Genomic DNA, 55,652 nt, shown 5'->3' on the forward strand with positions numbered 1-55,652 from the left:
CCTGTCATGATCATGTGGGCCTTCCTCAACTTCACCGACAGCTGGTGGGGGCTGTCGCTGATCTACGGCATCGTCACGCTGCCTTTCGCCTTCTGGCTGATGAAGACCTTCTTCGACGACATGCCGCGCGAGATCGAAGAGGCGGCACTGGTCGAGGGCTGTTCGCGGTGGCGCGTCTTCACTCGCATCACCCTGCCGATGATGCGCGCGCCGCTGGCCAGTGCCGCGCTCTTCGTCTTCATCCTCAACTGGTCGGACTATCTGATCGCACTGCTTTTGACGACACGCGAATGGGTGACGGTGCCGGTCTACATGGCCTCGCTGTCGTCTTCGATGACCGGCCAGCTCTACGGTGCCAAGGCGGCACTCGGCCTGATCGCGGCCGTGCCGCCTGTGATCATGGGCATCGCCATCCAGCGCCATCTGGTGCGCGGGCTGACCTTCGGGGCGCTCAAGCAATGAGCGCGGTCACTGCCACGATTCCGGAGGACGTGATGAAGACCGTCCAGGCAAAGCCGACCCTTCGGGACGAAGGGGCAAAGCTCGGTTTCCGGCTGACACTGCCGGCGCAGATCCTGGTCCTGTTCATCGCGGTGTTCCCGCTGTTGATGCAGCTCTATATCAGCCTGACCGACTGGTCGCCGCTGTCCGGCCTCGGCTGGTGGAGCGCCTGGTCGCTATGGAACAATTTCGCCAATTACACCGACCTCGCCGCCGACGCGCGCTTCTGGAGCGCGCTGAAGCGCACGGCCATTGTCATGATCATCTGCGTGCCGGCGGAATTCCTGCTGGGCTTGGCACTCGCCACGCTGTTTGCCGACGAGTTTCCGGGCAAGCGGGTCTTCTATTCGATCCTGCTGATGCCGATGATGGTGGTGCCGGCGGTGGCCGGCTACATGTTCTTCATGCTGTTCCAGTCGGGCGGGCCGGTGAACGACATCCTGTCGGCAGTATCAGGCTTTCCCGTCACCATCGCCTGGCTTTCGGACCCGACGCTGGCGCTCATCGCCGTCATGCTCGCCGACATCTGGCAATGGACGCCGCTGATGTTCCTCATCCTGCTTGCCGGCCTGGTCGGCGTGCCCGAAGACCAGATCAAAGCGGCGACGCTGCTTGGCGCCAATCCCTGGCAGCGCTTCGTCACCATCGTGCTGCCGAAGATGAAGACGATCATCATCATCGCGCTGGCAATCAGGGTCATCGAGAACTTCAAGATCTTCGACACGCTCTACATCATGACGGGCGGCGGTCCCGGCGTCGCCACCGAGACCATCTCCGTCTACATCTACAAGCTCACCACCCAGGACCTGATCTGGGGCTATGTCGCAGCGATCGCGCTGGCCATCCTGATCGTGCTGTCCATCGCCGCGGTGTTTGCCATGAAGCGCATGGCCCGGACACGCGAGGTGACGGCATGAGCGCCATCCATTTGCAGAACCTGGTCAAAAAGTTCGGCGACTTCACCGCGCTGAAGACGATGGATCTTGCCATCGCCGACGGCGAGTTCATGGCGCTGCTTGGGCCGTCGGGCTGCGGCAAGTCGACGACGATGAACATGATCGCCGGCATGGAGGAGCCGACCGGCGGCAAGATCCTGTTCGGCGAGCGCGACATGGCCGGCGTGCCGATGGGGCGGCGTGGCGTCGGCTTCGTCTTCCAGTACTATGCGATCTTCACCCATATGAGCGTGCGACAGAACCTTGCCTACGGCCCAAAAATGCGCGGCGCGCCAAAGGCCGAGATCGACCGCCGCGTCGGCGCGATTGCCGAGATGCTGCAGCTGACTCCGCTGCTCGACCGCAAGGCCGACAGGCTGTCGGTCAACATATTGCAGCGCGTGGCGATCGGCCGTTCGGCGATCATGGAGCCGGCGATTTTCCTGCTCGACGAGCCGCTGTCCAATGTCGACGCCGCCTTCCGGGCTGTCATGCGGACCGAATTGAAACAGCTGCAGCGTCAGTTCCGGCAGACCATGGTCTATGTCACCCACGACCAGCTCGAAGCGATGACCATGGCCGATCGCATCGCGGTGATGGACCATGGCGTGCTGCAGCAGGTCGGCACGCCGCTCGAGGTCTATAACGATCCGGCCAACGTCTTTGTTGCCCGCTTCATCGGTGCGCCGGGGATGAACCTGCTCAAGGGCAGGCCGGCGGAAAGCGACCGTGGCCTAGTCATCGATCTCGGGCCGCTCGGTGTAACGCCGCCGCTGCCGGCTGAAATCACCGCCGCTGTGCGGGGCGCGCAGGGCTATGTGCTTTACGGTTTCCGCCCGGAACAGGCGACGCTGGTTGAAGGCGGCCGAGGTCTCTCCTTGCCGGTAACCTTCGTCGAGCGCATCGGCGCGCGCACCATCGTGCATCTCGGCCAAGGCGAGAGCGCGGTGAAGGCGGTGTTCGACAATGATGTTGGACTGTCGGTCGGGCAAACAGCAGTCGTCGCGCCGGCCGCTCAGTCGGTGCGCGTCTTCGACGCCGCCACCGGCCTTGCCATGAAGGCGGGCTGAGACCATGGCCGATATCGTCTTCCGCAATGTGACGAAACGCTATGGCGACACGCTCGCCGTCGACGACGCCTCGTTCACTGTCAACGACAATGAGTTCTTCTGCTTCTTCGGCCCGCCGCTATCGGGCAAGTCGACGGTGCTGCGTCTGGTGCTAGGGCTGGAGACGCCGGACGCCGGCGAAATCCTGATCGGCGGCAGGCCGGTCAATACGGTGTCGCCAGCCGAGCGCAACGTCGCCATGGTATTCCAGAACCTGGCGCTGTTTCCGCATATGAGCGCGCGCGACAATGTCCGCTTTCCCCTGGTCGAACGCCGGATCGCCGAGGCCGATATCGAAAAGCGTGTCGCAGACGTCGCGGCCAAGCTGCATATCGGCCACATCCTGCATAAGCCGCCGGCGCAGCTTTCGGGCGGCGAGCGGCAGCGCGTGGCGATCGCCCGGGCGCTGGTGCGCGATCCCAATGCCTATCTGATGGACGATCCAATCTCGGCGCTGGACGCCCGGCTGCGCGAGGAGACCCGCGTCGAACTGAAGCGCATCCAGCGCGAACTTGGCAAGACGCTGATCTATGTCACGCACGACCAGGAAGAGGCGATGTCGGTCGCCGACCGCATCGCCATTCTTGAGAATGGCAGGATCAGGCAGATCGGCGCGCCGGCCGAGATCTATGACCGGCCGGCCAGCACCTATGTCGCGCGGCTGCTCGGTTCGCCGATGATGAACATCTTGAAGTTGCTACGCGGCGAGGGCGGCGTCGAGGCGGCCGAAGGCACGATCCGCATCGCGGATAAGGCCGCGCCGGCCGATGCCGTCGAGATCGGGCTCAGGCCGGAAGACATCAAGGTCCGTCCCTGGCTGGATGGGGAAATATCGGATGATGGAACGTCGGATGGGCGTGCGGGGCGCCCGGCGCGAGTGTTCGAGGTCGAGCCGCTCGGCGGCTATACCGTCGTGACACTCGCTGCCGGGCAGGCGCGCCTGAGGGCGCTGCTGCGCGGCCAGCCGGACGTCAGGCCGGACGCGATGGTGGCGATATCCTGCGAGCCGGGCAGGGTGCATTATTTCGGGCAAAGCGGGGGGGCGCTGGCAAGATGACGGCGGCTGCAAGGAACGAGCTTCGGGAGGAACATATGGCTGGCGAAGAAATAGCGGGCAAGGGCTTCGAGCCGGACGTTAGAGTCCGCACCAGGGAATTCAGGATCGGCTGCGTCGGCGCCGGCATGATCATGGCCGAATGCCATCTTGCCGCCTATCACGAAGCCGGTTTTCCCGTGGTGGCGATCGCCTCGCGGACCAAGGCCAGTGCCGAGAAGGTCGCCAAGCGCTGGGAGATCCCGACCGTCCACGATACGCCGGAACAGCTTATCGAGGACGAAAATGTCGAGATAATCGACCTTGCCTTTCCGCCCGACCAGCAGCCAGCGCTGATCCGCCATGCGCTGAAGCAGACGCACATCAAGGCGATCCTGGCGCAGAAGCCGCTGGCGCTGTCGCTCAAGGATGCGATCGAGTTGCGCGACGAGGCGGCCAGGGCCGGCAAGATCCTCTCGGTCAACCAGAACATGCGCTACGACCAGTCGATGCGCGTGCTGAAGCAGATCATCGACAGCGGCGCGCTCGGCGACATCGTCTTCGCGCATATCGACATGCACGCCATCCCGCACTGGCAGACATTTCTCGAGGACTATGACCGGTTGACGCTCGCCAATATGAGCGTCCACCATCTCGACGTGCTGCGCTTCCTGTTCGGCGATCCCGACGAGATTACGACACTGACGCGTAAGGATCCGCGCACGCGTTTCGACCATTCCGACGGCATCACGGTCTCGACGATGCGGTTCCCGTCCGGGGTGCTCGCCGTATCGCTGGAGGACGTCTGGTCCGGTCCACGCCAGGACGGCTACAAGGACGACCAGCACATCAACTGGCGCGTCGACGGCACAAAGGGCGTCGCCAAGGGCACGATCGGCTGGCCGACGGGTTCTGCCTCGACGCTGACCTATGCCTCGACCGAGACCACCGGCGGCGAATGGGTGACACCCAGCTGGGAGACAATGTGGTTCCCGCATGCCTTCATCGGCGTGATGGAGCAGCTCCAGCACGCGGTGAAGACGGGTGAACCGCCCGCACTGTCCGTCGCCGACAACGTCAAGACCATGGCGCTGATCGAAGCGGGCTATCGCTCGATCGATGAGGGTCGCACGGTCAAGCTTTCCGAAATCTCGACAAACTCAATCAACTGAATCGCTTACAGGGAGGACTTCACATCATGATGCAGGCAGGTATCTTCACGGGCTATTTCCCGTACGGCCTCAAGGAAACCGCGCAGAAGATCCGCGCGCTCGATTTCAATACGGTGCAGCTCGACCTGCATTTTAGGGATGTTGACCTTTCGGCCGGGCAGATCACCAAGGACAAGGCCAGGACTGTTCGCGACACCTTCCGCGATCACAATCTGCCGGTGTGCTGCGTGTCGGGTTACACCAACATCATCCATCCGGACATGGCCGAGCGCGAGAGGCGCGTCGGCTATCTGAAGGAGATCATCCGCAATGCGCGCCATTTCGGCACGCCTTACGTGATCTCGGAAACCGGCACCTACAACACCGAATCCGACTGGGTGCATCATCCCAAGAACAAAACCGAGGAAGGCTTTGAGGAATGCCGCAAGGTCATCGCCGACCTTGCCCAGACGGCCTACGACCACGGCGCGGTCTTCCTGCTCGAAACCTATGTCAACAACGTCGTCGGCTCGGTCGAGGAGACGGTGAAGATGTTCGCGCAGGTCGACCATCCCGGCCTCGGCCTTTTGATGGACCCGACCAACTATTTCGAGACGCACAACATCGACAGGATGGACCAGATCCTCAACCAGGTGTTCGACACGCTGACCGATAAGATCAAAATAGCCCATGCCAAGGACGTCAAGCGTTCGGGCGGTGACAAGTCGGAGAAGCACGCCGACATCGGTGACGAGGACGCGCTGGAGAGCCATACTTTCCGCGGTGTCGGCGAGATCGAATTGCCGGCGCCCGGCCTCGGTTCGCTGAACTACGATCTCTATCTCAAGCGGCTTGCCGAAAAGCATCCGAACATCCCGGTCATCATTGAGCATCTCTCGGAAGATGACGTGCCGCGGGCCAAGAAATTCCTCGACGGCAAGTTCCGCGCCAACGGCCTCTGACAGGAGCCCTGCGTCGCCGCCATGCGGCGGCGCTTTCCGCCGGGAGGAAATATAATGGAGGAAGAGAGATGTTGAAATTCGGATTGAAACTGGCGGCCGCCGCGACAGTGCTCGCCGGCCTCGCATTCAGCTCGCAGGCATTGGCGCAGGAGAAGACGTTTTATCTGCTGTCGCATGGCGGCCCGTCGGATGCATTCTGGCTCGACTGGAATGCCGGTGCCACCAAGGCCTGCGACCAGCTCAAGGTGACCTGCAAGATCTCCTTCAGCGGCGGCGACATGGCGGCGCAGAAGGAAGCTTTCAGCTCAGCACTCGCCGCCAAGCCGGACGGTATCGCCACCACCTCGGCGCAGCCCGGGCTGTGGACGGAAGAGGTGAAGGCAGCCAAGGCTGCCGGCATCCCGATCGTGTTCTTCAATACCGACGATCCGGCAACCGGGCGGCAGGCCTATGTCGGCGCCGATCTCAAGGAGGCCGGTGCCATCTGGGCCAAGTACCTCGTCGACCACAAGATGGTGAAGCAGGGCGACAAGGTGTTCCTGCCGGTGGAAGTGCCTGGAGCCAGCTACCAGCAGCTCGAGACCGAAGGCATCGCCAGCGTCTTCGATCCGCTCGGCATTAGATATGACGTGGTCGATTGCGGCACCGATCCGGCCGGCATCATCGCCAAGATGACCGACTATGTGGTCGCCAACAATCCGCCGGCGATCATCGCGCTCGGCGATTCCGTCGCGGCCAGCATCAAGCGGGTGTTCGACGGCGCCGGCGTGCCGGCCGGCAAGATCCCGGTCGTCGGCTGGGGGAATTCCAGGGAAACCGCCGAAGCCGTCAAGGCCGGCTTCGTCAACGCGGCTGCCTGGCAGTTCCCGTCGGCGCAGGGCTTCATGCCGGTGGCGCTGCTCGGGCTTGCCGCCGCGGGTGAACCGATCGGCTACGACATTCACACCTTCAGCCTCTACGACGCCACAAGCGTCGAGCCGATCCTGAAACTCTACAACAAGTGATGGAAACTGACGCCCGCCGCGCAGGCGGCGGACGTCACACCCAGGTATGGTTCAAGCAGTCATGACAATTGCCGCAGAAGAGGAAATGCCTGACGTGAAACGCAGGTCGAGCCTGATCCGCTCACCGCAATTCTCCTCGCTCGTCATCCTCGTGGTGCTGCTGGCGGTGTTCGCCATCGCCGACGCCAACTTCCTGTCGCCGCTCAACGTCTCCAACATGATGGCCTTCCTGCCCGAGCTCGGCATCATCGCGCTCGGCATGACGCTGCTTTTGACAGCAGGCGAGTTCGACCTTTCGGTCGGCGCCGTGTTCGGTCTGGCGCCGGTCGTGGTCATGCTGCTGGTGCAGAGCGGCCAGGTTGACATCGGCGTGGCGTTGCTGGCCGGGCTGCTGCTGTGCGTGGCGATCGGCGCCATCAACGGGCTGATCGTCACCAAGATTGGCATCTCCTCCTTCCTGGTGACGCTGTCGATGCTGCTCGTGGTGCGAGGTGCTGCGCTCTACATCACGCAAGGCTTTCCGCTAAAATCCTGGGACCAGCCAGGCTTTTTCGTGACGCTGCTGGCCGGCAGCTTCAATATCGGAACGTTCCGTTTCTATACGTCCTTGTGGTGGTTCATCGCCCTGTCGTTGCTGGCGATCTACGTGCTGCACTACGCCAAGCTCGGCAACTGGATCAGCGCCATCGGTTCGAACCGTAACGCCGCCGTGGCGCGCGGCGTGCCGGCCGATGCGGTCAAGATCTGGCTGTTCATCCTGACCTCAGTGCTGGCGGGTCTGGCCGGCATGATCAGTGCGTTCCGCATCTCGGCCGCCTCGCCGGTGGCCGGTACCGGTTACGAGCTCGAAGTGATCGCCATGGTGGTGGTCGGCGGCACGGCGCTGACAGGCGGGCGCGGCACGATCCTGGGCACGATCGTCGGCGCGCTGATGCTGCGCAGCATCCGCAACGGTATCGTGCTGATCGGCGTCCCGGGGCTCGCCTACAACATCTTCGTTGGCGTCATCATCCTTGCCATGCTCATCCTGCACGCTTTGCTGCAGAAGAACGCCGCCAGGAGCTGATCATGGAAGTGCTTCGGCTGCAGAATCTGCAAAAGTCCTTCGGCAGCGTCCGCGCCCTGAAGAGCGCCTCCTTCACGCTCAACGAGGGCGAAGTGGTGGCCTTGCTCGGCGACAACGGCGCCGGCAAGTCGACGCTGATCAAGGCGATCTCCGGGGTGTTTCCCGTCGACCGCGGCGACATCTATGTGCGCGGCCAGAGGGTCTCGATCCGCTCGACGCGCGATGCGATGGATCTTGGCATCGAGACCATCCACCAGGACACGTCGTTGGCGCCCGACCTCAGCATCGCCCGCAATCTCTTTCTCGGTCGCGAGCCGGTCAATCTGAAATGGCTGGGCGTGTTCGCGCCGCTCGACCTCGCCAAGCTGCGCGATGCCGCCGCGGCACTTTTGAAGCGCGTCGGCATCTCGAAAAAGCTCGATGCCGATGCGCTGGTCAGCACGCTGTCGGGCGGTGAGCGCCAGTCGATTGCCATTTCGCGCGCCATGCAGTTCGCCGCCAAGGTCATCATCCTCGACGAGCCGACCAACAATCTCGGCGTCGAGGAAACACACGGCGTGCTGCGCTTCGTCAAGGAGGTGCGCGCCGCCGGCCATTCGGTGCTTTTGATCACCCACAACATCCATCACGTCTTTCAGGTCGCTGACCGCATCATCGTCATGCGCCGCGGCGAGATCGTCGCCGAGCAGACGGTCGCCGATACCGACCTGCTGACGGTGGAGAGCATCATCACCGGCGCCGACATGTCGGCCCTGCTCAAGGAGACGAGAGCAAAGTGAAGGAACTGGCCGTCACATGGTAGAGCTTTACGGCAAGACGCTTTCGCGCCGGCAGGTCTCGGAGCGGTCCGGCATGCTGTCGCAGTTCGCCGGCGTGCGGTTGATGACGCTTGGCGACGGGGTGGAGCGCGGCATACGGATGCTCGAATTCCGCACCGGCTCCGGCCTGCGTTTCACCGCGCTGGTCGACCGGGCGCTCGATATCGCCGATTGCGACTTCAAGGGGCAGGCGATCGGTTGGCATTCGCCGAGCGGCTTCCGCCATCCCGGCCTGCACGAGTATGAAGGCGAGGAGGGGCTGGCCTGGGCACGGTCGTTTTCAGGCCTGCTGCTCACCTGCGGACTTGACCATATATTGTTCATGAACGAAGTGCCGGCCGACAGCTACAATTATCCGCCGAAGAAGACGGTGCGCCATTCCCTGCATGGCCGCGTCAGCACCATTCCGGCGCGGCTGACCGGCTATGGCGAAGCGTGGGACGGCGACCGCTGCGTGCTGTGGGCCGAGGCCATCGTCCAGCAGTCGACGGTGTTCGGCGAGGATCTGCATCTGTTGCGGCGGATCGAGGCCGATGTCGGCGGCAACGAGATCCGGCTTTCGGACCGTGTCGTCAATCACGGCTTCAACCGCACGCCGCATATGTACTTTTATCACATCAACGTTAGCCATCCGGTGCTCGACGAAGGCTCGCGCTATCTGGCGCCGATCCGTGATGTTGTGTGGGCCGGGCATGCCGGCGAGCGCTACGAGGCACAGAAGGTCGGCTACCGCACAGTGCCGGCGCCGCAACTGGGTTTCGAGGAGCAGGTCTGGCAGCACGAGCTTGGTGCTAACGGCGCCGGGGAAGTGCCGGTGGCGGTGGTCAACGACCGTCTTGGCCTTGGGCTGGAAGTCGTCACGCGCAAGGACCAGTTGCCCTGCGCCTATGAATGGCAGAATTTCCAGGCTGGGCACTATGCGCTGGGCTTAGAACCCTCGACGCATCATGTGCTAGGCAATCTGGCTGCGCGCGAACGCGGCGAGATGATCTGGCTGGAGCATGGCGAAAGCCGCTCCTACGATGCGGTGTTCCGGGTTCTCGACGGCGCTGGAGATATCGCTGCCGCCGAAAGTCGGATCGCAGCGATCGCCAGGCAGCCGCGGGAGGATTATCCGCGGCCGTCGGGCAAATTTCCGGTGCTCGGAGGCAGGTCGTGATGATGGCGAGGACGATGCGAAGCACCAATTGGGAGGCTGGTTCCGGTCGGAGCGGGGAGGGCTCGCGGCCCACCAGGATTTGGAGGTCACAATGGCTGGCACAATGAAGCGCGACTACAGCCTGGTCGGCGAAAGCACGCGCAGGGCGATCGAGACGGGACTGGCCTCGGCCGAATGGTATCACACCGACGTCCCGCGCAAGGCGATCAAGGAGTTGATGCAACGTTCCGATGGCCCTGCGATCCGCGACACGATCATCTGGATCGTCGCTATCCTGGCTTCCGCTGCCGGCGGCATCTATTTCTGGGGCACCTGGTGGTGCGTGCCGTTCTTCTTCGTCTATGGCGTGCTCTACGGCTCCTCCAGCGACTCGCGCTGGCACGAATGCGGCCATGGCACGGCCTTCCGCACGCGCTGGATGAATGATGTGGTCTACCAGATCGCCAGCTTCATGCTGATGCGCAATCCCGTGACCTGGCGTTGGAGCCATGCCAGACACCACACCGATACGATCATCGTCGGACGCGATGCCGAGATCGCCGTGATGCGCCCGCCGGACCTTTTGCGTGCGGCGCTCGCTTTCACCGGTATCCTCGATTTTCGCTATTCGCTTCCTGCGCTGGTGCGCCAGGCATTCGGCAAGCTGACGCCCGACGAGAAAAGCTACGTTCCCGAGGTGGAACAGCACAAGGCCGTTATCGCCGCGCGCTGGCATGTCGCCATCTACATCGCGACGATTGCGCTCGCCCTCACTATGCGATCATGGGTGCCGTTTGTGCTGATCGGCGTGCCGCGCCTCTACGGCACCTGGCACATGGTGCTGACCGGCCTGCTGCAGCACATCGGCCTGGCCGACAACGTGGTCGACCACCGGCTCAACAGCCGCACCGTATACATGAATCCGATCAGCCGGTTCATCTACTGGAACATGAACTACCACGTCGAGCACCACATGTTCCCGATGGTGCCCTATCATGCGCTGCCCAGGCTGCACGAATTGATCAAGCACGATTTGCCGGCGCCGAACCCGTCGATGTGGGATGCCTATCGCGAGGTCTGGCCGGTCCTGCTCAGGCAGCTCAAATACGAGGATTATTTCCTCAAGCGCGAACTGCCGCCGACGGCACGGCCCTATCGTGGCGAGTTCCACGAAGTGAACATGTCGGCAGCAGCTGAATAGGCACCGCGCGCCGCCGCAATGCAGGAATTTCGGGAGAAACAGATGGCCGATTGGGTCGAAGCGTGCGCCGTGGACGACATCGACGAAGAGGATGTCATCCGCTTCGACCATGGCGGCCGCACCTTCGCGATCTATCGTTCGCCAGACGATGAATTCTTTGCCACCGACGGGTTTTGCACACATGAAAAGGCCCACCTGGCCGACGGGCTTGTCATGGACGACATCATCGAATGCCCCAAGCACAATGGCCGCTTCAATTACAAGACCGGCCAGGCCAAAGGGGCTCCCGTCTGCGTCAATCTGCAGACCTATCCGGTCAAGGTCGAGGCTGGCAAGGTGATGATCCAGATCTAAAGCATGATCCCGAAAAGTGGGAACCGGTTTTTTTCTGCGCTGACCTTCGGTTCGGAAAAGATCATGCAAGTTTAAGCCTGACCAGCCTTCCGTAATGCAACAAAGGGGACCAGAATCGATGAGCCGGAAAAGACCGACGGTGGCAGACCTGCGCGCCATGAAGGGCAAGCGGCAACTGACCATGCTGCGCGTGCTGACGATGGACGAGGCCGAGGCCGCCGAAAGAGCCGGGGTCGACATCGTCTCGGTGCCGCCGGAGCTGGTGCTCAACCCGCAATATCGCGATGCCGCACCCAGCCTGTTCACCATGCCGGGCGACAATTTCTACGAGATCGGCACAGCCGACGATTTCGTGCGCTGGGCGTTCCGGCTCTACAAGGCGAGCGCCGACGCGGTCTATTGCAGCGCTGGCTATGCCACCGTCAAACGGCTGGCCGATGACGCTATACCGGTGATCGGCCATGTTGGCCTGATCCCGTCGCGAGCTACCTGGACCGGCGGCTTCAAGGCCGTCGGCAAGACCGCCGACAGCGCCATGCAGATTTTCGAGGCGGTCAAGCAGTATGAGGCCGCAGGTGCTGTCGGCGCCGAGATCGAAGTGGTGCCGGTCGAAGTGGCCAAGGCAATTTCGGAACGGACCTCGCTGATCATGCTGTCGATGGGGGCGGGCACCGGCTGCGACGCGCAATATCTGTTCGCCGACGACATCCTTGGCCAGAACCGTGGCCACATGCCGCGCCATTCGAAGGTCTACCGCAACTTCGCCGCCGAATATGACCGCCTGCAGGCGGAACGCGTGGCTGCTTTTTCCGAGTATGTCGCCGACGTGAACAGCCTGGCCTATCCCGAAGACAGGCATGTGGTGCACATGGACCCGGACCAGCTCGGTCTGTTCATGGAGAAGATTGACGCCGGATGAGGCGCGCCGGCTGCTCGACAATATCGTCAGCGGGCATATGCGACGGCCGGCGCTATGGCCGCCATGTTCCGGTAGCCAGCGCTGCGTAAATCGCCTCGGCGTCGATACCCTGGGGCCTGTCCTCCTTGAGCGGCAGGACGAGCGCGCGCACCGCCGCATGAATCGCGGCGGTCGCCGGCGCCAGAGCCAGCCCGTCGCGCAGATCTACGGCCTGTGCGGCGGCCATCAGCTCGAAGGCGATCAGCCGCTGCCACAGCACGATCATGTCGGCGCATTTCGAAACGGCCAGCGGCGCTTGCGTCGCATGATCCTCGACGCCTTCCGAGACCGGCAGGAAATCGAGCATTACCGGGTTGGCCTTGTGGCGGATGGCGGCGAGGATAGCGCTCACTGTCTTTTGCAGCGGCACGAAGCCGGCCGAAGCGCCGCCGACCGGCGACAGATATTTGGGCAGGCCGTTGCGGCCTGAGCCGGTGAGCTGGATGAAGCGGGCAGCACAGGCAGCCGCACATTGAGCGATGGCAAGGCCAAGCGTCTCGAAGGCCAGCGACAGCGACGGGGTGTGGAAATTGCCGGTCGACAGCACCATGTCGTCGTCGCCCAGCACCAGCGGATTGTCAGCGGCGGCGTTGAGTTCGATCTCGACGGCTTGCCTGGCCTGATCGATTGTCTGCAACAGCGCACCATGGATCGACGGCATGCAGCGGATCGACAGCGGGTCCTGCAAGGTCGTCGGCATCGGCGCCTTGTCGCGTGCCAGAAGATCGCGCATGCCTTGCGCGGCCTGCTGCTGGCCGGCGGCCGGTCGTGCCGACTGCAAGCGCGGATCGAGCATCGTCTGGTTGGCGCCGATACCTTCCATGGTCAGCGCGCCCGCCTGCTGTTGATGTGCGAAGGCGGACAGTGCGTCGACCACCGCCAGCGCGCCGCTGCCGGCGGACACCGCCGAGGCGCTCATCAGCGACAGCCCGTCTTTGGGGGCGAGGCTGACGGGGGCGAGGCGCGCCATCGCCAGCGCCTTGGCCGCCGGCATGCGCCGGCCCTGAAAGTCGGCGTCGCCGTCGCCGGTCAGCACGCGGCCGAGCGTTGCCATCAGCACCAGGTCGCTGTCGCCGATCGAGCCCAGCGACGGCATTACCGGATGCACGCCGGCATTGAGCGCGTCGATGAGCGCGACGAAAACCTCTGATGAAATGCCCGAACCGCCGGCGGAAAACATCGCCACCCGGGCAAGCATCGTCGCGCGCACGATGTCTTGCGGCAGCACGTCACCCACGGCGCCGCTGCGGCCGTCCAGCAACTGGCGCTGGAAGGCGCTGGCGTCGCCGCTGACCGATGTGCCGAGATTGGCGCCGAGACCGGTATTGAGCCCATAGATCGGCTGACCAGAAGCGGCGGCGCGGTCGAGCACTTTTCGCGCTCTGTCCAGCCTCTCCAAGACCGTGGGGGCTATTTCCACCTTACGTCGGTCGCGGGCAACCGCCGCGACATCCTCGACGCTGACGCCGGTTCCGGTGAGGACGAGCGCACTCATGCGAAGCGCAGCCGCTGGCCGATGCCTTGCGCCTGCGCCTTGGCCAGCATCGCCTTGCCCAGGGCGATATCGGAAAGCGACAGGCCGCGATGCCAAAACAGGATCGTCTCGTCGTCGCTCTGGCGCCCCGGCTTGAGGCCGGCGGCGATCTCGCCAAGTTCGGCGTGCAGCGTCTGCTCGCTCAGGCGTCCGGTCTCGACATGGGCGCGCAGCGAGCCGAATTTGCCGCCCTTGCACTGGCCCCAGTCGTCGACGACGATCTTTGCCATGATGTCGGTCAACGACAGCTCCACCGCGCTCATCGTGCCATAGGGCACCACCATCGCGCCGGGCTGTATCCATTCGGTCTTCAGCAGCGGCTGCGGTTCCGGCAGCCGCGAGGCCTCGACGACGATGTCGGCACCCTCGACGCAAGCGCGCCAGTCGGCGACCGCCGTAACCTTCTTGCCGAGATCGGCGGACAGCTTGGCGGCAAAGCCGTCACGGCTTTCCGGCCGGCGCGAATGCACGCGGATCTCGTCGAAGTCGAAAAGATGGTCGAGCAGGCGCACGTTCCAGTAGGCGGTGCCGCGCGCGCCAACATGGCCAAGGATCTTCGATGTCTTTCTCGCCAGATGTTTGGCGCCGATAGCGGTGACTGCACCGGTGCGCATGTCGGTGATCACAGTGGCGTCGAGAATGGCGCGCGGCGTGCCGGTGCGCGGGTCGAACAGGTTGAGGATGCCGAATTCCGACGGCAGGCCGTGCAGGTAATTGTCGACATAGTCGCCGACGATCTTGACGCCGGCCGCATCGAGCGGCGCGACGTAGCCGCGCAGGACATTGAAATGGCCGTTGAAGGACGGGTCCGGCTCGAGATGGACGCGCGGCTCGATCACCGTCTGGCCATTGCCCTGCGCCACCAGCCCGGCCTCGACCGCATCGATGATTTCGGCATCGGTCATATCAAGGGCGTCGATGTCGAGGGCATTAAGATAATCGATGTAGATGGGCTTCATGCGCAGATTGGTCCTGATGAAGAGGGGTCCTAGTCGGAAGATAGCGAAACGAAATCGCGAACTGTCAAAGGTTCGATGGCGAGGTTCAGTCATCGCATAACAGGTCGCGATACGACACGAAAGTTTGTTGGTCCATGTCTGGACGGCGCCGCCCAAATGCTGTTCAAACCGGTGCGTCATCGATTTGCCGGACAATCGCCTGGTTCCCAGTGGCGCGGGAAAAACTTTCGTACAGTTCTGCGCATGACCGCCATTACCGAAAGCAAAGCCTTGGCCGAGACCGCGACGGCGGCGCGGCGCGTGGCTTTGATCGTCGCCGTCGCCTTCTTCATGCAGCTTCTGGATTCGACGATCATCTCGACATCGCTGCCGCAGATGGGAGAATCCTTCGGCGTGCCGGCGGTGGCGATGAGCATCGGCATCACCGTCTATATGCTGACCATGGCGGTGTTCGTGCCGCCGTCGGGCTGGCTCGCAGACCGCTTCGGCGCGCGCAACGTCTTCCTCGTGGCGATCGCGCTGTTCACGCTGGCTTCGATCGCCTGCGGCATCTCACAGAACCTGACTCAGTTCGTCGCCGCGCGTGCCGTGCAGGGCCTGGGCAGTGCGCTGATGACGCCGGTCGGCCGCATCCTGGTGCTGCGCAACGCCTCGAAGTCTGAGCTTCTCAACGCCACGGCACTGATCACCTGGCCGGCGCTGTTCGCGCCGGTGATCGGGCCGGTGCTTGGCGGCTTCATCACCACCTATCTGTCCTGGCACTGGAATTTCTTCATCAACATTCCGCTCGGCGTGGCCGGCCTGGCGCTGGTCGCGCGCTTCATTCCTGGCGACCGCGCTTCCGAAACCAGGCCGCTCGACTGGCCGGGCTTTCTTCTGACCTCGGTCGGGCTTGCCTCAATGCTCTACGGCCTCGAGCGCATCGCCCATCCGGAAGACGGCGCCATGCCGACCGTGGCGCTGCTTGTCGCCGGCATCTTCGTCGGCTGCCTGGCCGTGCGGCATCTGGCGCGGGCAAAAAATCCGCTGCTCGACCTCACATCGTTTAAGATACAGACTTTCGCCATATCGACGCTGTCGGCCGGCACCATGTTCCGGGTGGCGATCAACGCCACGCCATTCCTTTTGCCGCTGCTGTTCCAGGTCGGCTTCGGTCTGAGACCCGTCGATGCCGGCATGCTGATCCTCGCCTATTTCCTCGGCAATCTCGGCATGAAGACAGTGACGACACCGACGCTGAGGCGCTTCGGTTTCCGCTCGGTGCTGGTCGTCAACGGCGTGATCGCATCGCTGTCGATCATGGCCTGCGCCGTGATATCGCCGCAGACCCCGCAAGCGCTAGTGGCGGCGCTGATGCTGATTGCCGGGCTGACGCGTTCGATGCAGTTCACCGCGCTCAACACGCTGGCCTTCGCCGATATCGCTTCGGCGCAGCGCAGCTCGGCGGCGACGCTGTCCAGCATGCTGCAGCAGGTGGCGATGCTGTTCGGCGTCGCGGTCGCGGCGGCGCTGCTCAACCTGTCGCAGATCGCGAGGGGCGGGCCGGCGCTCGACCTGGTGGACTTCCGCCTCGCCTTCCTGGCAATCGGCGCAATCGGGCTCGCGGCCTCGTTCCGCTTCCTGGCGCTGCCGCCGGCCGCGGGCGCCGAGGTTTCGGGTCATCTTCTGCGGAGTTGACATCGGGCTTGACCTTCTCCCCTTGTGGGCTAGCGTGCGCACACATCTGCTTCGGAGAGGTGTCAAGGGAGTTTGGTCGGGTAGCAGGTTTGGCTTGTGGGGTTGGAATCATGTGTGATTCTGTAGCTGCCATTGTTGATTCGGGAGATTTCGACGATGGCTTTGCTGCTTGGATACTTCGGCGACCTGCGCCTGCAAAAAAGGGGAGCATGGTGCTGGAGCGCATGTGCACGCGCGTCAGCGCGGGCCTGCGCAGGCTGGCCGATACGCGGGCGGAACAGATTGCGTTCACGCGGCTGTTTCGCAATCCCCAAGTGACGGTGCCGGAGATCGTGCGCACGGCGGCGGCGCGAACGGGCGAGGCGGCGGCCGGCCGCCATGTGCTGATCATTGAGGACAGCAGCGAGATCAACTATGAGGCCAAGGCCTCGCGCAAGCGCGGCCTCGGGCATGTCGGCAACGGCAAGGATGTCGGGCTGTTCGTCCACCCGGCGCTGGCCGTGGATGCCGCCGACGGCTCGGTGCTGGGGCTTGCGGCTGCCACGATCTGGCGGCGCCGGGGGCAGAAGGCGCACGACTACCAAGCCCTGCCGATCGAAGCCAAGGAAAGCTACAAATGGATCGCCACCGCCAAGGCGGCCCGCCAGGCGCTGACCGACACGCCCCTGGCTACCGTGATCGGCGACCGCGAGGCCGACATCTACGAAGTGCTGGCAAGGCTGCCTGACGAGCGCACGCATGTGCTCATCCGCGCCGTGCGCGACCGGGCTCTGGGTGAGCAGGGCGGCCGTCTGTTCGGCGAGATCGCCAAAACGCCGGAAGCCGGCCGGACCGCCTTCGAACTGCAGGCGCGTCCCGGCCGACCGGCGCGCAAGGTGCAACTGGCCGTTCGCTTCGCCGCGGTCGCCTTGCGCCAGCCGCGCCTTGGTGCCGACTGTCGCGATCCGCGCGAGATCACGCTCAACATGGTCGAAGTGCGCGAGATCGATCCGCCTTCGCCCAAGGAAGCGGTGATCTGGCGGCTGTTGACCACTCACGCGGTCAAAACGCTCGCCGACGCTTGCCGCATGGTCGATCTCTACCGGTTGCGCTGGACCGTCGAACAGCTGTTCCGAACCGTGAAGTCGCAGGCCATCGATCTGGAGGAAAGCCTGCTTGCCGATGGTGAGGCACTCGAACGGCTGGCCGCGACCGCGCTGATCGTCGCCACCAGGGTCATGCAACTCGTGCACGGGCGCGATGCCGCCGGCCAGGCCTTCAAGGCTGCACGCCTCTTCAGCCCCGCCGAGATCACCGTGCTGGAGGCGCTGATTGCCAGGCTCGAAGGCAAGACCCAAAAGCAGAACAACCCGCATCCGCAACACACGCTCGCCTGGGCCGCTTGGTGCATCGCCCGGCTGGGAGGGTGGAACGGCTACGCAAAGGAGCGGCCGCCAGGTCCCGTCACCTTCAGCAACGGCCTCAAACGCTTCCACGCCATCGCCGAGGGCTTCGCTCTTGCAAATCCAAACTAATCCCCGCCAAATCAGATGTGTGCGCACGCTAGCCCCTTGTGGGAGAAGGTGGATCGGCGCGTAGCGCCGAGACGGATGAGGGGTGCTGGAAGAAACGCGGCGAGAAAATATAAAACGATTTGAAGCGCTTAGATCTTCTATGCAACGATGCTTCCAGCACCCCTCATCCGACCTCGCTTCGCGAGGCCACCTTCTCCCACAAGGGGAGAAGGGGAGGTCAGCGCGTCACACCGGCCGATACACACGCTCCGCCGTGTTCCAAAAAATATCCGCCTCGGCGGCCGCGCCGTGCTTGGCCACTGCCTCGCGGTGCGCCTTGATCAGCTCGGCGTGGCTGGTCCACAGCTTCTCGATCGGGAAGTTCGAGCCGAACATCAGACGGTCGCTGCCGAGGATGTCGATCGCGTTGTCGACGATATAGGCGATCAGCGCCGGGTCGTTGCGGTGGACGAAGGTGCCGAGGCCGGAGAGCTTGGCGTAGAGGTTTGGCGCTGCTGAAAGCGTGCGCAATCCGGCCTTCCAGGCCTCCGTGGTTTCGTCCGACATGTCGGTCAGCATGCCGGCATGGGTGAGGATGAAATTCGTCTCCGGGTTCTCTGCAACCAGCGTCAGCCCGTCCTTCATCTGGGACGGGAAAAGCTGCAGGTCGAAGGACATGCGATAGTCCTTCAGCCGCGCCACATTGGCCCGCACCTTCGGGTCGATCACCTGGTCGGCGGAAGCGGCAAAGCGGAAGGCCGGCGTTTCGTGCCAGTGCAGCTGCATGCGCACGCCGCGCAGCAGCTTGTATTTTACTAGCCGATCAATCTGATGGCGCACATCGTCCACAGTCATGTCGGCATAGCCGACGATGGCATGCGGCCAGCCGGTTTCGTTAGCCGTCTTCTGCAGGAAGGCGACTTCAGTCTCGAAATCCTCCTTAGCCCAGTTGGTCTGGACATAGACCGCCTTCTCGATATCAGAGCCTTGCTGATCGGCGAGGAACCCCTCGATCGGGTAGTCGCGGCGGATCGGCTCGTAGGGTCCGAAGATGCGCGGCACCATCGGCCCGCGCAGCCAGGGCTGATCGTCTCTGCGCCAGATGTGGAAATGCGCGTCGATCGCCTTCTGCATCATGATACCCTCTTCCAGATGGCTGCAGCCGCCGGGGCAGGGCGGGCGAGCGACAGGATGAAATCGGTGAGACCGGCGATGGACGAGCCATCGATGAGATCGTCGAGCACCGGCAGGATGGCGCGAAGTGCTGCCGTGGCCGGCTGGAAACGCGGATCGCCGGCCAGCGGCGTCGCCAGCGAAAGCCGGAAGGCGCGTGCGCTCAGCCGACGCATCGCCATTTCCAGCTCGGCATGGTCGCCGCGCTCCAGCGCGTCGGACAGGATGACGACCGCCGCCCCGCGCGCGAAGGCGGAAAAGCGCGGCACCGACAGGAAGGCGAGCAGCGTCGGCCCCATGCGGGTGCCGCCGTCCCAGTCGTCGACCTGCGCCGCGACGCGGGCAAGCGCCTGGTCGCGGTCGCGAATGCGCAGCGCCGTGGTGATGCGGGTCAGCCGCGTGCCGAAGGCGAAAATTTCAGCCCGGTCCGCACCTTGCACCGCCGCATGCGCCAGTTTGAGGTAGTCCGATGTGTGCAGCTTCATCGAGCCGGACACGTCGATCAGCAGCAAAAGCTTGCGCGGCACGGTCTGCCTGCGGCGCAGCAGCGGCGACGGTATATCGCCGTCGGCACTGACGATTTCGCGGAGCGAACGGCGCAGGTCGAGCTTGCCGCGCGCATGCGTGCGCACGGTGCGGAAGGAGCGGCGGGCGGGCAGGGCGGTTGCGAGCTGGCGGCGGAAAGCGGCAAGCCCGTCGCCGTCGCGCTGGAAGTCGCGGGCGCTCAACAGTTCGGCGCCGGACGACAACTCGCCGCCTTCTGCCTGGCGCGTCACCTCACTCTCTTCATCGCTGGTGCCGCCGTCGTCCTTGATGCGGGTTTCCTCGTCGGCCTCGCCTTCGACCACGGCCGTGGTGTTGCCGTAGAAATAGCTTTGGAAATGCGCCTCGAATTCGTCGCGGCGGTCCGGCGGCGGCGCCAGCGTGGCAAGCGCCGCTTCGTGGATATCGGCCATCGAGCGGGGCCCGAGCAGCGTCACCGCCTGCATGAAGCCTGACACCTGCTCGGGCGCCACCGGAAAGCCATAGCGGCGCAGCAGCCGGCCAAAGCCGAGCAAGGGCGCAGCCGCCCGGGGTAGGGCCGCGGCGCTCACGCCAATGCCTCCTCGACGATCCGGCCAAGCTCGGGGGCGATGTAGGACAGGTCCTCTTCGTCCTTGATCAGCACGCCAATGGCGCGGCGGAACGCTTCCGGCCAAGGACTGCCGCCCTTTTCGAGGATCGTCGCGGCATTGGCCCATTCGACCGCCTCGGCAATGCCGGGCGGCTTCGCCAGCGGCCGGGCGCGGATGTCGCGCACGGCAGAAGCCACGGCGCGTGCCGTGGCCTCGGCGGCGTCACCGGCGCGCAGCATGATGATGGCGGCCTCGCGCTCGGCGTCGGGATAGGTGATCCAGTGGTAGACGCAGCGCCGCCGCAACGCTTCCGCCAGTTCGCGGGTGCGGTTTGAGGTCAGGATGACGATCGGCTGCGATTTGGCGCGGATGGTGCCGCGCTCGGGAATGCTGATCTGGAACTCGGAAAGGAACTCCAGCAGCAGCGCTTCGAACTCGTGGTCCGAACGGTCGATCTCGTCGACCAGCAGCACGCGCTTTTCCGGCGCCTTCAGCACCTGCAGCAGCGGCCGCGCGATCAGGAAACGGTCGTCATAGATGTCGACCTCATGCTCGCCGGCATGGCGGATGGCGAGCAGCTGGCGCTGGTAGTTCCATTCGTAGAGCGCATGCGCGGCGTCGATGCCTTCGTAGCATTGCAGCCGCACCAGATCGCGCCCGAGCACTTCGGCGATTGCTTTTGCGGCCTCCGTCTTGCCGACTCCGGGCGCGCCTTCGAGCAGCAGCGGCTTGCCAAGCCTTATCGCCAGGAAGATGGCAGTCGCGAGGCTCTCATCGGCCAGATAGCGCGAGGCGGCGAGGCGAGACGCCACCGCCTCCGGCGAGGTCGCGACAGTCTCGGCGCTTCTCTTGGGCATTTCCAACACTCAGTTCGATGCTTGCGCCTTCAGCGCCCGCAGGATGCGTTCCGGCGTGATCGGCAGCGTGTCGATGCGCACGCCGACGGCGTCGAAGACGGCATTGGCGACCGCCGGGATCTGCGGGTTGGCGCACATTTCGCCTGGCCCCTTGGCGCCGTACGGGCCGTCGGCCGAGGGCCGTTCCAGCACGATGATCTCGGTTTGCGCAAGATCGCCAGGACCCGGCATCAGATACTGGTTGAAGTCGGTGCCGCCATGGTCGCGATTGGGATAATAGGGTTCGGTGGTTTCGTAGAGCGCATGACTGATGCCCATCCATGAGCCGCCAACGAGCTGCTGTTCGACCATCTTCGGATTCAGCGCGCGGCCGATCTCAAAAACGTTCTTCACCGTCAGCACAGTGACCTCGCCGGTCTCGTCATCGACCTCGACCTCGGCCACCGTGCAGGCGTGCGCATAGCAGGTCGACGGCTTCATCGCGCCGGTCTCCTTCTCCGGATAGGAGCGCGGGATGAGGAACATTCCGCGGCCGGAGATCGAGCGGCCGCGCTTGAAATGCGCCGCCAGCGCGACATCGAAGATCGAGATCGATCTCTGCGGCGCGCCCTTGACCAGGATGTTGCCCTGGCCGTCGGTCTCGAGGTCCGACGCATTCACTTCCAGTTCCTCGGCCGCCACTTCCAGCATCACCTGGCGGGCTTCCCTGGCGGCCTGGATGACGGCATTGCCGGCGCGGTGGGTGCCGCGCGAGGCGAAGGTGCCCATGCAATGCGGGCCGGTGTCGGTGTCGGCGGTGTCGACGACGACGCGGTCGGTCGGCACGCCGATTGTCTCGGCGCAGATCTGCGCCATGATCTGCTTCATGCCCTGGCCGAGATCGACGCTCGAAAGCGTCACCATGAAATTGCCGGTCGGTGTCGAATGGACCAGCGCCTGGGTCGGGTCGCCGCCGAGGTTCATGCCGGTCGGATAATTGATCGCGGCGACGCCGCGTCCGCGCCTGATCGCCATCTCAAGCTCCCTTCGCGTAGGACGACATCGCCATGAACTTTTCCGCCACCGGCCAGTTGGCGGCGCGCGAGGCCTCCTGCATGCATTCGATCAGAGCCGCCCCTTCGGTCGGCTGGCGATGCGCCTTCATGTCGCCGTCGCGGTAGGCGTTGATGAAGCGGAATTCGAGCGGATCCATGCCGATCAGCCGGGCGAGCTTGTCCATCTGCACCTCGAGCGCGAAATCGCCGATGGTGACGCCGAAGCCGCGCATAGCGGAGGAGGGCGTGCGGTTGGTGTAGACGCAGTAGGTGTCGATCCAGACATTCGGGATCGTGTAGGGGCCGGGATAGTGCCCCGCCCCCTTCTGCGCGCCATAGGGCGAATGGCGCGAATAAGCGCCAGCATCGGTGTAGCCGGTGACCTTGCGGGCGACGATACGGCCGTCCTTCATGACGCCGTCCTTGATGACGACCTTTTCCGCCGCGCGCGGCGAGGAGATCTGCATCTCCTCCTCGCGGCTGTAGATGAAGGAGACCGGACGCCCGGTCAGCTTGGCGCCGAGGATGGCGATCGGCTCGACGATGACGTCGACCTTGCCGCCAAAACCGCCGCCGACGGTGCCGCCGACGAAATGCAGCTTGTTGCCGGGCATCTGCAGGACGATCGAGGCGTTGTCGAGGGTGAAGAACATCGCCTGCGTGTTGGTGTAGCAGGTGAAGCGGTCATTGCCCTCGGGCACGACGATGCAGCCGGTCGTCTCGGTCGGCGCGTGTTCGATCGGCGAGGATTGGTAGGTCTGTTCGAGCATGTGGTCGGCGCCGGCGAAACCGGCCTCGACATCGCCGAAGCGCACCTTGCGGCATTCGCCGCTGTCATAGAGGTAATAATTCCGGCCGTGATACTCGTTCACTATCGGCGCGCCGGGCTTCAGCGCTTCCTCCATGTCGAAGACGGCCGGCAGTACCTCGTAATCGATCTTGACCTTGGCTGCCGCTTCCTGGGCGGCGCGCTCGGTCTCGGCCAGCACCGCCACCACCGCCTCGCCCTTCCAGCGCACCTTGCCATCGGCCAGCACCGTCTCGTCCTCCGGCCCGATCTGGATCAGGATCAGGATGGTGTAGACATTATGCGGCACGTCCTGGGCGGTCAGGATTTTCACCACGCCCGGATGCTTTTCCGCCTCGGAGGTGTCGATGCTGCGGATGCGGGCGTGGTGGTGCGGGCTACGCACCATCTTCAGATGCAGCATGCCGGGAAAATTGCGGTCGGCAAAATAGGCGGTCTTGCCGGTGACATGACCGGGTGAATCCGAACGCGGCCGCGGCTGGCCGATCTCGTGCAGATCGTCCTTGCGTTGGTCGGCGAAATAGCTCTTGCGGAGTTCCATCTTTTTGACTCCCTCAGGCCGCATTCTGCGAATTGGACCGCGCGGCGGTCAGCACCGCCTGGATGATCGGCTCGTAGCCGGTGCAGCGGCAGATGTTGCCCGACAGCGCCTCGACGACATCGTCGCGGCTAGGGTTCGGAGTGTGGTCGAGCAGCACCTTGGCGGCCATGATCATGCCCGGCGTGCAGAAGCCGCACTGGGCGGCGAAGGCATCGAGGAAGGCGCGCTGCAGCGGATGCAGCACGCCGGCTTCCGAAAGCCCCGATGTCGTGGTGATGGCCGCACCGTTACAAGTCTCGGCCAGCGTCAGGCAGGAGAGCCGAAGCTCGCCGTCGATGATGACCGAGCACGCGCCGCATGTGCCCTGGTGGCAGCCACCCTTCGGCGAGGTGTCGCCGATCTTGTCGCGCAGTGCGTTGAGCAGCGTCGTGCCGCTGTCGATGAATTCGGCCTTTTCCGCACCGTTGAGCGTGAACTGAACCGGGACCTTTGCCATATTTTCCTCCTTGCGCGCAGCCAAGCAAGCGCGCGCCCCCAATGAGCAATTTCAGCCGAGCAGCAGCCGGCCGAGATGGACCGGCAGGACTTCATTGCGGTACCAGGCACTGGCGATCGGATCTGTGACAGGCGAGGTGCCATCACTCGCGACAGCCAGGGCCGGCGCTATGCCATCGCTGGTGAGTTTCCTGCCGAGCAGCGCCTTTTCTGCCGCATTGGCGCGCATCGGCCGGTCGGCCATGCAGCCGAGCGCAATCCGCGCCGAAGACACGATTCCATCCGGCGCCTGCTCCACCACTGTGGCGATACTCAACACCGAGATGCCTTTCGGCTTGACCCGCGACACTTTCAGGAAGCGAAAACTGCCTTCCGCTGGCAAGCTGAAGCCCACCCAAGTGGCGATGGCGTGATTGCTTTCGCGCATCGCCAGGAAGGTTTCGATCGGCATCTCTCCGTCCTCGGTGCTGACGGTTGCGTCCAATGCCAGCAGCGCCACGGTGAAATCGCCATAGGGCGCCGGGGCGAAGAGATTGCCGCCGACCGTCGCCATGTTGCGGATGGCCGGGCCGCCGACGGCGCGCGCGGCGCGGGCAAGCGGAGCGAGATCCGGATGACGGGCGATCGCGGCCATGGTCACCGAAGTGCCGATGCGGACCTTGCCGCCGGAAACAGTGATGGCTGAAAGCGCCGGGTCGATCGACCTGATGAGGCTGGAGACCGAGACATCACCTTCATTGGCGGCGCGCACGACCAGCGTGCCGCCGCCGAGATAACGGGTGCCGGCGGATTTCAGTGCCGCGTTCGCGTCCTTGACCGTCGAGAAAGTTTGCAGTGCAAGCGCCATGGAACGCTCCTGTTTGTCAGCCCAATTCAGTTCAACCTTGGCCGGCGAAATGACTTTTCAAAGCGTTGAAGCCGCCCTGGAAGACGTTGGCGCCCATGCCCTCGGCCAGCTTGTCTGCTTCTTCCAGGGGCGCGTCGAAGCTGGCGGTCCATTCGGCATAGGTGCGGTCGCCGTCGGTCACCTTCCGCAACTGCAGCGTCGCCTTGTGATTGGTGAGCGGCTGCGGCGTCTCCAGGATGGAGTAGCTGACGCGGAAATTGTCGTCGGAGAAGTCGAGCAGCTTTTCGCGGATGCGGGCGCCGCTGGCGAGCTGAAAGTTGCGCACGCAGCCGATCGTGCCGGCATCCTTGCCGTCCTCGATATGGCTCTCGACCATACGCGGATGCCAGCTCGGCAGACCGTTGAAGTCGCGTATGCGCGCCCAGACCTTTTCGACCGGCGCGTCGATGACGCTGGAGACGGTAATTTTCGCCATATGATCGTTCCCTTGCAGATATCTATGTCGCGAGGGTAGAGCGGCGAGCCCGGCGGCGCTTATCAATGCGTCTTGAACGCCTATCAATAAGTCTGAAAATGGCTCAGGAAATGGCCCGCGCCGCCTCGCGATAGAGTGTCGGCGGAACGCCGACATGATCGCGGAAGAAGCGTGAGAAATTGCCCTGCGTGGTGAAGCCGAGATTGCAGGCGACCGAGATCAGCGGCTCCTGCGACCACTGCAACTGCCGCACTGCTTCTTCCATGCGCAACGTGTTCCAGTAGACGTTGGGCGTCAGATTGGTCTGTTCCTTGAACAGCGCGAAGAAATGCGGCCGCGACAGGCCGACGCTGCGCGCCACATCGTCGAAGCAGATGCGCTCGCAGACATTAGCCTTCATCAGCTGGATCGCCTTGCGAACACGGAAATCCTGCATGGTGTGGACGCGGGTGCGTGCCACTTGCGGTGCCGAGGCGCCGGCGGCGTCGAGCACGCTGTCGATGAAGCGCTCGATCTCGTAATTGGCGATGTCGTCGATGCTCTCATTGTCGCTGAGATGGTCGAGAAGGTTGGCTGCCGCCTTGTGCAGCCAGGGCTCCAGCGTGATCGCCGGTGCTGAAAATAGCGGCGCGGCGGACGGCAGGTCGCGGCGCCGGCGCGCCCAGTCCGGATCGATGTAGAAGGCGAGGAACAGGCCGGGCCGGCCGTCGCGGGACAAAGCGTGGCTGTGCGGCTGGAAGGAATTGATGCCGGCCGCGGTGCCAGGTCCAAGCCGCACCGTCTCGCGGCCGATGGTCATCTCGCCGGCTGTGCCTTCCAGCCAGATGATTATATGCGCCTCGACATGGGCATGGGTGACGAAGTCGCTGGCGACGTTCAGGACAGAAACATGTCCGAACCGGCCCCAGTAGAGCCTGATCGCTTCCGTCATGGGTATATCCTCCCGCAGGCGACTGGCCTCCCTTCGCCTGCAATGGGGATAGTGCGGCTCAGTCCGGGCCTGCGTCAAGGCACATGCGCACGCCTGGCGCCCGCCATGGACCGTGCCGGCCGATTTTCAGACTGAGCGATAGCAACGGAAACGAATAGCGCTCGTGACCTGCGGTCTATTCGTTACGCCTGAAATTGCGTATCCGGTCGAACAGGACCGCCAGCAGAATGGCGCCGCCGATGAAAACCCCCTGCCAGAAGGCATTGATGCCGAGCAGGCCGAGACTATTGCGGATCACTTCGATCAGCGCCGCGCCGACGACGGCGCCAAAGGCCGTGCCCATGCCGCCGGCCAGGTTGGCGCCACCGATGACGGTGGCGGCGATGACCTGAAGCTCCATGCCGTTGCCGAGATTGGTGGTGACGGCGCCAAGCCAGCCGGTCTGGATGATGCCGGCAAGGCCCGCCGCCAGCGCCGAGATCATGTAGACCGCGACCTTGATCTGGCGCACCGGAACGCCGGTCAGCGTCGCCGCATGCTCGTTGCCGCCGATGGCGAAGATGTGCCGGCCGAATTTCGTCCAGCGCAGGACAAAGCCGGTGATCAGCGCCAGCAGGATGGTATAGAGCACCGGATTGGCGATGCCGAACACAAAGGCGCCGCCGCCCAGCGCCAGTAGCTTGTCGTGATCGGGCCCGAACTGGAAGACGACGGTGTTGTTGGAGGCGACCATGGCCAGGCTGCGGGCTATCGACAGCATGCCGAGCGTGACCACGAAGGGCGGAAAGCCGAGATAGGCGATCAAAATACCGTTGAAGGCGCCGATGATCAGCGCCGTCGCGATCGCAGCGGCAATGCCGATCTCGATGCCGTAGCCGGCATGCATGGTCACGGCCAGCACCATCGAACACAGGCAAAGCACCGAACCGACCGAAAGGTCGATGCCGCCGGTGATGATGACGAAGGTCATGCCCAGCGCGACGATGGCGACGAAGGTGACGTTGCGGGTGATGTTGTAGAGGTTCTTGGTCGTGGCGAAGGAATCGGTGGCCACGGACAGGAACAGGCAGGCGAGGATGACCGCGATCACCACCCAGAAGGTCTGGCTGGCAAACACCCTGGTCAGCAAAGTGTGCTGTTTCTGCGCGATCGTCTGGTCAAGTGTTACAGCCATCGTCGACCTTTATCTTCTTCCGTGGTGAAACCCGCTGACATCAAACCTGTTCGATGGCGCCGGTGATGAGCCCGGTGACTTCCTCGGGCGAACTCGACGCGATCGTCTTGTCGGCAACCTTGCGGCCGCGCCGCATGACGATGACGCGGTCCGCAACGTCAAAGACATCGGGCATACGGTGACTGATCAGCACGACCGCTATGCCCTGGTCGCGCAAATGGCGGATCAGGTTCAGCACCTCGGCGACCTGCCGGACCGAGATCGCCGCCGTCGGCTCGTCCATCAGCACGATCTTGGCCTGCGAAAGCATGGTGCGGGCAATCGCCACCGCTTGCCGCTGGCCGCCCGACATCTGCTTGACCAGATCGCGCGGGCGGGTTTCGGACTTCAGCACGGCAAAGATCTGGCCGGCGCGCTTGTACATCGCGGCATAGTCGAGGATGCGAAACGGCCCGACGCCGCGGCGCAGCTCGCGACCGAGATAGACGTTGGCGGCGGCCGTCAGATTGTTGCACAGCGCCAGGTCCTGGTGGACGATCTCGATGCCGTGCTGGCGCGCCTCCACCGGCTTGTGCAGGATCAGCTCCTTGCCGTCCATCTGCATTGTGCCATGGCTCGGGCGGAAATTGCCGGCGATCATCTTGACCAGCGTCGACTTGCCGGCGCCGTTGTCGCCCATCAGCCCGACCACCTGTCCGGCCTCGAGCGACAGCGAAACGTCGTTGACAGCCTGGATGGCGCCGAAATGTTTTGAGATGTTGGCGAGTTCGAGAACCGACACCAGACTGCTTCCTCCGTGCTTTCCGGCCTGCGGTTCTGCCGCGGGCCTCGCTCTTCCCAGCTCCTCCCGGGAACCGCGCTTTCGCCATTTACGCACAAGCCCCCTTGCCGTCAACAGCGGCTTGTTTCGAAAAATCCGTTTTGTAGGACAAATAGCAATTGACGTTGGTCGCAAGCCGATATTAGCTAAGCGTCGAGGAGATTATGCCGATCTCCTGTCCCGGTTCGCCGGGCAGAATCGGCGGAGGTTTATCGGTCGAGGATCTGGCAGCGTCCGTATCGCGCTGGTCCGCGACCGCATCTGGAAATGCTTATCGGCCCGGCTTGACGACACGAGCGCTCGCGAAACGAACCTCTGTCATCGCGCATCCGGGCTGGTCTGTGTGGCGGGCACGCCGTGTCCGTCTGTTTCAAGGGAGGACTGAAATGAGGAAATCACTATTGCTCGCTGCCGTCGCCGTGTTGGCGTTGGGCGCCGGGCCGGCTTTGGCCAAGAAACAGCTCGTCATCGTGGTGAAGGGGCTCGACAATCCGTTCTTCGAGGCCATCCACCAGGGTTGCGAGAAATGGAACTCGGAAAACGCCAGCTCGGAATATGAATGCTTCTACACCGGTCCAGCGTCGACTTCGGACGAGGCCGGCGAAGCCCAGATCGTCCAGGACATGCTGAGCAAGCCGGACACGGTGGCGATGGCGATTTCGCCGTCCAACGCGCCGCTGATCGCGCAGACCATCAAAAGCGCCAATCCGTCGATCCCGATCATGACGCTCGACGCCGACCTCAGCAAGGAAGATGCGGCGCTGCGCAAGACCTATCTTGGCACCGACAACTACCTGATGGGCTACAAGATCGGCGAGTACATCAAGAAGGGCAAGCCGGAGGGTGGCAAGATCTGCACCATTGAGGGCAATCCGGCGGCCGACAACATCCTGCGCCGCGCCCAGGGCATGCGCGACGCGCTTTCAGGCCAGAAGGATCTCCCGGCGCTCGCCGGCGAGGGCGGCTGGACCGAGGTTGCCGGCTGCCCGGTGTTCACCAATGACGATGGCGCCAAGGGCGTGCAGGCGATGACCGATATCCTCGCCGCCAATCCCGATCTCGACGCCTTCGGCATCATGGGCGGCTGGCCGCTGTTCGGCGCGCCGCAGCCCTATCGCGACCTGTTCAAGCCGATGGCCGACAAGATCGCCAGCAACGAGTTCGTCATCGGCGCCGCCGATACGATCGGTGACGAGGTGGCCATTGCCAAGGAGGGTCTGGTGACCGCACTGGTCGGCCAGCGGCCGTTCGAGATGGGCTACAAGGCACCCTCGGTGATGATCGACCTGATCGAAGGCAAGCCCGTCGCCGATCCGGTCTTCACCGGTCTCGATGAGTGCACCAAGGATACGGTCGATACCTGCATCCAGAAGTAGGTTCGCAGGTTTCGGGGCGTCCGATCGCCGGGCGCCCCGTCACACCGGTTCACGAAAACGTACGAGGTGACATTGCTGGGGCAAACCGCTCCTGCTTTGCCGCGCCTTGAGTTCAGCCTGTGCCGGGGACATCGATGTCGGACGCAAGATTGAAAAAGCGACTTACCACGGTCAAGGCACGGGCCAAGGTCAAGGCACCGGCCGCCCGTCCGGCCGGTGCTCGCCGTGCCGACGCGGCGCTGATCCCCGGATCGAGCGTGCATGCGTCGCTGGCCAACGAGATCGGCCTCAGGATCGTGCGCGGCGACTATCCGCCGGGAACCATCCTGCCCAACGAGGCCAAATGGTCCGAGACCTTCAACGTCAGCCGCTCGGCGGTTCGCGAAGCGATCAAGATGCTGATGGCCAAGAGCCTGCTGGCCTCACGCCCCAAGATCGGCAGCTGGGTCGAGCCGAAGGAGCGCTGGAACCTGCTCGATCGCGACGTGCTCGCCTGGTACGCGACGGCGCCCGATCGCGAAATGTTCCTGCGCACCGTCCAGGAATTCCGCCACATCATTGAGCCGGAAGCCAGCGCCTTTGCCGCGATCCGGCACAGCGACGAGCAGATGGCCGAGATCAGCCAGGCCTGCCGTGAGATGGGCGAGGCGGCGACGCTGCCGGAGCGCACCCGCGCCGATACGCGATTTCATCTCGCCATCCTGAGGGCGTCGGGCAACGACCTCCTGGTGCCGCTCGGCGTGCTGATCGAATCCGCGCTCGATCATCTGTTCGTCTTCGTCACGCGCGAGACCAGCGACCAGCGGCGGGCACAGTCGTTGCACGAGGCGATCGAAAAGAACATCCGTCTCAGGCGCCCGGCGGCTGCAAGGAATGCCGTGCACCGGCTGCTCGCCAACACCGACGAGGTTATCGGGCGGTCGCGACGGTGAGATCAAACCCAATCGCTCTGAACGGCAAAGTTCGCTCTAAGCGGAAACTCGTTCGCGCTCGGCCGAATTCCCGGCCATGACCCGAAAGCGACCTTCGTAGGTCGGGCCGGAACGTCTGCAAAGGGGGCAATCCACTTCGTAGCACGCGATGGCAACAACCGCTTAGGCCCGATTTTGTTGAGAACCTCGGCAAGCGCGAGCGCTTTAGCCGTCAACTAACCCGCGCAGGGATATGGCAAATCCAGGTTTAAGCCTAATCAACGACGAGACGAGTGCGCTGTAGGAACAGCCAAGATATCCACGTTCGCGGAAAGGACTGTCGGCGTTGACGGGATTGGCGTAAACTACACGCTTGGGGTGTCATCCATGCACCGTATCATCACAGTGGCTTTTGTGGCGCTCGCGGCGTTGTTCATCTGCCCCGCGCGGGCGGAGGTATTGATCGGGGTTTCGGCCGCGATGACGGGACGGCTCGCCTGGATTGGCGAGCAGGGGCAGCGTGGGGCAGAGATGGCTGTTGCCGACTTCAATGCGGCGGGCGGCGTTCTCGGCCAGCAGGTGGGGTTAATCGCGGTCGACGATTTCTGCGATCCCGAGCAGGCGGTGGTGGCAGCCCGGAAGCTGGTCGCTGATGGCGTGGTGCTCGTCATCGGTCACTACTGCTCCGGAGCCTCGATCCCGGCATCGAAGGTGTACGAGGCGACGGGAGTTCTGCAGATTTCGCCGGGATCGACCAATCCGCAGCTGACCGAACAGGGTCGGGCCAACGTCTTCCGCGTCATTGGTCGCGACGATACGCAAGGAATCGTGGCCGGCAACCACCTAGCCGATCACTGGGGCGACAAGAAGGTCGCGATCCTTCACGACAGCACGACATATGGGAAAGGTCTCGCCGATGAGACCAGAAAGCAGCTGAACAAGCGGGGCGTGACCGAAGCTGTCTACGACGCGTACACCCCAGGCAAGGACGACTATTCGGCCGAGGTCGCTGCACTACAGGCCGCTGGCATCGCCGTGCTGTATGTCGGTGGGTATCATGCCGAGGTTGCGCTGATTGCTCGCGCCGCACGCGACCGCGGCTACGCAGTTCAGATCATCTCCGGCGATGCCCTGGCGACCGAGGAATTTGCCCTGATCGCCGGCCCCGCGGCCGAGGGGACCCTCTTCACGTTCTCCGCGGACCCACGGCGAAACCCCGAAGCGGCCCCGGTAGTGGAGCGATTCCGTGCCGAAAACTTCGAGCCCGCAGGCTACACGCTGCTGAGCTACGCTGCCGTCCAGGTCTGGGCGCAGGCGGTCGAGAAGGCAGGTTCGCTGGAGCTGGCGACGGTCATCGCGACCCTGCGCGGGCAGGAGTTCGACACTGTCCTGGGCTCGATCGATTTCGACGACAAGGGCGATCTCTCGACCCAGAACTGGGTATGGTACGTCTGGCGAAGTGGAGAGTACGTGCCGGTCGAGTAAGGGCCAATTCGACGGCGCGCCGCTTGAGATATCTGATGCAGACCACGTTAGCGGGTTCATTCGGATCAAAGCGTTGCCGCGATGCTTGAACGCCTCGGCATACGCGGCCGCCTGCTGCTGGCTTTTTTCGGGATCAGCGCCTTCGCAGTGCTGGCAACAGCGGCTGCCCTGTATGCCTTTCTCCAGGTCGGCGACGTCGTCGACCGCATCACCAGGGATCGGGTGCCGTCGGCGCTTGCCTCCCTCCAGCTGTCGCGCCAGGCCGAGCGGGTCGCGGCCATTGCGCCGGCCGTGCTGACGTTGACTAGCAAAGCCCGGCACAACGAAGTCTCGGCCGCGATCGGGGTCGAGATGACGCGCCTCGAGGAGCTGCTGGCCGCGCTCAAGGGTGCCGCGCTTGGAACGCCAGCGGTGGCTGAGATCGAGGCTGCGGTGCTCGGTCTCAGGCGCAACCTCGACGCTCTCGACGACCTTGTTGCCACGCGCCTCGCCGTGGTCGCGCGCAAGGAAGAGCTGTTGCGCCGCTTGTCGGCGACGACAATTGCAGGCCAGCGTCTCGTGGCCCCCGGCATCCTGGTGATGAATTCCAGGCTCGCGCAGTGGCGGGCCGCGGCCGACGCATCGCTCGCGCCGGATCGAAGCGCGGCGGTCATGGCCGATCTCGTCCAGGCGATTGCAGCCTACATCCCCCAACAGAGGGCGCACCAGGAGATGTCGGCGGTCAACGACGCTCTGGTCAGGACGGCGGACGCGTCGACGCCGGGCGATCTGGCGTTGATCCTGTTTCCGCTGCGCCGGTCCCTTGCCGCTCTGGAAACGATCTCCGCCGAGATCGACGAGAAGCTGCAGGTCCGCTTCCGACAACGGGTGGACGAGTTTAAGGCGCTGATCGATGGCGAAAAGAGCATCCCCAAGGCCCGCCAGGACGAGCTAGCCGTCCTGGCGCAGGGCGAAAAGCTTCTCGGCGAAAACAATCGGCTGTCGCGCAGCCTCACCGCTGCCGTTGATCGACTGGTCGCCGCGGCGGACCGCGAGATCACCGCGTCCGGTCTCGAAGCCGCGGTCGTCCAGCGCTACGGCACCGGAGTTGTTCTTGGCTCCGCCTTCCTCAGCCTTCTGAGTTCGGTTCTGGTGGTCTGGCTCTATGTTGACCGAAGCCTTCTCGCCCGGCTGGGGGCGGTGAGCCAGGGCATGTTCGCGATCGCTGGCGGCAATCTTCGTGCGCCGCTGCCTGCCGCCGGCCGCGACGAAATCGGGCGCATGGCCGACGCGCTCAGGCTGTTCCGGGACACCGCGGTCGAGGTCGAGGAAAAGAACCTGCGCGAGGTCGCCGAGGCGCGCCAGCGGCTCGTCGATGCCATCGAGAGCATCTCCGAAGGGTTCGCTCTCTACGACGGGGAGGACCGGCTTGTCCTCAGCAACAGCCGCTATCGCGAGCTGCTCTACAGCGACCTTGCGATCGAACTGGCGCCCGGCACGACGTTCGAGCAGATCATCCGCCGATCCGCCGAGCGCGGCTACATCAAGGATGCCGAGGGGCGGTTCGAGGAATGGGTCGCCGAGCGGCTCTCCCGGCACCGCAACCCTGGCGAGCCCTGGGTGCAGCGGCGCGGCGATGGACGATGGATCATGATAGGCGAGCGGCGCATCACGGGCGGCGGCACGGTCGCCGTCTACTCGGACATCACGGAGCTGAAGCAACGGGAGGAGAACCTCGCCCAGAAATCCGCGGCTCTCGAGGCGCTTTCCAACAAGCTGGCCAAGTATCTCGCGCCGCAGGTGTACAAATCGATATTTTCTGGCCGTCAGGACGTCAGGATCGCCAGTCAGCGCAAGAAGCTGACCATATGCTTCTCGGATATCGCCGGCTTTACCGAGACCACCGACAAGATGGAGTCGGAGGACCTCACCCAGCTCCTCAACCACTATCTGACGGAAATGTCGAAAATTGCTTCGGATCACGGCGCGACGATCGATAAGTATGTCGGTGACGCGATCTTGATGTTTTTCGGCGATCCGGAGACTCGCGGTGTCAAGGAGGACGCGCTCGCCTGCGTCGAGATGGCTCTCGCCATGCAGAAGCGGATGAGCGACCTTGCCGAAATCTGGCGCGACATCGGCATCGAAACGCCGCTGCGCTGCCGCATCGGCATCCACACCGACTACTGCACCGTCGGCAACTTCGGCAGTGAAGATCGGATGGACTACACGATCATCGGCGGCGCCGTGAATCTCGCCTCGCGCCTCGAGCAGGAGGCGCCACCGGGTGCCGTGCTCATTTCCTATGAGACGTTTGCGCAGGTGAAGGACACGATCGACTGCGTGGAACTGGGACACGTCCAGGTCAGGGGCATCGCCTATCCCGTCGCCACCTATCGCGTCCTCGATCTGAAGGCCAATCTGGTCGCCGCCGGCAGCGCCGTTCGAACCGAGCTGCCGCATCTCAGACTAGAAGCTGAACCCGAGTTGATGTCTGCTGGGGAGCGAGAGGAAGCCGCGACTGCGCTTCGCGACGTGCTCGATCGACTTTGTCACAAGCCCGGGTAGCAGGCTTCGCGCCCGCACCCGGATCGTCGACTTCTACCGCCCTCACCTCGTCGACTAGCGCAGGGATATTCCTCCGCCAGCGCCTCTTTTGGGGCCGAGACTCGACCTTCCCGGCGTCGCTGGCAAGGTCCGGTTGTGGCGCCACTTGCTCGTTCTCATCGACGAGACGAATGGCAACATTCTACCCATCTTGGCCATTTGCGCTGGCTGATTGGGTTTGCCCCTAGATGATAGTTGTTTAGTCCCGGCATTTGATGGGTGGGATCGAGTCGGAACCGTTCGGGCTCTTTTGCCCAGATTTTGCAGATGAATTCGTGGGGCGTGAGGCCCTTGAGGGTCTTAAGCCGGCGCGCGAAATTGTAAGCTAAGATGAAGTCGGCGTCAGGTCGACGCCGTTGATCTTGCCGATATGCGTGGCCAGCATCGGCACATACTGATCGGCCGGCCCGGCGGCGAATGCGCCGGCGAAGGCGTTCTTGGTGGCATTACCGAGCGGGTTGGCGATGCCGGCGGCACCCGCCATCGATTCGAGATAAGTGAGATCCTTAAAGGCGTTGGCGATGGTGAATTTGTGCGCATCGCGGTCGCCTTCGAGCGTCCAGCGCATAAAGGTCTGGTAGAAGCCGCAATCCATGCGGCCGTTGCGGATGACGCTGTCGAAGCGCGGCGGCGAGATGCCGACCTTCTCGGCCAGCGCCAGCGCCTCGGAATAGATCGCGGCATAGCCCAGCGAGATGAAATTATTGAGCAGCTTCATGCGGTGGCCGTCGCCGGTGTCGCCGATATGGACGATACGTCCGGCCCAGGTGTCGAGCACCGGCTTCAGCCGGGCAAAGACCGCGTCCGACGCGCCGACCATGGCGTCGAGCGTGCCTTCCCACGCCTCCTTCGGCGTGCGGCTCAGCGGAGCATCGACATAGTCGACGCCGAGCGCCTTGAGTTCGGTGGCAAGCGCCACGGTCGAGGTGGGATCCGAGGTCGAGCAATCGACGACCACCGACCCCTTCTTCAGGCCTTCCTTGAGGCCGCCGGGCCCGCGGATGATGGCTTCGACCTCGCGCGAGCCGGTGACGCAGATGAAGACGATATCAGATGCCACTGCCACGTCGCGCGAGGTCGCGGCTTCCTCCGCACCCCGGCCAAGCAGGTCTTGCGCCGGAGCGCGGTTCTTGCGGCCGAGAAACGTCAGGGAATAGCCCTTGTCGACGATGTTCTTCGCGATCCCGTGGCCCATCAAGCCAAGTCCGATGAAGCCGATCTTTTCGCTCGCGGCGGTCGTGTTCATGTGGTGTCGTCCTATGTTGCTGATATCGATGACGGCGCTGCACTTTGGCAGGCGAACTGTTGAGGCGGGTTTTTGCCGCAGGCGGTTGGCAGGCGATTGCGGAATGCCATATTGTCTGACAATACACATGAATTCCAGGGAATGTGGAGAGCAAAATGACAAAGCGGATCATGTTCACCGGCGGCAGCGGCAAGGCCGGGCGTCATGTCGTGCAGTATCTGGTCGAGCAGGGCTGCCAGGTGCTCAACATCGACACCAAGCCGCTCGACAACCCCAAGGTGCGCACCTTGATCACCGATATCACCGACAGCGGGCAGGTGTTCAATGCGCTGTCGAGCTATATGGGCCTGCATGAATTCGACCCGTCGCTGCGCGCGCAGCCAGTCGACGCCGTGGTGCATTTCGCGGCGATCCCGCGCATCATGATCACGCCCGACAACGAGGTGTTCCGCATCAACGCGCTCGGCACCTACAATGTCATCGAGGCGGCGGTGAAGCTCGGCATCCGCAAGGTGGTGATCGCTTCCAGTGAGACGACCTATGGGCTGGTCTTCGCCAACGAGCCGCGCGACCCGACGCACTTCCCGCTCGACGAGGAGTACGATGTCGATCCGATGGACAGCTATGCGCTGTCGAAGATCGTCAACGAGAAGACGGCGCGCGCCTTCGCGCTGCGCAGCGGCATCGACATCTATGCCTTGCGCATCGGCAACGTCATCGAGCCGCATGAATATTCGCTGTTTCCGAAATGGTTCGCCGATCCGGGTTTCCGCAAGCGGATCGCCTGGAGTTATGTCGACGCGCGCGACCTCGGCCAGATCACGCTGCGTGCCATCGAAAAGGACGGACTCGGCTATCAGGTGTTCAACGCCGCCAATGACGACACCTCGTCCGACCTGCCGACGGCCGAATTGCTGAAGCGGTTTTATCCCGGCGTGCCGGTCAAGGGCGAACTTGGTGAATACGAAACGCTGCTCTCCAACCGCAAGGCGCGGGATATGCTCGGGTTCCGCCCGGAACACAGCTGGCGGAAATACGTCAAAACGACATGATGGGGTCGATGCATCCGGGCTGATCTGTGCACAGAAGCAGGCATTGCAGCCCGAGGCTTTTCCCGTGCTTGACAGCTTTCGGAATCCGGACTTTGTGAACGCATGCGGGACGGCAAGCCGAATAAGAGAAAAACACCGGCCAAGGCGGCGTCCGCCGAGCGCGCGGCAGTCGTGCGTCGCGCCGACGCGGCGCGTATGCCTGGGTCGAGCGTGCATGCGTCGCTGGCCAATGAAATCGGTCTCAGGATCGTACGCGGCGACTATCCGCCGGGAACCATCCTGCCCAATGAAGCCAAATGGTCGGAGACCTTCGACGTCAGCCGCTCGGCGGTGCGCGAAGCGATCAAGATGCTGATGGCCAAGAGCCTGCTGGCCTCGCGCCCGAAGATCGGCAGCTGGGTCGAGCCGAAAGAGCGCTGGAACCTGCTCGATCGCGACGTGCTCGCCTGGTACGCGACATCGCCCGACCGCGAGGTGTTCCTGAAAACGGTGCAGGAGTTCCGCCACATCATCGAGCCGGAAGCGACCGCCTTTGCCGCCATGCGGCGCACGGACGAGCAGATGGCCGAGATCAGCCAGGCCTGCCGGGAGATGGGGGAGGCGACGACGCTGCAAGAGCGCACGCGCGCCGATACGCGTTTTCATCTGGCCATCCTGCGCGCCTCCGGCAACGATCTTCTGGTGCCGCTCGGCGTGCTGATCGAATCGGCGTTCGATCACCTGTTCGCCTATACGACGCGGGAATTGGACGATTTGCAGCATGCGCAGAAGCTGCACGAAGCGATCGAAAAGAACATCCGCCTGCAGCGGCCGGATGCGGCGCGCAACGCGGTCCGCAAGCTCCTGGCCAATACAGATAGCGTCATCAAGTCGAGGTAGGCCGACCCTCTAATCTTCTCTCGGGCGACCAAACGCGGCGCGCAGTTCGTCCTTGGCGTCCTCCAGCACTTTCTTCTGTTTGGCCGGCAGGTTTTTGCCGGCACGGTTGATGTAGAAATTCAGCATCGACATGGCGGACTGGAACGGCTCGGCCTTGCGCCGCTCGCTGTGCTCGGCCGATCGCTTCAACGAGGCCGCGATCTTCTTGGGATCGTGGGATTCGAAGATATGTTCCTCGAGGTCCAGCGCATCGCTGTGCTCGGTCACCTCGGCCGACCATTTCCTTTTTGCGGTCATGACAAACTCCTTCCATTGGTAAGTTTGGTGGAAAACTCCGGGACGGCAGCCACTGTTCCACCGCAGCTCGAATCCCTGGAGCCACGGATTTGCCTGTCGTGGCGCTGCACGGCGCCGCCAATGCACCGATAGTGGTGTCGAACCGGTCGATTTTTCAGAATCGCGGACAGGAAACGCCTTGACCACAACCGTCCCCAGCCAGGCAAGCAGCCGCGGCATCGACAGCGCCTATGCCTGGATGCGGCTCGGCATTTCCGTGCTGCTGGCGACGATCGGCGGCGTCGGCATGTGGGCGGTGGTCGTGGTGCTGCCCGCCGTGCAGGCGGAATTCGGCGTCGATCGGGCGGCCGCGTCGATGCCCTATACCGCGACCATGGTCGGCTTCGCGGCCGGAAATGTGCTGGTCGGCCGGGCCATCGACCGCATGGGCTACTGGATCCCGGCGCTCATTGCCTCGGTGGCGCTCGGTACCGGTTTCCTGCTGGCGTCGCTGACCACTTCGATCCTGCAGTTCACTCTTGTCCAGGGACTTTTGATCGGCGTCGGCACCTCGGCGATTTTCGGGCCGCTGATCGCCGACATCTCGCACTGGTTCAACCGCCGCCGCGGCGTCGCGGTGACGGCTGCCGCCGCCGGCAACTATCTCGCCGGGGCGATCTGGCCGTTGGCGATGCCCTTTGTCATGCAGGCCGAAGGCTGGCGTTCCACCTATGCCGCGATCGGCGTCGTCTGCCTCGCGACCATGGTGCCGCTGATCCTGCTGCTCAGGCGCGGCGCACCACGTGCCGCCGCTCCCGGTTCGCCCGGCAGCCGGCCCGTCCAGCCGATCTCACTGTCACCGGCAGCCCTGCAGGTGCTGCTCGTCGTCGCCGGCCTTGGCTGCTGCGTGGCGATGTCGATGCCGCAGGTCCATATCGTCGCCTATTGCATGGACCTCGGCTACGGCGTGGCGCGTGGCGCCGACATGCTGTCGATCATGCTGGCGGCGGGCGTCGTCAGCCGGCTGGCGTCCGGCTTCCTTGCCGATCGCATCGGCGGCGTGAAAACCCTGCTGATCGGCTCGGTGCTGCAAGCCCTGTCGCTGTTGTTCTACATCCCCTTCGACGGGCTAGCGTCGCTTTACGTCGTCTCGCTGGTCTTCGGCCTGTCGCAGGGTGGCATCGTGCCTTGCTATGCCATCATCGTGCGCGAATACATGCCCGCCAAGGAGGCCGGCCAGCGCGTCGGCATCGTCATGATGGCAACCATCTTCGGCATGGCGATCGGCGGCTGGATGTCGGGCTGGATCTATGATCTGACCGGCTCCTACTCCGCCGCATTCCTCAACGGCATCGCCTGGAACCTGCTGAACATAGCGGCCATGCTGCTGCTGCTGTGGAAAGCGCGGCGCAGCGCAGCGGCGATGGCTTGAGCACTGACCCGGCTGACCTGTTGATGGCCAGAGCCGTTGGAATAACCATAGTTCGCTGACTAATCGCTGACAGTCCGCCATCGCCTGGCCACGTTCCTGCTTGACTTACACATATCTCGGCGGTTATTGATTGATCAATAGCCAACAAGTTATCGATTGCGATGCCACAGCCCCACGAGATCCTTTTCAGAACGCTTGCCGATCCAACGCGACGGGCCATCTTCGAGCGGCTGTGTCGCGACGGAGACCAGACCGTCGCGGCCCTGACCGCTCGGGCCGGGGTCTCGCAACCGGCCGTGTCAAAGCATCTTGGGGTCCTGAAGCAGGCCGGGTTGGTGCGCGACCGTCATGAAGGCCGCAACACGCATTATAGCGCGGAGCTCGGCGCCTTGGCGCCGCTGATCGACTGGACGAACCAAATGGCTGGGTTCTGGCAAAGCCGGTTCGACAACCTCGAAGATTTGCTCAAAAGGATGGACCAATGACCAATACTGAGACCGAAACGCGCGCCGTCGTTGTCGAACGGGAGGTCGCTTTTCCGCCGGAAAAGATCTGGCGCGCGCTCACCCAATCACACCTGATCGAGGAGTGGCTGATGAAGAACGATTTCAAGCCAGACGAGGGGCACCGTTTCAATCTTAGCGCGGACTGGGGGGCGGTCGACTGTCAGGTCCAGGCAGTCGAGCCCAACAAGACGCTGTCTTACACCTGGGATACCAAGGATCTCAAAAGTGTCGTCACGTGGACGCTCACCCCTACGAGCACGGGGACCCATCTGCGCATGGAGCAGTTGGGCTTCCGGCCGGATCAGCAGCAGTACTACCAGGGTGCCCAATACGGATGGCAGCGGTTCCTAGCGAACCTGGAGCAGGTCCTGGCGCGGATAGAGTAAGGCGTGCCGGCGCCAACGTGCAATGGCCAACAAGACGTCATCAAATCAAACAAGCTTGCAAAGAAGGCTGGCGCCAAGCGGGTCGCCCGATCCGCTTCAGCTCGTCTTCAGAGGAGGTGCTCATGACCTGGAACACGTGGATTCGGCAATTCCACCGCTGGCTGTCGATCATTTTTACGGCGGTCGTCGCTGTCATCTTCATCACCTTGGGCGTAGGTGTCGAGCCCGCCTACTGGGTGTACCTCATGCCGCTGATCCCGCTCGGCTTGCTCATGCTCAGCGGTCTCTACTTGTTCGCGTTGCCCTATGCCACGAGGTGGCGCAGCAGACGACGCACGGCGTAGAAGCCTGAGCACGGTGGACGACAAGACGCCCGCGAACCCACCCACAGCCGAAATTCAAACTGTGGCGCTACCCGAGTTCGGGTAGCTGTCCTGGCCGGTTAGCTTGACAATGGGGTAAGGCTGCGCGACGCCAGACGGGTGCGGCAAGTCGGGTTGGCATGGCGACAGTGGCAAAGACGCTGAACAGCATTTCGTGGCCGCGCTTCGGCGAAGGCGCCGCGTTCGGGACAAGGCTATGACCAAACCGCGCTCGCGCCGCGGTGGCGGCCGCCCGACGATCGCCGATGTCGCGCGTAAGGCCGGTGTCGGCGCCATCACGGTTTCCCGCGCCTTGCGCGAGCCGGGGCGTGTTTCGGAGGATCTGCGCCGCCAGATCCAGGCGGCCGTCGATGAACTCGGCTATCTGCCCGACCCGAATGCGCGAGCATTGGCTTCGGCGCGCGCCGAGGTCTTTGGCGTGCTGGTGCCGTCGCTCACCAACAGCGTCTTTGCCGAAGTGCTGCGCGGCATCTATGACAGCCTGTCCGACAGTTCCTACCGCATCCAGCTTGGCAATACCCATTATTCCGGCCTCGAGGAGGAACGGCTGCTGCAGGTGTTCGGCCCCCAGCGCCCGGCGGCGCTGATCGTGGCGGGCATCGACCAGACGCCAACGTCGCGAAGACTGCTCGAGACGGCGGGCTGCCCGGTGGTGCAGGTCATGGAGACTGGGCCCGATCCGGTCGACATGATGGTCGGCTTCTCGCATTTCGACGGCGGCAAGGCGGCGACGGAGCACATGATTGAAATGGGCTATCGCCGCATCGGCTTCATCGGCGCGCGCATGGACCCACGCTCGCAGCGTCGGCTGGCCGGCTATCGCGCGGCGATGGAGGCGGCCGGTCTGTTCGACGCGCGGCTGATCACCACCACGCCGGTGCCGTCCAGCGTGACGCTCGGGCGCGAACTGTTTCGCGACGCGCTCGCCAAGGTGCCGACGCTGGATGGGGTTTTCTGCAACAATGACGACATTGCGCTCGGCGTACTGTTCGAGTGCCACCGCGCCTCGATCGCCGTGCCGAAGACGATCGGCATCACAGGCTTCAACGATCTCGACATGATGGAAGTGGCTTTTCCATCCATCACCAGCATCCGGACGCCTCGCTACGAGATCGGCCGGCTGTCAGTCGCGATGGCGCTCGCGGCGATTGCAGGCAAGCGGCCGCAAGAGCCGGTCGTCGACCTCGGCTTCGAGCTCAGGTGCCGCGAGAGCACTGCCCGCTGAAAGCACTTCCAGGCATCGCGAAATGACGCTTTACACGGCGTCATGGGTAGCGCTACCATCTGCCTTTGGGAGGAAGCTCGCGGCAAAGACCGAAGTCTGTTTATTATATATAAGCGACAGCTCATGCTTGTTTATTATGTATAATATGATAGTTTTTACTTCGGTTAGCCGAGCGACAAGGGAGGAGATCGGGTCGGCATTCGGCCGCCTGAAAGGCGCGAAGGGCAAGGCGGGAGGTGCCGGGCCGGACGTGCGAGACGCGTAAGCACAATCAAAAACTGCAACTGGGAGGAATATCGATGTTCAAGTCACTTGTTGGTGGCATCGTTGCCGCCACTGCATTCGTCATGCTGAGCTCGTCGGCGCTCGCCGAAGCCGAAATCGTCAAAGGCCCGTCCGCCGAGCCGGACTGCTTCGCGCCGTGGGCGGCCGACACGCAGTTCTTCAAGTTCCCCAAGAAGGAAGGCCCGTACCGCATCGCGCTCGCTAATGGCTACATCGCCAACACTTGGCGCATCCAGATGGTGCAGACGGCGAAGGCCTATGCGGCGCAGCCGGAGGTCGCGGCGAAACTGAAGGAATTCAAGGTCGTGTCGACCGGCGAAGATGTGCCGGCGCAGATTTCGGCGATCAACAACTTCATCGATTCCGGCTATGATGCGATCGTCGTCAACGCGCAGAATCCGACGGCGTTCGGACCGGTCATCAAGCGCGCCAAGGAAGCCGGCGTCGTGCTGGTCGCCTTCGACAACATTCTCGACACCAAGGACGCCATCAACGTCAATGTCGACCAGAAAGGCCTTGGCGAGTTGTGGGCCAACTGGCTGATCAAGCATATTCCCAACGGTGGCAAGATACTCGAAGTGCGCGGCGTTGCCGGCACATCGGTCGACACCGACCGCCACAATGGCATCCACGAGGTCCTCGATGCTTCCGGCAAGAAGTGGGAGGTCACCGAAGTCATCGGCAAATGGGACGATGGCGTGGCGCAAAAAGCCTCGGCCGACGCGATCGCCACCAACGGTCCCTTCGATGGCGTCACCGGGCAGGGCGGCGACACCGGCATCGTCCAGGCGATGATCGACGCCAAGCATCCGTTCGTGCCGTTTGGCGGTGAAACCGAGAATGGCTTCCGCAAATTCTGCGCCAAGTTTGCCGCAGACGGGCTGAAATGCTCGTCGGCCGGAACCGGCCCCGCCCAGGTGGCGGTCGCCATCAAGACGGCGATTGCCGCGCTCGAAGGCCAGGTCGTCCCGCAAGCGGTGAAGCTGCCGCTGGCGATCGTCGAGGATCCGAACCTCAAGGAAGGCGAGGACTATTTCCCCGACCAGTCCGACAATTTCTTCGTCGGCAACTCTTTCCCGACCTGCGGCATCAATTTCACCGCGCAGGAAATCATGGGCCAGAGCAAGGAGAACCAGTAGACTGATCGCTCGGCGCCGCAGGGAAATCCCGCGGCGCCGGTTTCGAAGAACAAGCGCCTTGGGAGGGGCCGATGGACGGTGCGGTTCCGCTCTTCCGCATGGAGGGCATATCCAAGCGCTATGGCGGTGTGCGGGCGCTGGAAAAGGCCGAGCTTTCGGTCACGTCAGGCAGCATCCACGCCATCCTCGGTGAAAACGGCGCCGGCAAATCGACGCTGATCAAGGTCATGGCCGGCGTCGTCGCACCCGACGAAGGCCGCATGATGCTGGACGGAAGCGAGGTGAGCTTCGCTTCGCCGGCCGCGGCCAACCAGGCCGGCATCGTCTGCATCTTCCAGGAACTGTCGCTCGTCCCCGAACTCAGCGTCGCCGACAACATCGTCATTTCCGATCCGCCCAAGCGCTTCGGCATGATCGACCGCAAGGCGCAGCGCCGCATCGCGGAAGAAGCCCTTGCTCGCGCCGGCGCCGCCGACATCCACCCGCTGGCGCTGGTCAAGGATCTTCCTCTTTCAAGAAGGCAGATGGTCGAGATCGCCAAAGCACTTGCCAGGAAGCCGCGCATCCTGATCCTCGACGAGGCGACGTCGGCGCTGACCGCGGCCGACGTCGCCAAGATTTTCGGCGTCTTGAAGCGGCTGCGCTCGGAAGGGCTGGCGCTGCTCTACATCTCCCATCGGATGAACGAGATCGCCGAGCTTGCCGACCAGTGCACGGTATACCGCAACGGCCGCAATGTCGCCAGTTATGCTGCGGGCTCGAAGAGCGACAATGAAGTCGTCGAGCTGATGATCGGCCGCGAATACAGCCATATTTTCCCACCGAAGCCGGTGCGCGCGCCGGCCACCGCCGCGCCCGTGCTGGAGGCGCGCAAGCTTTCCTGGACCGACCGGCTGGACAATATCTCGCTGTCGGTCGACGCAGGCGAGGTCGTCGGCCTCGGCGGTCTCGACGGCCAGGGCCAGCGCGAATTGCTGCTCGCCTTCTTCGGCGTGCTGCGCGGCCTCAGCGGCCAGATATTTATCGACGGCAAGCTGGTTACCATCGCCAGCCCAGCCAAGGCGCGCGGTGACCGGATCGGCATGGCACTGATCCCGGAAGACCGCAAGACGGAAGGCCTGATGCTGCCGATGACGGTGCGCGAAAACCTCTCCTTTGCAGCACTCGACCGGCTGTCCAGGGCCGGCATCATCGACCGTGCCGCCGAGCAGCGGCTGATCGACGACATGGTCGGTCTGCTGGCGATAAAGACGGCAGGGCTAGACATTCCTGTCGGCGCACTGTCCGGTGGCAACCAGCAGAAGGTCGTCATCGCCAAATGGCTGATGCGGCAGCCGCGCATCATCCTGCTCAACGACCCGACGCGGGGCATCGATGTCGGCACCAAGCAGGAACTGTATCAGCTGATGCGCAAGCTTGCCGACCAAGGTGCGGCGATCCTGTTTTACTCGACCGACTATGACGAGCTTATCGGCTGCTGCGACCGGGTGCTGGTGCTCTATGACGGGGCGGTCAAGCGCGAACTGGTCGGCGCCGAGATCACCGAGCGGGCGCTGATCGCCAGCGCCCTCAACATCCATGGCGAAGAGATGCCTGTTGGCCAAGGAGCGGACGCGTGAAAGATTGGCGCTACTGGCTTGCCGAACAACGCGGAACGCTGCTGGCGTTCGGCATCTTCATCGTGATGTTTACGATCTACACCTCGAACCATCCGGCGGGGTTTACCGCCAACGTCGTGCAAACGGCTTCGAACAAGGGCGTGCTGCTTGCCTTCGTCGCCATGGCGCAGACGCTGGTGGTAATCACTGCCGGCATCGATCTTTCCGTCGGCATGATCTTTCTGCTGACCAACTGCCTGGCCTCATGGCTGGTCATCGGCACCGGCATCGAGACCGCATTCGGTGTCGTCGCGGTGCTTGGCACCGGGCTGCTCTGCGGGGCCATCAACGGCGCCATCGTCATCTACGGACGGCTGCAGCCGATCGTCACCACCATCGCCACCGGCGCGGTCTATTTCGGCATCGCGCTGCTTTTGAGACCGTTTCCGGGCGGCTCGGTCAACGAGGATCTCGCCGATGCGCTGACCGGCCGGCTGTTCGGCGTGGTGCCGGCGAGCCTGGTGGCGCTGCTGGCCGTCGTGCTCCTGGTCTGGGTGCCGTTCAGCCGCTCCGTGCTCGGCCGCGCCGCTTATGCGGCCGGATCGTCGGAGATGGCGGCCTACATGTCCGGCGTGCCGATCCGCCGCGGAAAATTCATCGCCTATGCGCTGGCCGGCCTGCTCGCCGCGATCGGCGGGCTGTTTCTGACATTCTTCACCTATACGGGCGAGGCGGCCTATGCCAGCGGCAATGCCTACACGCTGTTCTCCATCGCCGCCGTGGTGCTCGGCGGCGTTTCGCTGTTCGGCGGCAAGGGCAGCGCCATCGGCGCGATTTTTGGCGCGCTCGCCTTCCGCACCATCGGCGACCTGCTCTTCGTCTTCGATTTCGATCCGCTCTGGCAGCCGCTGTTCCAGGGCGTCATCCTGCTGATCGCCGTCAGCCTCGGTGCCTTCGCCCTGTTCAGGGTCCGCAACCGGCTGGAGTGGTTCCTGTGAGCGAAACGACGATAGGTGGCATCGCTGGCCGCATGCCGAAATTCATCCGCCGCGCCGACCCTGCGGTGCTGACCGCCTTTGCCTGTATCGTGCTGCTGCTGTTCGTCGGTAGTCTCTATTCGCGCAGCTTCCTGTCGCCGGAATATCTGCTGCAGCAGCTCAAGGTGGCCTCGTTTCTCGGCGTCATCGCCACCGGCATGATGCTGGTCATCCTGCTCGGCCAGATCGACCTGTCGGTGCCGTGGTCGGTGGCGGCGGGCGCAATGATGGCCTGTGCGGCCGCCGCCTACGGCCCGGTCGGCATGGCGCTGGCGATCCCGTTCGGCATCTTCTGCGGTGTGCTGATCGGCGTCGTCAACGGCATCGGCGTCGCTTATCTGCGCATTCCCTCGATGATCATCACGCTTGCCACCAATGCCGTCGCGCAAGGGCTGATGGTGGTCTATACGGGCGGCTTCTCGCCGCAGGATTCGGCGACCCCGGCGATGCGCTATCTGGCGACCGGCTTTGCCATTCCGGGCGTGCCCAACGCCGTCGTCATCTGGGCGCTGATCGGTGCTGCGATGGTTTTCGTGCTGACCCGCACCGGCTTCGGCCGCACAGTCTACGGCATCGGCAACCGCGAGCGCGCCGCCTACCTCTCCGGTATCGACACGCGGCGCGTGGTGCTGATCGCCTTCGCCGTCTCCGGCGGGCTCTCCGCCTTCGGCGGCGTGCTTCTGGCCGGCTATGCCTCCAAGGCGGCGCAGTCGATGGGCGACGCCTATCTCCTGCCGTCGATAGCAGCGGTCGTGCTTGGCGGCACCTCGATCCTCGGCGGCCGCGGCTCCTATCTCGGCACGGTCGCTGGCGTCATCCTGATCACGCTTTTGCAATCCATTCTTTCGGTCATGCAGATGCCGGAGGCGGGGCGGCAGATCATCTACGGCGTCGTCATCGTCGCCATGCTCCTGCTTTACGGCCGCGCGCCGGCCAGCCGCTGACCCGCATCGTGGACGAAAAGGCAGCACAAATGCAGAGGGATCATCCGGTTCGGTTCGCACCGGCCGTCGTGGTGATGGGCGTCGCCGGCTGTGGCAAGTCGGCCGTCGGCGAAGCGCTGGCCGCAGCGTTGGGCGCCATCTTCGTCGAGGGCGACCGGCTGCATCCGCCGGAAAACGTCGCGCGTATGGCAAGAGGCGAGCCGCTGACCGACGCATTGCGCGAAGGCTGGCTCGACGCGATCGGCCGACGCATTGCGGGATCGGTCGGCGATGGGCAGGGCGTGGTTGCCGCCTGCTCGGCGCTGAAGCGCAGCTACCGCGAGCGTCTGCGCGGCTTTTGCCACGACATCGTTTTCCTCTATCTGGAAATCGATCCCGCGACCGCAAAGCAGCGTGTCGGCTCCCGCCAGGGCCATTTCATGCCGGCAAGCCTGGTCGACAGCCAGTTCGCCACGCTTGAAGCGCCGGCAGCGGACGAGAACGCATTGACGCTCGATGCGACGCGCCCGATCGCCGATATTGTCGGCGATGCCGTGAGTCTGGTCGAGGCGAATTCATGAAGGGTACACTGGCGCGGACCCGCTTTAGCGGCGGCTGATCAGATCTGCGACGTCAGTTCGACTGGAAAATCGTCATTGTCGGCGTCGCGCATCGCGGCGAGGCTGCGATTGTCCAGCACCTCGGCGATCGCCTGGCGCACCTCCAGCATCATGTTCCGGACCTGGCATGTCGCCTCGTCGCAGTCCTCGCAGCGCTGATATTGGGTGCGGCTGGCGCAAGGGATTGGCGCCAGCGGCCCGTCGAGGACACGCACGACATGGCCGATCTTGATCTCGGAGGCCGGCCGGGCGAGGCGATAGCCGCCTTCCTTGCCCTTGCGGCTCTGGACGAAGCCGGCATTGCGCAATTCGCCCAGAATGGCATCCAGGAATTTCTTCGGGATGTTGTTGGCGACGGCAATGTCGTTGACGAATGCGAGCTGACCGACCGGCAAGCCTGACAGATGCACGAGGGCCTTGAGGCCGTATTTGCCTTTTTTGGTAAGCATGCCCGATTCAGTTCATGAAAACCCCAACCGCCCGCATCTGGCGGTTGTTTGTGTGTAAATCATGACGTTTTGGTCGCGCGATGCAGTTTCGCGAAAACAAGCCGTCTGATGGCACGGTAGGCACAAACACGTTGATTCTTCGTGACGTTTTGGATGGTGCGCCCGGAAAGTGCGGGAAATCACCTTTCCGGAGCGTGAAAACGACGAAAGCCGGCAAAAGCCGGCTTTCTTGTCACGTTCGACGATCGCTTGCCTTAGCGGCTGCCGTAGGTCTGGTCGAGCAGTCCGCCCGCGGCGAAATGCTCGGCCTGGACCTTGGCCCAGCCGCCGAAGACATCTTCCACCGTCAGCAGGCGGATGTCGGGAAACTCGGCCTTGTATTTGGCGGCGACCGCCGCGTCGCGAGCCCGCAGACCGTTGCGGGCGGCGATGTCCTGGCCCTGCGGCGTATAGAGGAAGTCGAGATAGGTCTTGGCGAGGTCACGCCTGCCGTGCTCGTCGGCGACCGTGTCGACGATCGCCACCGGAAACTCCGCCAGCAGGCTGACCGAGGGCGTCACCTGCTCGAACTTGTCATCGCCATACTCCCTGCGGATGCCGCGCGTTTCCGACTCGAAGGTGATCAGCACGTCGCCGATCTCGCGCTGCACGAAAGTGGTGGTCGCGGCGCGCCCGCCGCTGTCGAAGATCGGGACGTTGTTGAACAGCTTGGTGACGAACTCCTTCACCTTGGCGTCGTCGCCCTTGAAGGCCTCCTTGGCATAGGCGGTGGCCGCCAGATAGGTGTAGCGCGCATTGCCCGACGTTTTCGGATTGGGGAAGATCACCTGCACGTCGTCGCGCACGAGATCGTCCCAATCATTGATGTTCTTCGGGTTGCCGGCGCGCACCAGGAAGGACGGCAGCGAATAGAAAGGCGAGGCGTTGTCGGGGAAATCCTTCTGCCAGTCGGCGGAGATAAGACCCTTCGAGACCAGGAAGTCGATGTCGATGACCTGGTTGAAGGTGACGACATCCGCGCCGAGGCCCTCGGCAATGGCGCGCGCTTGCGCCGACGTCCCGGCATGCGACTGATCGATGGCCACGCCGGGGTGCTCGGCGATGAAGGCCTTGTTGACCTGCGCAAACAATTCGCGGCCTACATCATAGGACGCATTCAGCAGTCTGTCGGCCGACCAGGCTTGGGAGGATGCCAGGAACAGGCCGGCCAATGTGGCGACGCCAAGCAAAAATCGCTTCATGAAAACAGGCTCCCTGAAAACACCGTTTGTCGAATGCGGCAGGATAATCGGGCAATACGCGAGGCGACGAGGCATGCAAGCCGGATCTGTGGCATTGCTGTGAGAAAAAGCGTTGCCGAAACAGCCCATTGTTAGGATTTTCTTCCACGCTAGGTCATTACCGGCATGTTCTCGCCAGCGCCGCTGGTGCTTTTCCAATCACCTTCCTAGTGAGGTAATGACATAGATACACATTGTGTATACGGAATGCTATGGTGAGGAAAGAGGACTCCTTCATGACAAAGACTACACCTGAGACCCACGCCAAGCCTGTCAATCTGCGCATCCGAGAGGATGTACGCATTCTGATTGACCGCGCCGCGAAAATACGCGGGAAAACCCGCTCTGACTTTATGATCGATGCCGCCTACCGCGCGGCCGAGGACACGCTGCTCGACCAAGCGCTGATCAAGGTGGATCCCGAGAGTTACCGGCATTATCTCGACATCCTTGATGAACCACCGAGCGGTGAGGGTTTTGCACGCCTTATGAACGCGCCCAAGCCCTGGCAGCGCTGATGCTGTCGGCGCCTACGCCTCTTGCCGAAAACCACGATCTGGAACTTTTCCAAAGCGGGAGCGAGAGCCTGGATCAATGGCTTCGTCGCAGGGCGCGCGCCAACCAGATCAGCGGCGCGTCGCGTACTTATGTGGTAACGGAAGGCATGCGCGTTGTCGGCTGCTACTGTCTCTCGTCGGGCGGGCTTGATCTTGCGGAAGCGCCAGGCGCCATTCGCCGCAACATGCCAGATCCCGTTCCAATGGCTGTGCTCGGGCGTCTCGCCGTGGACGCTGGCTGGCAAGGGAAGGGGCTAGGCGCAGCGCTGTTGCAAGACGCCGTTCTGCGCACTGGTCATGCCGCGACGATCCTCGGGATTCGCGGCATTTTTGTTCATGCCATATCGGCTGAAGCGAAAGCCTTCTACGAGCACTACGGCTTTGCGGCTTCCCCGAAAAATCCGATGACCCTCGTGCTCTCGCTAAAGGCGCATTGAAAGGCAGTCGATGTCGTTCAGCATGAAAGAGGCGACCGCCAGCTAAGCAACCGGAAAAAGCTTCCAGCGCCGCGGCCTGAACGCCACCCGGCTTTTCTGCGCCGCCGGATGGTCGACGGGCAGCTCGATCTCGACCCGTTGGCGCTCGCCGCCGATTTCGAGCTCCACGCGTCTGGTGCCGGCGACGCGGCGGCTGGCGGCGACCGTGCCGGCGATGCAGCCATTGCATTCGTCCACCAGTTCGACATCGTGCGGGCGGAAGAACAGCGTCGCTTCGCCTTGCGGTGCATGCGGCGCGGACAGCCCGATCGGGCGGTCGGCGATCCAGACCTGACCGTCTTCGACCTTGACGGGAAGCGCGCTCGATTCACCGATGAAGCCGTAGACGAAGGGCGAGTTCGGCGTGTCGTAGATTTCATCGGCGGTGCCGACCTGCTCGATGCTGCCCTGGCTCATCACCACGACGCGGTCGGCAAGCTCGAGCGCCTCTTCCTGGTCATGGGTGACGAAGACTGTGGTGTGGCCGGTGGCGTCGTGGATGTCGCGCAGCCAGCGGCGCAACTCGCGGCGGACCTGGGCATCGAGCGCGCCGAACGGCTCGTCGAGCAAAAGCACGGCCGGTTCGATCGCCATGGCGCGGGCAAGCGCCACACGCTGGCGCTGGCCGCCCGAAAGCTGCGCCGGATAGCGCTTCTCCAAGCCGGAAAGCTGGACAAGGTCGAGAAGCTCGGAGGCACGGCGGCGGATTTCCTGCGCCGACGGCCGTGACGGCCCGTGCCGAACTTTTAAGCCGAAGCCGATATTGTCGGCCACCGTCATATGGCGAAACAGCGCATAATGCTGGAAAACGAAGCCGACATTGCGCTCCTGGATCGACTTTTGCGACGCATCCTCCTCGCCGAAGAAGATCTTTCCTTTCGTCGGCCGCTCCAGCCCGGCTATCAGCCTGAGCAGCGTCGTCTTGCCGGAGCCGGAAGGCCCGAGCAGCGCGATCAGCTCGCCGGACTTGATGTCGAGCGAAACGTCGTGGAGGGCCGGAAACCGTTCAAACTCCTTGCGCACGTTGGCAACGCGAACTTCCATCAACCGTCCCTTTTTTCAGTGTCCGCGCGTCGCGGCGATCTCGGCGCCGTAGCGCATTTCGAGAAGTGTTTTCAAGACCAGCGTGACGAGCGCCAGGCCCGCAAGCAGCGAGGCGACGGCGAAGGCGGCGGCGGCATTGTACTCGTTATAGAGGATTTCGACATGCAGCGGCATGGTGTTGGTCAGCCCGCGTATGTGGCCCGACACGACGGAGACCGCGCCGAACTCGCCCATGGCGCGGGCATTGCACAACAAGACGCCGTAGAGCAGCCCCCATTTGACGTTGGGCAGCGTCACGTACCAGAACGCCTGCCAGCCATTGGCCCCGAGCGACAGCGCCGCCTCCTCGTCGCCATTGCCTTGTTCCTGCATCAAGGGGATCAGTTCGCGGGCGACGAAGGGAAAGGTGACGAAGATGGTGGCCAGCACGATGCCCGGCACGGCAAAGAGGATGACGATGCCATGCGCCTTCAGCCAGGCCCCGAGCAGGCCTTGCGCGCCGAATAACAGCACATAGACCAGCCCGGAAATGACCGGCGAGACCGAAAACGGCAGGTCGATGAGCGTGGTCAGGAAAGCCTTGCCCTTGAACTCGAACTTGGCGATCGCCCAAGCGGCGGAGACGCCGAAGACGATGTTGAGCGGCACCGAGATCGCCGCCACCAGCAGCGTCAGATAGATCGCCGAGCGCGTGTCGGGGCTGGTCAGCGCCTCCGTATAGGCACTGAGGCCCTTTGCGAAGGCTTCGTTGAAGACGACGATCAGCGGCAACAGCAGGAAAATGCCGAGGAAGGCAAAGGTCACGATCATCAGCACGGCTTTCGCCGTGCGGCTTTCGGTTACTGCCGCCGACTGGCTTTCGTGGTGCGGTGCGTAGGATTTGATCTCCGGATCAGCCATAGCGCTTGCGGCTCCACGTCTGCACCAGATTGATGACCAGCAACATCACGAACGACAAAGCGAGCATGATCGCCGCGATCGCGGTCGCCGCCGCATAATTGTATTCCTCCAGCCGGATGACGATCAGAAGTGGCGCGATCTCGGATTTGTAGGGCAGGTTGCCGGCGATGAAGATGACGGAGCCATACTCGCCGACACCGCGCGCGAAAGCCAGCGCAAAACCGGTGACGATGGCCGGCGCCAGGCCCGGAAGCAGAACCCGGGCGATGGTCTGGAAGCGATTGGCGCCGAGCGTGGCGGCGACTTCCTCCACCTCCTTGTCGATCTCCTCCATGATCGGCTGGACGGTGCGCACGACGAAGGGCAGGCCGATGAAGATCAGCGCGATGACGATGCCGAGCGGCGTATAGGCAACCTTGATGCCGAGCGGCGCCAGCAGGCTGCCGAGCCAGCCATTCGGCGCGTAGAGCGTGGTCAGCGCGATGCCGGCCACCGCCGTCGGCAGCGCGAAGGGCAGGTCGACCATGGCATCGACGATTCGGCGGCCAGGAAAGCTGTAGCGCACCAGCACCCAGGCGACGATCGTGCCGAAGACGACATTGACCGCGGCGGCAAAGAAGGCGGTGCCGAAGCTGATTTCAAGCGCATTGATGGTGCGGCGGTCGGTGGCGATCGCCCAGAAATCGGCCCAGCCGAGCGCGGCCGATCGCCAGATCAGCCCCGACAGGGGAATGAGGATGATGAGCGTGAGGTAGGCAAGCGAGAAGCCGAGCGTCAATCCGAAACCCGGAATGACGCTCGGCTGTCTGAACCGCCACCCCGCCTTCGCGGGTGCTGTGGTCATGTCGTCCTGATCTAAAATCTAGCTTACGGGTCTACTGGGCCGGCTTGTAGATCTGGTCGAATATACCACCGTCGCCGAAATGGTAAGGCTGTGCTTTCTTCCAACCGCCAAAAAGTGGATCGTCGATGGTGATCAGCTTGATCTCAGGCAGCTTGGCGAGGTCCTCCGCCGGCACCAAATCGGGCTTCGACGGGCGATAGTGGTTCTTGGCGATCAGCGTCTGGCCTTCCTTGGAGTAGAGGTAGCCTAGATAGGCTTCGGCGACTTTTCGCGTGCCCTTGGCATCGACATTGGCGTCGACCACGGCGACCGGCGGCTCGGCCAGGATCGAGGTCGGCGGGTAGACGATATCGAAATTGTCGGCGCCGAATTCGTCGAGCGCCAGATAAGCCTCGTTCTCCCAGGCCAGCAGCACGTCGCCGAGGCCTTTTTGCGCGAAGGTCACGGTTGCGCCGCGCGCGCCGGTGTCGAGCACCGGAACATGAGAGTACAGATTGCCGACGAATTCCTTGGTCTTGGCCTCGTCACCACCATCCTTGGCGTTGGCATAGGCCCAGGCGGCGAGATAGTTCCAGCGTGCGCCGCCCGAGGTCTTGGGGTTCGGCGTGATCACCTGGACGTCGTCCTTGACCAGATCGCCCCAGTCGTGGATGCCCTTCGGGTTGCCCTTGCGGACGAGGAAAATGATGGTCGAGGTGTAGGGTGCCGAATTGTTTTCGAACTTGGTCCGCCAGTCGGGATTGATCGTCTTCGATTTCTCCACGATGGCGTTGATGTCGCCTTCGAGCGCCAGCGTCACCACGTCGGCGTCGAGGCCGTCGATCACGGCGCGGGCCTGCGCGCCCGACCCGCCATGTGACTGCTGGACGGTTACCGTCTCGCCGGTCTCAGCCTTCCAGTGGACGGCGAAGGCCTCGTCGAATTGCTTGTACAGCTCACGCGTCGGATCATAGGACACGTTGAGGATGGTAGTATCGGCAAACGCGAAACCGAGCGTGCCGAACTGGACAGATGTGGCAACCAGTGCGCCGAGCAGTTTCCTGAAACGAGGATTGGTCATTTCCGCCTCCGTTGAGATCACCTCAAATCTACCGAATTGGTAGAAATTAGATGCATCCAATGTTGCTTTTTTTGTCCTTTTGAAGCAATTTTTCGCCGACCTTTGGCCTCATGAGGAAATTCTTTCCTCGCAACGCTGCAGTGCGGAATCCGGGCTCATGAAGCGATCTATCTAGAGGCAGGTCGCGCCTCGGCAATGGCTGGATCTGGTGCGAGCGCGAATTGCATTCGCCGCGGCAAATGATTCAGTCGGCGGTGACGGCAAAATCAAAGCGCTGCTTTGGAAACGGCTCGTTTTCCAGCGTGAAGTGCCACCATTCGCGCGCATAATTTCTGAAGCCGCCGGCGCGCATGGCCTCGACAAGCCTCTTGCGGTTTGCGGTTGCTGCCTCGGCCAGCGGACGGTGCGCCGTTTCGCTCATCGGGTCGAAACAGTCGAAGCCGGTGCCGAAATCAAGCGTTTCGGCATCTGATACACCGCAGGCCTGTTTCGGAGCGGTTTTGCGGTCGGCTCGCGCGATGGCGACATCGACGGTCGAGCCGCGCGAATGCGTCGACAGTTCGCCGACATAGCCTTTGGCGATCAGGTCCTTGCGCTTGACCGTCGGATACCATTGCGGGTCGGGTGGTCCGCCTTCCCCAGTCCATTCGCCCATGTCGGAGACGGCGCGCGCCGGGCGGTAGCAGTCGAACACGACCAGCGTCAGCCCCTCGGCGGCAATCGCTTTCTGGACTCCGGAAAGCGCTTCCGCCGCTCGCCCGGTGAGGATGCATACCGGCGCGTCGTAGCCGGCTGCCTTGCGGTGCAGGAAATTGTCTGTGCGGGCGTAGCGGATGTCCTGCCGGATGGTGCGATCGATGTCGGCCAGCCGAACGAAGCCGGCGGGGAGGTCTGCGGACAAGACAGGGGCGGTACCGGCAGCCGACAGCAGGGCGCAAAACGCAATGCGCTGAATCGCTTGGCGCATTCTATTCAACGAACACTTTCACGCTGGCCGCACGCCCGACCGCGTCGATCACGGTCAGGGTCGAATAGCCGACGCCGTCCGGCTGCCAGGTCGCGGTACGCCGCCGGTCGATGCCGACCAGCGGCTTGCCGTTGGCCAACCAGCGGAACGGGGCACGGCCGCCTTGCAGCTTCAGCACCAGCGGCGAGGCCTCGGCGGCGGTGGTGCCGAGATCGACGCGGGCGCCGTCGGGCGGAAAGATTATCGTCGGCGCAGGCTCGGTCGGCGTCGCCTGGACCAGCCCGTCGGCGCCAGAACCGAAGCGCGCCAATGTCACCGGCAGTTCGTCGCGCCTGGGTCTGATGACGCCGGCCGGCTGGCTTGGCAGCGGTACGGCAGCCAGACCGGAGCGGACAAAGCCCTCGAACAGGATCGGTGCGGCCGAGACATAGCCGGACAGGCCAGGCACCGCGCCGGCATCAGGACGGCCGACCCAGACGCCCAGCACGTAGCGCCCGTCGAAGCCGACCGACCAGGCATCGCGGTAGCCGTAGGAGGTACCGGTCTTGTAGGCGATGCCGCGCCGGG

Annotated in this window: 56 protein-coding genes and 1 pseudogene (2 of these 57 cut by a window edge); 33 read left to right on the forward strand and 24 right to left on the reverse strand. The window is 63.5% G+C overall.

Features of this window, described 5'->3' with window-relative positions; all coding sequences use genetic code 11:
* The 13 genes from IHQ72_RS16310 to IHQ72_RS16370 form a co-directional block, all read left to right on the forward strand.
* Nucleotides 1–462 carry the 3' portion of a carbohydrate ABC transporter permease gene (locus IHQ72_RS16310; protein ID WP_258123360.1) on the forward strand. Its footprint begins 387 nt before the window's first position, so only the last 462 of its 849 coding nucleotides appear in the window; the start codon falls outside the window, past its left edge; its stop codon occupies nt 460–462.
* Nucleotides 459–1,418 (forward strand): carbohydrate ABC transporter permease, encoded by a 960-nt coding sequence (locus tag IHQ72_RS16315; protein WP_258123361.1) that lies wholly within the window; start codon nt 459–461, stop codon nt 1,416–1,418. Before IHQ72_RS16310 ends, IHQ72_RS16315 begins: the two co-directional genes overlap by 4 nt.
* Nucleotides 1,415–2,506, forward strand: coding sequence for an ABC transporter ATP-binding protein (locus IHQ72_RS16320; RefSeq protein WP_258123362.1), 1,092 nt, complete (start codon nt 1,415–1,417; stop codon nt 2,504–2,506). Before IHQ72_RS16315 ends, IHQ72_RS16320 begins: the two co-directional genes overlap by 4 nt.
* 4 nt (nt 2,507–2,510) lie before the next feature.
* On the forward strand, nt 2,511–3,602 hold the full coding sequence (locus tag IHQ72_RS16325) for an ABC transporter ATP-binding protein (protein WP_258123363.1): 1,092 nt from the start codon (nt 2,511–2,513) through the stop codon (nt 3,600–3,602).
* Between the two features lie 35 nt (nt 3,603–3,637).
* Entirely contained in the window at nt 3,638–4,750 is a 1,113-nt protein-coding gene (locus IHQ72_RS16330) for a Gfo/Idh/MocA family protein (protein ID WP_258123364.1), read from the forward strand.
* Nucleotides 4,751–4,776: 26 nt separating this feature from the next.
* Nucleotides 4,777–5,691, forward strand: a complete 915-nt coding sequence (locus IHQ72_RS16335; RefSeq protein WP_258123365.1) for a sugar phosphate isomerase/epimerase family protein — start codon at nt 4,777–4,779, stop codon at nt 5,689–5,691.
* A gap of 68 nt (nt 5,692–5,759) precedes the next feature.
* Complete coding sequence (locus tag IHQ72_RS16340) at nt 5,760–6,695, forward strand: sugar ABC transporter substrate-binding protein (protein WP_258123366.1); 936 nt, start codon at nt 5,760–5,762, stop codon at nt 6,693–6,695.
* A gap of 46 nt (nt 6,696–6,741) precedes the next feature.
* The gene (locus tag IHQ72_RS16345) at nt 6,742–7,761 is read left to right on the forward strand and encodes an ABC transporter permease (RefSeq protein ID WP_374120365.1); all 1,020 of its coding nucleotides are present in this window, start codon (nt 6,742–6,744) and stop codon (nt 7,759–7,761) included.
* Complete coding sequence (locus IHQ72_RS16350) at nt 7,758–8,540, forward strand: ATP-binding cassette domain-containing protein (protein WP_374120395.1); 783 nt, start codon at nt 7,758–7,760, stop codon at nt 8,538–8,540. The genes IHQ72_RS16345 and IHQ72_RS16350 overlap by 4 nt, the downstream gene beginning before the upstream one ends.
* Before the next feature lie 16 nt (nt 8,541–8,556).
* Nucleotides 8,557–9,738 carry an aldose 1-epimerase family protein gene (locus tag IHQ72_RS16355; protein ID WP_258123369.1) on the forward strand — a complete coding sequence of 394 codons (1,182 nt, stop codon included), beginning with the start codon at nt 8,557–8,559 and terminating at the stop codon, nt 9,736–9,738.
* A 91-nt stretch (nt 9,739–9,829) separates the two neighbouring features.
* Nucleotides 9,830–10,918 carry a fatty acid desaturase family protein gene (locus tag IHQ72_RS16360; RefSeq protein ID WP_258123370.1) on the forward strand — a complete coding sequence of 363 codons (1,089 nt, stop codon included), beginning with the start codon at nt 9,830–9,832 and terminating at the stop codon, nt 10,916–10,918.
* Nucleotides 10,919–10,960: 42 nt separating this feature from the next.
* Nucleotides 10,961–11,272, forward strand: coding sequence for a MocE family 2Fe-2S type ferredoxin (locus IHQ72_RS16365; protein WP_258123371.1), 312 nt, complete (start codon nt 10,961–10,963; stop codon nt 11,270–11,272).
* Between the two features lie 118 nt (nt 11,273–11,390).
* Nucleotides 11,391–12,191 carry a 3-methyl-2-oxobutanoate hydroxymethyltransferase gene (locus IHQ72_RS16370; RefSeq protein WP_258123372.1) on the forward strand — a complete coding sequence of 267 codons (801 nt, stop codon included), beginning with the start codon at nt 11,391–11,393 and terminating at the stop codon, nt 12,189–12,191.
* Between the two features lie 52 nt (nt 12,192–12,243).
* Here the strand turns inward: IHQ72_RS16370 and IHQ72_RS16375 are convergent, their stop codons facing one another.
* Nucleotides 12,244–13,725: an HAL/PAL/TAL family ammonia-lyase gene (locus IHQ72_RS16375; RefSeq protein WP_258123373.1), complete on the reverse strand. Its 1,482-nt coding sequence runs from the start codon at nt 13,723–13,725 to the stop codon at nt 12,244–12,246.
* Nucleotides 13,722–14,723, reverse strand: coding sequence for an ornithine cyclodeaminase family protein (locus IHQ72_RS16380; RefSeq protein WP_258123374.1), 1,002 nt, complete (start codon nt 14,721–14,723; stop codon nt 13,722–13,724). Before IHQ72_RS16380 ends, IHQ72_RS16375 begins: the two co-directional genes overlap by 4 nt.
* Nucleotides 14,724–14,966: 243 nt before the next feature.
* On the opposite strand from IHQ72_RS16380, the gene IHQ72_RS16385 reads away from it, so the two are divergent.
* Both IHQ72_RS16385 and IHQ72_RS16390 read left to right on the forward strand, forming a co-directional pair.
* Nucleotides 14,967–16,400, forward strand: coding sequence for a DHA2 family efflux MFS transporter permease subunit (locus IHQ72_RS16385; protein ID WP_258123375.1), 1,434 nt, complete (start codon nt 14,967–14,969; stop codon nt 16,398–16,400).
* 209 nt (nt 16,401–16,609) lie between these two features.
* Nucleotides 16,610–17,914, forward strand: a complete 1,305-nt coding sequence (locus IHQ72_RS16390) for an IS4 family transposase (RefSeq protein WP_258117880.1) — start codon at nt 16,610–16,612, stop codon at nt 17,912–17,914.
* Between the two features lie 225 nt (nt 17,915–18,139).
* Here the strand turns inward: IHQ72_RS16390 and IHQ72_RS16395 are convergent, their stop codons facing one another.
* From IHQ72_RS16395 to IHQ72_RS16445, 11 genes are all read right to left on the reverse strand, one after another.
* Nucleotides 18,140–19,027, reverse strand: coding sequence for an amidohydrolase family protein (locus IHQ72_RS16395; protein ID WP_258123856.1), 888 nt, complete (start codon nt 19,025–19,027; stop codon nt 18,140–18,142).
* A complete protein-coding gene (locus tag IHQ72_RS16400; protein ID WP_258123376.1) occupies nt 19,027–20,160 on the reverse strand; it encodes a vWA domain-containing protein in 1,134 nt (377 codons plus the stop codon). The genes IHQ72_RS16395 and IHQ72_RS16400 overlap by 1 nt, the downstream gene beginning before the upstream one ends.
* The gene (locus IHQ72_RS16405) at nt 20,157–21,038 is read right to left on the reverse strand and encodes an AAA family ATPase (RefSeq protein ID WP_258123377.1); all 882 of its coding nucleotides are present in this window, start codon (nt 21,036–21,038) and stop codon (nt 20,157–20,159) included. Before IHQ72_RS16405 ends, IHQ72_RS16400 begins: the two co-directional genes overlap by 4 nt.
* Nucleotides 21,039–21,047: 9 nt before the next feature.
* On the reverse strand, nt 21,048–22,052 hold the full coding sequence (locus IHQ72_RS16410; protein WP_258123378.1) for a xanthine dehydrogenase family protein molybdopterin-binding subunit: 1,005 nt from the start codon (nt 22,050–22,052) through the stop codon (nt 21,048–21,050).
* Nucleotide 22,053: 1 nt separating this feature from the next.
* Complete coding sequence (locus IHQ72_RS16415) at nt 22,054–23,421, reverse strand: xanthine dehydrogenase family protein molybdopterin-binding subunit (RefSeq protein ID WP_258123379.1); 1,368 nt, start codon at nt 23,419–23,421, stop codon at nt 22,054–22,056.
* Between the two features lie 13 nt (nt 23,422–23,434).
* Entirely contained in the window at nt 23,435–23,917 is a 483-nt protein-coding gene (locus IHQ72_RS16420) for a (2Fe-2S)-binding protein (protein ID WP_258123381.1), read from the reverse strand.
* Between the two features lie 51 nt (nt 23,918–23,968).
* Nucleotides 23,969–24,763 (reverse strand): FAD binding domain-containing protein, encoded by a 795-nt coding sequence (locus IHQ72_RS16425; RefSeq protein WP_258123382.1) that lies wholly within the window; start codon nt 24,761–24,763, stop codon nt 23,969–23,971.
* A 31-nt stretch (nt 24,764–24,794) separates the two neighbouring features.
* Nucleotides 24,795–25,238: an SRPBCC family protein gene (locus IHQ72_RS16430; protein ID WP_258123383.1), complete on the reverse strand. Its 444-nt coding sequence runs from the start codon at nt 25,236–25,238 to the stop codon at nt 24,795–24,797.
* A 103-nt stretch (nt 25,239–25,341) separates the two neighbouring features.
* Nucleotides 25,342–26,169 (reverse strand): AraC family transcriptional regulator, encoded by an 828-nt coding sequence (locus IHQ72_RS16435; protein WP_258123384.1) that lies wholly within the window; start codon nt 26,167–26,169, stop codon nt 25,342–25,344.
* 175 nt (nt 26,170–26,344) lie between these two features.
* Nucleotides 26,345–27,343: an ABC transporter permease gene (locus IHQ72_RS16440; protein ID WP_258123385.1), complete on the reverse strand. Its 999-nt coding sequence runs from the start codon at nt 27,341–27,343 to the stop codon at nt 26,345–26,347.
* A gap of 40 nt (nt 27,344–27,383) precedes the next feature.
* Entirely contained in the window at nt 27,384–28,124 is a 741-nt protein-coding gene (locus IHQ72_RS16445; protein ID WP_123152118.1) for an ATP-binding cassette domain-containing protein, read from the reverse strand.
* Between the two features lie 425 nt (nt 28,125–28,549).
* Between IHQ72_RS16445 and IHQ72_RS16450 the strand changes: the two genes are divergently transcribed.
* The 4 genes from IHQ72_RS16450 to IHQ72_RS16465 all read left to right on the forward strand — a co-directional run bounded on the left by IHQ72_RS16450 (nt 28,550) and on the right by IHQ72_RS16465 (nt 34,482).
* On the forward strand, nt 28,550–29,539 hold the full coding sequence (locus tag IHQ72_RS16450) for a sugar-binding protein (RefSeq protein ID WP_123152044.1): 990 nt from the start codon (nt 28,550–28,552) through the stop codon (nt 29,537–29,539).
* Between the two features lie 134 nt (nt 29,540–29,673).
* Nucleotides 29,674–30,471, forward strand: a complete 798-nt coding sequence (locus tag IHQ72_RS16455) for a FadR/GntR family transcriptional regulator (RefSeq protein ID WP_192359780.1) — start codon at nt 29,674–29,676, stop codon at nt 30,469–30,471.
* A 366-nt stretch (nt 30,472–30,837) separates the two neighbouring features.
* The gene (locus tag IHQ72_RS16460; RefSeq protein WP_258123386.1) at nt 30,838–31,935 is read left to right on the forward strand and encodes a branched-chain amino acid ABC transporter substrate-binding protein; all 1,098 of its coding nucleotides are present in this window, start codon (nt 30,838–30,840) and stop codon (nt 31,933–31,935) included.
* Between the two features lie 81 nt (nt 31,936–32,016).
* Nucleotides 32,017–34,482 (forward strand): adenylate/guanylate cyclase domain-containing protein, encoded by a 2,466-nt coding sequence (locus IHQ72_RS16465; RefSeq protein ID WP_258123387.1) that lies wholly within the window; start codon nt 32,017–32,019, stop codon nt 34,480–34,482.
* A gap of 155 nt (nt 34,483–34,637) precedes the next feature.
* Here IHQ72_RS16465 and IHQ72_RS16470 read toward each other — a convergent pair.
* Both IHQ72_RS16470 and IHQ72_RS16475 read right to left on the reverse strand, forming a co-directional pair.
* Nucleotides 34,638–34,859: pseudogene (locus IHQ72_RS16470) on the reverse strand (hypothetical protein); the annotation flags it as partial.
* The gene (locus IHQ72_RS16475) at nt 34,847–35,767 is read right to left on the reverse strand and encodes an NAD(P)-dependent oxidoreductase (RefSeq protein ID WP_258123388.1); all 921 of its coding nucleotides are present in this window, start codon (nt 35,765–35,767) and stop codon (nt 34,847–34,849) included. The gene IHQ72_RS16475 and the pseudogene IHQ72_RS16470, both read right to left, overlap by 13 nt.
* 155 nt (nt 35,768–35,922) lie before the next feature.
* Here IHQ72_RS16475 and IHQ72_RS16480 point away from each other — a divergent pair, with 155 nt between their 5' ends.
* Together IHQ72_RS16480 and IHQ72_RS16485 are read left to right on the forward strand one after the other, a co-directional pair.
* The gene (locus tag IHQ72_RS16480; protein WP_095493104.1) at nt 35,923–36,819 is read left to right on the forward strand and encodes an NAD-dependent epimerase/dehydratase family protein; all 897 of its coding nucleotides are present in this window, start codon (nt 35,923–35,925) and stop codon (nt 36,817–36,819) included.
* A 102-nt stretch (nt 36,820–36,921) separates the two neighbouring features.
* On the forward strand, nt 36,922–37,698 hold the full coding sequence (locus IHQ72_RS16485; protein ID WP_258123389.1) for a FadR/GntR family transcriptional regulator: 777 nt from the start codon (nt 36,922–36,924) through the stop codon (nt 37,696–37,698).
* Nucleotides 37,699–37,707: 9 nt separating this feature from the next.
* On the opposite strand, the gene IHQ72_RS16490 is transcribed toward IHQ72_RS16485, so the two are convergent.
* Nucleotides 37,708–37,995, reverse strand: coding sequence for a DUF3175 domain-containing protein (locus tag IHQ72_RS16490; protein WP_095493102.1), 288 nt, complete (start codon nt 37,993–37,995; stop codon nt 37,708–37,710).
* Nucleotides 37,996–38,233: 238 nt separating this feature from the next.
* Between IHQ72_RS16490 and IHQ72_RS16495 the strand changes: the two genes are divergently transcribed.
* From IHQ72_RS16495 to IHQ72_RS16540, 10 genes are all read left to right on the forward strand, one after another.
* Complete coding sequence (locus IHQ72_RS16495; protein ID WP_374120396.1) at nt 38,234–39,406, forward strand: MFS transporter; 1,173 nt, start codon at nt 38,234–38,236, stop codon at nt 39,404–39,406.
* Nucleotides 39,407–39,567: 161 nt separating this feature from the next.
* Nucleotides 39,568–39,891 (forward strand): ArsR/SmtB family transcription factor, encoded by a 324-nt coding sequence (locus IHQ72_RS16500; RefSeq protein WP_258123391.1) that lies wholly within the window; start codon nt 39,568–39,570, stop codon nt 39,889–39,891.
* Entirely contained in the window at nt 39,888–40,298 is a 411-nt protein-coding gene (locus IHQ72_RS16505; protein ID WP_095493100.1) for an SRPBCC family protein, read from the forward strand. The genes IHQ72_RS16500 and IHQ72_RS16505 overlap by 4 nt, the downstream gene beginning before the upstream one ends.
* Before the next feature lie 122 nt (nt 40,299–40,420).
* Nucleotides 40,421–40,642: a hypothetical protein gene (locus tag IHQ72_RS16510; protein ID WP_258123392.1), complete on the forward strand. Its 222-nt coding sequence runs from the start codon at nt 40,421–40,423 to the stop codon at nt 40,640–40,642.
* Between the two features lie 235 nt (nt 40,643–40,877).
* Nucleotides 40,878–41,906: an HTH-type transcriptional regulator GntR gene (gene gntR, locus IHQ72_RS16515; RefSeq protein WP_258123393.1), complete on the forward strand. Its 1,029-nt coding sequence runs from the start codon at nt 40,878–40,880 to the stop codon at nt 41,904–41,906.
* Between the two features lie 299 nt (nt 41,907–42,205).
* Entirely contained in the window at nt 42,206–43,330 is a 1,125-nt protein-coding gene (locus tag IHQ72_RS16520) for a sugar ABC transporter substrate-binding protein (RefSeq protein WP_258123394.1), read from the forward strand.
* Nucleotides 43,331–43,401: 71 nt separating this feature from the next.
* Nucleotides 43,402–44,949, forward strand: coding sequence for a sugar ABC transporter ATP-binding protein (locus tag IHQ72_RS16525; protein ID WP_258123395.1), 1,548 nt, complete (start codon nt 43,402–43,404; stop codon nt 44,947–44,949).
* The gene (locus IHQ72_RS16530) at nt 44,946–45,926 is read left to right on the forward strand and encodes an ABC transporter permease (RefSeq protein ID WP_258123396.1); all 981 of its coding nucleotides are present in this window, start codon (nt 44,946–44,948) and stop codon (nt 45,924–45,926) included. Before IHQ72_RS16525 ends, IHQ72_RS16530 begins: the two co-directional genes overlap by 4 nt.
* Nucleotides 45,923–46,909, forward strand: a complete 987-nt coding sequence (locus tag IHQ72_RS16535; protein ID WP_258123397.1) for an ABC transporter permease — start codon at nt 45,923–45,925, stop codon at nt 46,907–46,909. Before IHQ72_RS16530 ends, IHQ72_RS16535 begins: the two co-directional genes overlap by 4 nt.
* A 29-nt stretch (nt 46,910–46,938) precedes the next feature.
* The gene (locus IHQ72_RS16540) at nt 46,939–47,469 is read left to right on the forward strand and encodes a gluconokinase (RefSeq protein ID WP_258123398.1); all 531 of its coding nucleotides are present in this window, start codon (nt 46,939–46,941) and stop codon (nt 47,467–47,469) included.
* 38 nt (nt 47,470–47,507) lie between these two features.
* Here IHQ72_RS16540 and IHQ72_RS16545 read toward each other — a convergent pair whose 3' ends face one another.
* Nucleotides 47,508–47,957: an RrF2 family transcriptional regulator gene (locus IHQ72_RS16545; protein WP_029351604.1), complete on the reverse strand. Its 450-nt coding sequence runs from the start codon at nt 47,955–47,957 to the stop codon at nt 47,508–47,510.
* Nucleotides 47,958–48,211: 254 nt separating this feature from the next.
* Nucleotides 48,212–49,198, reverse strand: a complete 987-nt coding sequence (locus IHQ72_RS16550) for a sulfate ABC transporter substrate-binding protein (RefSeq protein ID WP_258123400.1) — start codon at nt 49,196–49,198, stop codon at nt 48,212–48,214.
* 275 nt (nt 49,199–49,473) lie between these two features.
* On the opposite strand from IHQ72_RS16550, the gene IHQ72_RS16555 reads away from it, so the two are divergent.
* Together IHQ72_RS16555 and IHQ72_RS16560 are read left to right on the forward strand one after the other, a co-directional pair.
* Nucleotides 49,474–49,755 (forward strand): type II toxin-antitoxin system TacA family antitoxin, encoded by a 282-nt coding sequence (locus IHQ72_RS16555; RefSeq protein ID WP_258123401.1) that lies wholly within the window; start codon nt 49,474–49,476, stop codon nt 49,753–49,755.
* The gene (locus tag IHQ72_RS16560; RefSeq protein WP_258123402.1) at nt 49,755–50,231 is read left to right on the forward strand and encodes a GNAT family N-acetyltransferase; all 477 of its coding nucleotides are present in this window, start codon (nt 49,755–49,757) and stop codon (nt 50,229–50,231) included. The genes IHQ72_RS16555 and IHQ72_RS16560 overlap by 1 nt, the downstream gene beginning before the upstream one ends.
* A 42-nt stretch (nt 50,232–50,273) precedes the next feature.
* On the opposite strand, the gene IHQ72_RS16565 is transcribed toward IHQ72_RS16560, so the two are convergent.
* The 6 genes from IHQ72_RS16565 to pbpC all read right to left on the reverse strand — a co-directional run.
* On the reverse strand, nt 50,274–51,314 hold the full coding sequence (locus IHQ72_RS16565; protein ID WP_258123403.1) for a sulfate/molybdate ABC transporter ATP-binding protein: 1,041 nt from the start codon (nt 51,312–51,314) through the stop codon (nt 50,274–50,276).
* Nucleotides 51,315–51,329: 15 nt separating this feature from the next.
* Entirely contained in the window at nt 51,330–52,214 is an 885-nt protein-coding gene (gene cysW, locus IHQ72_RS16570) for a sulfate ABC transporter permease subunit CysW (protein ID WP_258123404.1), read from the reverse strand.
* Entirely contained in the window at nt 52,207–53,058 is an 852-nt protein-coding gene (cysT, locus tag IHQ72_RS16575; protein WP_123152024.1) for a sulfate ABC transporter permease subunit CysT, read from the reverse strand. The genes cysW and cysT overlap by 8 nt, the downstream gene beginning before the upstream one ends.
* A 31-nt stretch (nt 53,059–53,089) precedes the next feature.
* Nucleotides 53,090–54,118, reverse strand: coding sequence for a sulfate ABC transporter substrate-binding protein (locus tag IHQ72_RS16580; protein WP_258123406.1), 1,029 nt, complete (start codon nt 54,116–54,118; stop codon nt 53,090–53,092).
* A gap of 244 nt (nt 54,119–54,362) precedes the next feature.
* A complete protein-coding gene (locus IHQ72_RS16585; protein WP_258123408.1) occupies nt 54,363–55,019 on the reverse strand; it encodes a M15 family metallopeptidase in 657 nt (218 codons plus the stop codon).
* 67 nt (nt 55,020–55,086) lie between these two features.
* A protein-coding gene (pbpC, locus tag IHQ72_RS16590; RefSeq protein ID WP_258123410.1) for a penicillin-binding protein 1C crosses the window boundary here: on the reverse strand, nt 55,087–55,652 show its 3' portion. The gene runs 1,525 nt beyond the window's last position; 566 of the gene's 2,091 nt are visible here — the last part of the coding sequence; its start codon lies off the right edge, out of view; it ends in the stop codon at nt 55,087–55,089.

This window comes from Mesorhizobium onobrychidis, assembly GCF_024707545.1.
In the GTDB taxonomy this organism is placed as follows: domain Bacteria; phylum Pseudomonadota; class Alphaproteobacteria; order Rhizobiales; family Rhizobiaceae; genus Mesorhizobium; species Mesorhizobium onobrychidis.

What these genes read in the sequence shown, in the direction of transcription:
- IHQ72_RS16315 (WP_258123361.1), top strand. Translation starts at nt 459, where the DNA reads ATGAGCGCGGTCACTGCCACGATTCCGGAGGACGTGATGAAGACCGTC.
- IHQ72_RS16320 (WP_258123362.1), top strand. Translation starts at nt 1,415, where the DNA reads ATGAGCGCCATCCATTTGCAGAACCTGGTCAAAAAGTTCGGCGACTTC.
- IHQ72_RS16325 (WP_258123363.1), top strand. Translation starts at nt 2,511, where the DNA reads ATGGCCGATATCGTCTTCCGCAATGTGACGAAACGCTATGGCGACACG.
- IHQ72_RS16330 (WP_258123364.1), top strand. Translation starts at nt 3,638, where the DNA reads ATGGCTGGCGAAGAAATAGCGGGCAAGGGCTTCGAGCCGGACGTTAGA.
- IHQ72_RS16335 (WP_258123365.1), top strand. Translation starts at nt 4,777, where the DNA reads ATGATGCAGGCAGGTATCTTCACGGGCTATTTCCCGTACGGCCTCAAG.
- IHQ72_RS16340 (WP_258123366.1), top strand. Translation starts at nt 5,760, where the DNA reads ATGTTGAAATTCGGATTGAAACTGGCGGCCGCCGCGACAGTGCTCGCC.
- IHQ72_RS16345 (WP_374120365.1), top strand. Translation starts at nt 6,742, where the DNA reads ATGGTTCAAGCAGTCATGACAATTGCCGCAGAAGAGGAAATGCCTGAC.
- IHQ72_RS16355 (WP_258123369.1), top strand. Translation starts at nt 8,557, where the DNA reads ATGGTAGAGCTTTACGGCAAGACGCTTTCGCGCCGGCAGGTCTCGGAG.
- IHQ72_RS16360 (WP_258123370.1), top strand. Translation starts at nt 9,830, where the DNA reads ATGGCTGGCACAATGAAGCGCGACTACAGCCTGGTCGGCGAAAGCACG.
- IHQ72_RS16365 (WP_258123371.1), top strand. Translation starts at nt 10,961, where the DNA reads ATGGCCGATTGGGTCGAAGCGTGCGCCGTGGACGACATCGACGAAGAG.
- IHQ72_RS16370 (WP_258123372.1), top strand. Translation starts at nt 11,391, where the DNA reads ATGAGCCGGAAAAGACCGACGGTGGCAGACCTGCGCGCCATGAAGGGC.
- IHQ72_RS16375 (WP_258123373.1), bottom strand. Translation starts at nt 13,725, where the DNA reads ATGAGTGCGCTCGTCCTCACCGGAACCGGCGTCAGCGTCGAGGATGTC.
- IHQ72_RS16380 (WP_258123374.1), bottom strand. Translation starts at nt 14,723, where the DNA reads ATGAAGCCCATCTACATCGATTATCTTAATGCCCTCGACATCGACGCC.
- IHQ72_RS16385 (WP_258123375.1), top strand. Translation starts at nt 14,967, where the DNA reads ATGACCGCCATTACCGAAAGCAAAGCCTTGGCCGAGACCGCGACGGCG.
- IHQ72_RS16390 (WP_258117880.1), top strand. Translation starts at nt 16,610, where the DNA reads ATGGTGCTGGAGCGCATGTGCACGCGCGTCAGCGCGGGCCTGCGCAGG.
- IHQ72_RS16395 (WP_258123856.1), bottom strand. Translation starts at nt 19,027, where the DNA reads ATGCAGAAGGCGATCGACGCGCATTTCCACATCTGGCGCAGAGACGAT.
- IHQ72_RS16405 (WP_258123377.1), bottom strand. Translation starts at nt 21,038, where the DNA reads ATGCCCAAGAGAAGCGCCGAGACTGTCGCGACCTCGCCGGAGGCGGTG.
- IHQ72_RS16410 (WP_258123378.1), bottom strand. Translation starts at nt 22,052, where the DNA reads ATGGCGATCAGGCGCGGACGCGGCGTCGCCGCGATCAATTATCCGACC.
- IHQ72_RS16415 (WP_258123379.1), bottom strand. Translation starts at nt 23,421, where the DNA reads ATGGAACTCCGCAAGAGCTATTTCGCCGACCAACGCAAGGACGATCTG.
- IHQ72_RS16420 (WP_258123381.1), bottom strand. Translation starts at nt 23,917, where the DNA reads ATGGCAAAGGTCCCGGTTCAGTTCACGCTCAACGGTGCGGAAAAGGCC.
- IHQ72_RS16425 (WP_258123382.1), bottom strand. Translation starts at nt 24,763, where the DNA reads ATGGCGCTTGCACTGCAAACTTTCTCGACGGTCAAGGACGCGAACGCG.
- IHQ72_RS16430 (WP_258123383.1), bottom strand. Translation starts at nt 25,238, where the DNA reads ATGGCGAAAATTACCGTCTCCAGCGTCATCGACGCGCCGGTCGAAAAG.
- IHQ72_RS16435 (WP_258123384.1), bottom strand. Translation starts at nt 26,169, where the DNA reads ATGACGGAAGCGATCAGGCTCTACTGGGGCCGGTTCGGACATGTTTCT.
- IHQ72_RS16440 (WP_258123385.1), bottom strand. Translation starts at nt 27,343, where the DNA reads ATGGCTGTAACACTTGACCAGACGATCGCGCAGAAACAGCACACTTTG.
- IHQ72_RS16450 (WP_123152044.1), top strand. Translation starts at nt 28,550, where the DNA reads ATGAGGAAATCACTATTGCTCGCTGCCGTCGCCGTGTTGGCGTTGGGC.
- IHQ72_RS16455 (WP_192359780.1), top strand. Translation starts at nt 29,674, where the DNA reads ATGTCGGACGCAAGATTGAAAAAGCGACTTACCACGGTCAAGGCACGG.
- IHQ72_RS16460 (WP_258123386.1), top strand. Translation starts at nt 30,838, where the DNA reads ATGCACCGTATCATCACAGTGGCTTTTGTGGCGCTCGCGGCGTTGTTC.
- IHQ72_RS16465 (WP_258123387.1), top strand. Translation starts at nt 32,017, where the DNA reads ATGCTTGAACGCCTCGGCATACGCGGCCGCCTGCTGCTGGCTTTTTTC.
- IHQ72_RS16475 (WP_258123388.1), bottom strand. Translation starts at nt 35,767, where the DNA reads ATGAACACGACCGCCGCGAGCGAAAAGATCGGCTTCATCGGACTTGGC.
- IHQ72_RS16480 (WP_095493104.1), top strand. Translation starts at nt 35,923, where the DNA reads ATGACAAAGCGGATCATGTTCACCGGCGGCAGCGGCAAGGCCGGGCGT.
- IHQ72_RS16485 (WP_258123389.1), top strand. Translation starts at nt 36,922, where the DNA reads ATGCGGGACGGCAAGCCGAATAAGAGAAAAACACCGGCCAAGGCGGCG.
- IHQ72_RS16490 (WP_095493102.1), bottom strand. Translation starts at nt 37,995, where the DNA reads ATGACCGCAAAAAGGAAATGGTCGGCCGAGGTGACCGAGCACAGCGAT.
- IHQ72_RS16495 (WP_374120396.1), top strand. Translation starts at nt 38,234, where the DNA reads ATGCGGCTCGGCATTTCCGTGCTGCTGGCGACGATCGGCGGCGTCGGC.
- IHQ72_RS16500 (WP_258123391.1), top strand. Translation starts at nt 39,568, where the DNA reads ATGCCACAGCCCCACGAGATCCTTTTCAGAACGCTTGCCGATCCAACG.
- IHQ72_RS16505 (WP_095493100.1), top strand. Translation starts at nt 39,888, where the DNA reads ATGACCAATACTGAGACCGAAACGCGCGCCGTCGTTGTCGAACGGGAG.
- IHQ72_RS16510 (WP_258123392.1), top strand. Translation starts at nt 40,421, where the DNA reads ATGACCTGGAACACGTGGATTCGGCAATTCCACCGCTGGCTGTCGATC.
- gntR (WP_258123393.1), top strand. Translation starts at nt 40,878, where the DNA reads ATGACCAAACCGCGCTCGCGCCGCGGTGGCGGCCGCCCGACGATCGCC.
- IHQ72_RS16520 (WP_258123394.1), top strand. Translation starts at nt 42,206, where the DNA reads ATGTTCAAGTCACTTGTTGGTGGCATCGTTGCCGCCACTGCATTCGTC.
- IHQ72_RS16525 (WP_258123395.1), top strand. Translation starts at nt 43,402, where the DNA reads ATGGACGGTGCGGTTCCGCTCTTCCGCATGGAGGGCATATCCAAGCGC.
- IHQ72_RS16540 (WP_258123398.1), top strand. Translation starts at nt 46,939, where the DNA reads ATGCAGAGGGATCATCCGGTTCGGTTCGCACCGGCCGTCGTGGTGATG.
- IHQ72_RS16545 (WP_029351604.1), bottom strand. Translation starts at nt 47,957, where the DNA reads ATGCTTACCAAAAAAGGCAAATACGGCCTCAAGGCCCTCGTGCATCTG.
- IHQ72_RS16550 (WP_258123400.1), bottom strand. Translation starts at nt 49,198, where the DNA reads ATGAAGCGATTTTTGCTTGGCGTCGCCACATTGGCCGGCCTGTTCCTG.
- IHQ72_RS16555 (WP_258123401.1), top strand. Translation starts at nt 49,474, where the DNA reads ATGACAAAGACTACACCTGAGACCCACGCCAAGCCTGTCAATCTGCGC.
- IHQ72_RS16560 (WP_258123402.1), top strand. Translation starts at nt 49,755, where the DNA reads ATGCTGTCGGCGCCTACGCCTCTTGCCGAAAACCACGATCTGGAACTT.
- IHQ72_RS16565 (WP_258123403.1), bottom strand. Translation starts at nt 51,314, where the DNA reads ATGGAAGTTCGCGTTGCCAACGTGCGCAAGGAGTTTGAACGGTTTCCG.
- cysW (WP_258123404.1), bottom strand. Translation starts at nt 52,214, where the DNA reads ATGGCTGATCCGGAGATCAAATCCTACGCACCGCACCACGAAAGCCAG.
- cysT (WP_123152024.1), bottom strand. Translation starts at nt 53,058, where the DNA reads ATGACCACAGCACCCGCGAAGGCGGGGTGGCGGTTCAGACAGCCGAGC.
- IHQ72_RS16580 (WP_258123406.1), bottom strand. Translation starts at nt 54,118, where the DNA reads ATGACCAATCCTCGTTTCAGGAAACTGCTCGGCGCACTGGTTGCCACA.